The organism is Reyranella sp. (assembly GCF_036558665.1).
Taxonomy (GTDB): Bacteria; Pseudomonadota; Alphaproteobacteria; order Reyranellales; family Reyranellaceae; genus Reyranella.
Window position 1 is genome coordinate 1 of sequence record NZ_DATBFE010000081.1, and the last position, 56094, is coordinate 56094.

At 65.4% G+C, this 56094-nt stretch carries 53 protein-coding genes, 1 other RNA gene and 1 pseudogene (1 of these 55 only partly in view); 35 read left to right on the top strand and 20 right to left on the bottom strand.

The genetic code is table 11. From position 1 onward, the window contains the following. The 4 genes and pseudogenes from VH499_RS13610 to VH499_RS13625 all read left to right on the top strand — a co-directional run. Positions 1-290: pseudogene (locus VH499_RS13610) on the top strand (carbohydrate ABC transporter substrate-binding protein); the annotation flags it as partial. A 127-nt stretch (positions 291-417) separates the two neighbouring features. Continuing rightward, entirely contained in the window at positions 418-1458 is a 1041-nt protein-coding gene (locus tag VH499_RS13615) for an ABC transporter ATP-binding protein (protein WP_332053283.1), read from the top strand. Beyond that, positions 1455-2384, top strand: coding sequence for a sugar ABC transporter permease (locus tag VH499_RS13620; RefSeq protein ID WP_332053284.1), 930 nt, complete (start codon positions 1455-1457; stop codon positions 2382-2384). The genes VH499_RS13615 and VH499_RS13620 overlap by 4 nt, the downstream gene beginning before the upstream one ends. Before the next feature lie 28 nt (positions 2385-2412). Continuing rightward, positions 2413-3231 (top strand): carbohydrate ABC transporter permease, encoded by an 819-nt coding sequence (locus VH499_RS13625; protein ID WP_332053285.1) that lies wholly within the window; start codon positions 2413-2415, stop codon positions 3229-3231. Here VH499_RS13625 and VH499_RS13630 read toward each other — a convergent pair. Together VH499_RS13630 and VH499_RS13635 are read right to left on the bottom strand one after the other, a co-directional pair. After that, a complete protein-coding gene (locus tag VH499_RS13630) occupies positions 3224-4378 on the bottom strand; it encodes a DUF1254 domain-containing protein (protein ID WP_332053286.1) in 1155 nt (384 codons plus the stop codon). The genes VH499_RS13625 and VH499_RS13630 overlap by 8 nt on opposite strands. Beyond that, complete coding sequence (locus VH499_RS13635) at positions 4375-4938, bottom strand: mismatch-specific DNA-glycosylase (protein ID WP_332053287.1); 564 nt, start codon at positions 4936-4938, stop codon at positions 4375-4377. The genes VH499_RS13630 and VH499_RS13635 overlap by 4 nt, the downstream gene beginning before the upstream one ends. A 125-nt stretch (positions 4939-5063) precedes the next feature. On the opposite strand from VH499_RS13635, the gene VH499_RS13640 reads away from it, so the two are divergent. The 5 genes from VH499_RS13640 to VH499_RS13660 are packed head-to-tail and all read left to right on the top strand — an operon-like array spanning position 5064 to position 11140. Then, complete coding sequence (locus VH499_RS13640) at positions 5064-6221, top strand: acyl-CoA dehydrogenase family protein (RefSeq protein WP_332053288.1); 1158 nt, start codon at positions 5064-5066, stop codon at positions 6219-6221. Beyond that, positions 6218-7357 carry a CoA transferase gene (locus VH499_RS13645; RefSeq protein ID WP_332053289.1) on the top strand — a complete coding sequence of 380 codons (1140 nt, stop codon included), beginning with the start codon at positions 6218-6220 and terminating at the stop codon, positions 7355-7357. The genes VH499_RS13640 and VH499_RS13645 overlap by 4 nt, the downstream gene beginning before the upstream one ends. Continuing rightward, a complete protein-coding gene (locus VH499_RS13650; RefSeq protein WP_332053290.1) occupies positions 7354-8472 on the top strand; it encodes a CoA transferase in 1119 nt (372 codons plus the stop codon). The genes VH499_RS13645 and VH499_RS13650 overlap by 4 nt, the downstream gene beginning before the upstream one ends. 17 nt (positions 8473-8489) lie before the next feature. Beyond that, the gene (locus tag VH499_RS13655; protein ID WP_332053291.1) at positions 8490-10112 is read left to right on the top strand and encodes an amidohydrolase family protein; all 1623 of its coding nucleotides are present in this window, start codon (positions 8490-8492) and stop codon (positions 10110-10112) included. Further along, a complete protein-coding gene (locus VH499_RS13660; protein ID WP_332053292.1) occupies positions 10109-11140 on the top strand; it encodes a CobW family GTP-binding protein in 1032 nt (343 codons plus the stop codon). Before VH499_RS13655 ends, VH499_RS13660 begins: the two co-directional genes overlap by 4 nt. A gap of 148 nt (positions 11141-11288) precedes the next feature. On the opposite strand, the gene VH499_RS13665 is transcribed toward VH499_RS13660, so the two are convergent. After that, positions 11289-13079: an acyl-CoA dehydrogenase family protein gene (locus tag VH499_RS13665; protein WP_332053293.1), complete on the bottom strand. Its 1791-nt coding sequence runs from the start codon at positions 13077-13079 to the stop codon at positions 11289-11291. A 17-nt stretch (positions 13080-13096) separates the two neighbouring features. Between VH499_RS13665 and VH499_RS13670 the strand changes: the two genes are divergently transcribed. Beyond that, positions 13097-13624, top strand: coding sequence for a low molecular weight protein-tyrosine-phosphatase (locus tag VH499_RS13670; RefSeq protein WP_332053294.1), 528 nt, complete (start codon positions 13097-13099; stop codon positions 13622-13624). On the opposite strand, the gene VH499_RS13675 is transcribed toward VH499_RS13670, so the two are convergent. Continuing rightward, on the bottom strand, positions 13596-15761 hold the full coding sequence (locus VH499_RS13675; RefSeq protein WP_332053295.1) for a N,N-dimethylformamidase beta subunit family domain-containing protein: 2166 nt from the start codon (positions 15759-15761) through the stop codon (positions 13596-13598). The genes VH499_RS13670 and VH499_RS13675 overlap by 29 nt on opposite strands. 85 nt (positions 15762-15846) lie before the next feature. Between VH499_RS13675 and VH499_RS13680 the strand changes: the two genes are divergently transcribed. Further along, positions 15847-16890, top strand: coding sequence for a hypothetical protein (locus VH499_RS13680; protein WP_332053296.1), 1044 nt, complete (start codon positions 15847-15849; stop codon positions 16888-16890). 20 nt (positions 16891-16910) lie between these two features. After that, positions 16911-17060, top strand: a complete 150-nt coding sequence (locus tag VH499_RS13685; protein WP_122403506.1) for a hypothetical protein — start codon at positions 16911-16913, stop codon at positions 17058-17060. A 14-nt stretch (positions 17061-17074) separates the two neighbouring features. Here VH499_RS13685 and thpR read toward each other — a convergent pair whose 3' ends face one another. Continuing rightward, a complete protein-coding gene (gene thpR / locus VH499_RS13690) occupies positions 17075-17620 on the bottom strand; it encodes an RNA 2',3'-cyclic phosphodiesterase (RefSeq protein ID WP_332053297.1) in 546 nt (181 codons plus the stop codon). Further along, the gene (locus VH499_RS13695; protein WP_332053298.1) at positions 17586-18263 is read right to left on the bottom strand and encodes an arylesterase; all 678 of its coding nucleotides are present in this window, start codon (positions 18261-18263) and stop codon (positions 17586-17588) included. The genes thpR and VH499_RS13695 overlap by 35 nt, the downstream gene beginning before the upstream one ends. Before the next feature lie 20 nt (positions 18264-18283). Between VH499_RS13695 and VH499_RS13700 the strand changes: the two genes are divergently transcribed. The 4 genes from VH499_RS13700 (at position 18284) to VH499_RS13715 (ending at position 23518) form a co-directional block, all read left to right on the top strand. Beyond that, positions 18284-18997, top strand: coding sequence for an ABC transporter ATP-binding protein (locus VH499_RS13700; RefSeq protein WP_414709782.1), 714 nt, complete (start codon positions 18284-18286; stop codon positions 18995-18997). Between the two features lie 10 nt (positions 18998-19007). After that, entirely contained in the window at positions 19008-21524 is a 2517-nt protein-coding gene (locus VH499_RS13705) for an ABC transporter permease (protein WP_332053299.1), read from the top strand. A gap of 126 nt (positions 21525-21650) precedes the next feature. After that, a complete protein-coding gene (locus tag VH499_RS13710) occupies positions 21651-22415 on the top strand; it encodes a Bax inhibitor-1/YccA family protein (protein ID WP_332053300.1) in 765 nt (254 codons plus the stop codon). A gap of 593 nt (positions 22416-23008) precedes the next feature. Beyond that, positions 23009-23518, top strand: a complete 510-nt coding sequence (locus VH499_RS13715; protein WP_332053301.1) for a helix-turn-helix domain-containing protein — start codon at positions 23009-23011, stop codon at positions 23516-23518. A gap of 8 nt (positions 23519-23526) precedes the next feature. Here the strand turns inward: VH499_RS13715 and VH499_RS13720 are convergent, their stop codons facing one another. Further along, positions 23527-23721: a DUF4169 family protein gene (locus tag VH499_RS13720; protein ID WP_332053302.1), complete on the bottom strand. Its 195-nt coding sequence runs from the start codon at positions 23719-23721 to the stop codon at positions 23527-23529. 77 nt (positions 23722-23798) lie between these two features. Between VH499_RS13720 and VH499_RS13725 the strand changes: the two genes are divergently transcribed. Then, positions 23799-27032 (top strand): AsmA family protein, encoded by a 3234-nt coding sequence (locus VH499_RS13725; protein ID WP_332053303.1) that lies wholly within the window; start codon positions 23799-23801, stop codon positions 27030-27032. A 7-nt stretch (positions 27033-27039) separates the two neighbouring features. Then, on the top strand, positions 27040-27870 hold the full coding sequence (locus VH499_RS13730) for a nitroreductase family protein (RefSeq protein ID WP_332053304.1): 831 nt from the start codon (positions 27040-27042) through the stop codon (positions 27868-27870). On the opposite strand, the gene VH499_RS13735 is transcribed toward VH499_RS13730, so the two are convergent. Then, a complete protein-coding gene (locus tag VH499_RS13735) occupies positions 27857-28102 on the bottom strand; it encodes a ribbon-helix-helix domain-containing protein (protein WP_332053305.1) in 246 nt (81 codons plus the stop codon). The genes VH499_RS13730 and VH499_RS13735 overlap by 14 nt on opposite strands. 101 nt (positions 28103-28203) lie before the next feature. Here VH499_RS13735 and typA point away from each other — a divergent pair, with 101 nt between their 5' ends. Next, entirely contained in the window at positions 28204-30036 is a 1833-nt protein-coding gene (gene typA, locus VH499_RS13740) for a translational GTPase TypA (protein ID WP_332053306.1), read from the top strand. Between the two features lie 45 nt (positions 30037-30081). Here typA and VH499_RS13745 read toward each other — a convergent pair whose 3' ends face one another. Next, on the bottom strand, positions 30082-30759 hold the full coding sequence (locus VH499_RS13745; RefSeq protein ID WP_332053307.1) for a VOC family protein: 678 nt from the start codon (positions 30757-30759) through the stop codon (positions 30082-30084). Positions 30760-30890: 131 nt separating this feature from the next. On the opposite strand from VH499_RS13745, the gene VH499_RS13750 reads away from it, so the two are divergent. After that, positions 30891-31436 carry a hypothetical protein gene (locus VH499_RS13750; protein WP_332053308.1) on the top strand — a complete coding sequence of 182 codons (546 nt, stop codon included), beginning with the start codon at positions 30891-30893 and terminating at the stop codon, positions 31434-31436. Positions 31437-31503: 67 nt separating this feature from the next. Here the strand turns inward: VH499_RS13750 and VH499_RS13755 are convergent, their stop codons facing one another. The 3 genes from VH499_RS13755 to ssrA form a co-directional block, all read right to left on the bottom strand. Then, entirely contained in the window at positions 31504-33120 is a 1617-nt protein-coding gene (locus tag VH499_RS13755) for a fumarate hydratase (protein WP_332053309.1), read from the bottom strand. Between the two features lie 68 nt (positions 33121-33188). Next, the gene (locus VH499_RS13760) at positions 33189-33758 is read right to left on the bottom strand and encodes an SspB family protein (protein WP_332053310.1); all 570 of its coding nucleotides are present in this window, start codon (positions 33756-33758) and stop codon (positions 33189-33191) included. An 80-nt stretch (positions 33759-33838) separates the two neighbouring features. Next, positions 33839-34163: a transfer-messenger RNA gene (gene ssrA / locus VH499_RS13765) on the bottom strand. 76 nt (positions 34164-34239) lie between these two features. On the opposite strand from ssrA, the gene thyX reads away from it, so the two are divergent. Further along, entirely contained in the window at positions 34240-35181 is a 942-nt protein-coding gene (thyX, locus tag VH499_RS13770; protein ID WP_332053311.1) for an FAD-dependent thymidylate synthase, read from the top strand. Beyond that, positions 35178-35753, top strand: a complete 576-nt coding sequence (locus VH499_RS13775; protein WP_332053312.1) for an N-acetyltransferase — start codon at positions 35178-35180, stop codon at positions 35751-35753. The genes thyX and VH499_RS13775 overlap by 4 nt, the downstream gene beginning before the upstream one ends. Here VH499_RS13775 and apbC read toward each other — a convergent pair. Beyond that, the gene (apbC, locus tag VH499_RS13780) at positions 35750-36892 is read right to left on the bottom strand and encodes an iron-sulfur cluster carrier protein ApbC (protein ID WP_332053313.1); all 1143 of its coding nucleotides are present in this window, start codon (positions 36890-36892) and stop codon (positions 35750-35752) included. The genes VH499_RS13775 and apbC overlap by 4 nt on opposite strands. 243 nt (positions 36893-37135) lie before the next feature. Between apbC and hflK the strand changes: the two genes are divergently transcribed. From hflK to VH499_RS13800, 4 genes are all read left to right on the top strand, one after another. Further along, a complete protein-coding gene (hflK, locus tag VH499_RS13785; protein ID WP_332053314.1) occupies positions 37136-38179 on the top strand; it encodes an FtsH protease activity modulator HflK in 1044 nt (347 codons plus the stop codon). Then, a complete protein-coding gene (hflC, locus tag VH499_RS13790) occupies positions 38176-39063 on the top strand; it encodes a protease modulator HflC (RefSeq protein ID WP_332053315.1) in 888 nt (295 codons plus the stop codon). Before hflK ends, hflC begins: the two co-directional genes overlap by 4 nt. 206 nt (positions 39064-39269) lie before the next feature. Then, on the top strand, positions 39270-40775 hold the full coding sequence (locus tag VH499_RS13795; protein ID WP_332053316.1) for a Do family serine endopeptidase: 1506 nt from the start codon (positions 39270-39272) through the stop codon (positions 40773-40775). 175 nt (positions 40776-40950) lie between these two features. Further along, entirely contained in the window at positions 40951-41460 is a 510-nt protein-coding gene (locus VH499_RS13800; protein WP_332053317.1) for a 3-hydroxybutyryl-CoA dehydratase, read from the top strand. A 92-nt stretch (positions 41461-41552) separates the two neighbouring features. On the opposite strand, the gene VH499_RS13805 is transcribed toward VH499_RS13800, so the two are convergent. Then, the gene (locus VH499_RS13805) at positions 41553-42227 is read right to left on the bottom strand and encodes a TetR/AcrR family transcriptional regulator (RefSeq protein WP_332053318.1); all 675 of its coding nucleotides are present in this window, start codon (positions 42225-42227) and stop codon (positions 41553-41555) included. Between the two features lie 106 nt (positions 42228-42333). On the opposite strand from VH499_RS13805, the gene VH499_RS13810 reads away from it, so the two are divergent. The 3 genes from VH499_RS13810 to VH499_RS13820 are packed head-to-tail and all read left to right on the top strand — an operon-like array spanning position 42334 to position 44621. Then, positions 42334-43140 carry an SAM-dependent methyltransferase gene (locus tag VH499_RS13810; protein WP_332053319.1) on the top strand — a complete coding sequence of 269 codons (807 nt, stop codon included), beginning with the start codon at positions 42334-42336 and terminating at the stop codon, positions 43138-43140. 26 nt (positions 43141-43166) lie between these two features. After that, on the top strand, positions 43167-44105 hold the full coding sequence (locus VH499_RS13815) for a Rieske 2Fe-2S domain-containing protein (RefSeq protein WP_332053320.1): 939 nt from the start codon (positions 43167-43169) through the stop codon (positions 44103-44105). A gap of 27 nt (positions 44106-44132) precedes the next feature. After that, positions 44133-44621 carry a hypothetical protein gene (locus VH499_RS13820; RefSeq protein WP_332053321.1) on the top strand — a complete coding sequence of 163 codons (489 nt, stop codon included), beginning with the start codon at positions 44133-44135 and terminating at the stop codon, positions 44619-44621. Here VH499_RS13820 and VH499_RS13825 read toward each other — a convergent pair. Continuing rightward, positions 44618-45625, bottom strand: coding sequence for an NADP-dependent oxidoreductase (locus VH499_RS13825; protein WP_332053322.1), 1008 nt, complete (start codon positions 45623-45625; stop codon positions 44618-44620). The two genes, VH499_RS13820 and VH499_RS13825, sit on opposite strands and share 4 nt — an antisense overlap. Before the next feature lie 10 nt (positions 45626-45635). Further along, positions 45636-46517 (bottom strand): phosphoserine phosphatase SerB, encoded by an 882-nt coding sequence (gene serB, locus VH499_RS13830; RefSeq protein ID WP_332053323.1) that lies wholly within the window; start codon positions 46515-46517, stop codon positions 45636-45638. Here serB and miaA point away from each other — a divergent pair. The 5 genes from miaA (at position 46458) to ilvC (ending at position 51590) form a co-directional block, all read left to right on the top strand. Next, positions 46458-47507, top strand: coding sequence for a tRNA (adenosine(37)-N6)-dimethylallyltransferase MiaA (miaA, locus tag VH499_RS13835; RefSeq protein ID WP_332053324.1), 1050 nt, complete (start codon positions 46458-46460; stop codon positions 47505-47507). The genes serB and miaA overlap by 60 nt on opposite strands. 111 nt (positions 47508-47618) lie before the next feature. Next, a complete protein-coding gene (locus tag VH499_RS13840) occupies positions 47619-49388 on the top strand; it encodes an acetolactate synthase 3 large subunit (protein WP_332053325.1) in 1770 nt (589 codons plus the stop codon). Beyond that, positions 49385-49897, top strand: a complete 513-nt coding sequence (ilvN, locus tag VH499_RS13845) for an acetolactate synthase small subunit (protein ID WP_332053326.1) — start codon at positions 49385-49387, stop codon at positions 49895-49897. Before VH499_RS13840 ends, ilvN begins: the two co-directional genes overlap by 4 nt. Positions 49898-49913: 16 nt before the next feature. After that, entirely contained in the window at positions 49914-50540 is a 627-nt protein-coding gene (locus VH499_RS13850; protein ID WP_332053327.1) for a LysE family translocator, read from the top strand. A gap of 30 nt (positions 50541-50570) precedes the next feature. Further along, on the top strand, positions 50571-51590 hold the full coding sequence (gene ilvC / locus VH499_RS13855; protein WP_332053328.1) for a ketol-acid reductoisomerase: 1020 nt from the start codon (positions 50571-50573) through the stop codon (positions 51588-51590). Positions 51591-51658: 68 nt separating this feature from the next. On the opposite strand, the gene VH499_RS13860 is transcribed toward ilvC, so the two are convergent. Genes VH499_RS13860 through VH499_RS13875 form a run of 4 tightly spaced genes read right to left on the bottom strand, consistent with a single transcriptional unit; the run spans position 51659 to position 55597 of the window. Next, complete coding sequence (locus VH499_RS13860; protein WP_332053329.1) at positions 51659-52417, bottom strand: SDR family oxidoreductase; 759 nt, start codon at positions 52415-52417, stop codon at positions 51659-51661. Further along, on the bottom strand, positions 52414-53247 hold the full coding sequence (locus VH499_RS13865; RefSeq protein ID WP_332053330.1) for a carbohydrate ABC transporter permease: 834 nt from the start codon (positions 53245-53247) through the stop codon (positions 52414-52416). The genes VH499_RS13860 and VH499_RS13865 overlap by 4 nt, the downstream gene beginning before the upstream one ends. Then, positions 53237-54187 (bottom strand): sugar ABC transporter permease, encoded by a 951-nt coding sequence (locus VH499_RS13870; RefSeq protein WP_332053331.1) that lies wholly within the window; start codon positions 54185-54187, stop codon positions 53237-53239. Before VH499_RS13870 ends, VH499_RS13865 begins: the two co-directional genes overlap by 11 nt. Positions 54188-54244: 57 nt before the next feature. After that, complete coding sequence (locus tag VH499_RS13875; protein ID WP_332053332.1) at positions 54245-55597, bottom strand: ABC transporter substrate-binding protein; 1353 nt, start codon at positions 55595-55597, stop codon at positions 54245-54247. Positions 55598-55700: 103 nt separating this feature from the next. Here VH499_RS13875 and VH499_RS13880 point away from each other — a divergent pair, with 103 nt between their 5' ends. Then, positions 55701-56094, top strand: partial view of a Zn-dependent alcohol dehydrogenase gene (locus VH499_RS13880; RefSeq protein ID WP_332053333.1) — the 5' end (the start) only. 704 nt of this gene lie beyond the right edge of the window; the window shows 394 of its 1098 coding nt (coding positions 1-394); the start codon lies at positions 55701-55703; the stop codon falls past the right edge of the window.

Genomic DNA, 56094 nt, shown 5'->3' on the forward strand with positions numbered 1-56094 from the left:
ATCATCCGCTGTTCCCGAACCTGGTGCCGAAGCCGATGCCGATCTTCTCCAACGATCCGTCGTCGCATCCATCCGACAAGCTGAAGGTGCTGGAAACCGCCGATGATTGGTGCGTTGTCTTCGGTTATCCGGGACCGTCGACCCCGGCGGCCGACGAGGTCGCCGACAACTTCATCATCCCCGACATGATGGCCAAGGCCGCGACCGGCAAGATGACCCCGGAAGACGCGGTGAAGTGGGCGGCCAAGGAGTGCGAGCTCATCTACAAGAAGTGGGCCGGCCGCACCTAAGGTCGCAGTCCGGCCGCGAATCCGTCGGAATCCTGCGGTGGCGCCCACCGGCGTCGCCGCAGTGCGGCGGGCGCTACCCGAACGGAACCCTTCGCGCGCTCGACCGACGAAACAGGGAAACACACAAATGGCATTAGTCGCGGCCAACCATATCAAGAAGCAATTCGGCGACGTCCTTGCGGTGAACGACATCAGCCTGTCGGTGCACGACGGCGAATTCCTCGTACTTCTGGGACCGTCGGGCTGTGGCAAGACCACGTTCCTGCGCATCCTTGCCGGCCTAGAGCATCAGACCTCGGGCGATATCCTGATCGGCGGCGAGGTCGTCAACGATGTACCGCCCCGCGCACGGGGCATCGCCATGGTGTTCCAGAGCTACGGCCTCTACCCCCATCTGACGGTGGCGAACAACATCGCCTTCCCGCTGCGCACCCAGAACACGCCGCGCGCGGAGATAGCGCGCAAGGTCGAATGGGCGACGCGGCTGCTGAGCATCGATCATCTGCTCAACCGCAAGCCGCGGCAGCTTTCGGGGGGCGAACGCCAGCGCGTCGCCCTCGCGCGCGCACTGGTCCGAGAACCAACCGTGTTCCTGCTCGACGAGCCGTTGTCCAACCTCGATGCCAAGCTGCGGACGAGCGCGCGCAACGAACTCAAGCAGTTCCAGCAGACCGTGCAAACCAGCACGGTCTACGTGACGCACGATCAGGTCGAAGCAATGGGAATGGGCGATCGCATCGCCGTGATCGACCATGGCAGACTCCGTCAGATCGGCACGCCGACCGAGATCTACGACAGGCCGGCCGACGAGTTCGTGGCCACTTTCCTCGGCACGCCACCCATGAATCTCGTCGAGCGCGACGGTGGCTCGCTCGGCTTCCGGCCGGAGCACTTCCTGCCCCGCGAGATGCTGAAGAACGGCAGCGCACTGGCGGAAATGCCGTTCCGCGTCGAGCGCATGGAATATCTCGGTTCCGAGCGCGTCCTCTACGGCACCATCGAGGGTATGAAGGCCAAACGCGTGGTCACCGCCAAGCTTCCCGCCCACGCCGCCAGCGACGGCATCCGTGCCGGCGACCTCCACCCCTTCGCTGTGCGCGCAAGCGAGCTGCACTATTTCGGCCGCGACGGGCGCCGCGCCGAGGGCGGCCAGGGAGTGCTGCAATGACCACGATTGCCGAGACCCGCCGCGCCGTCGCCCGGCGGCCGCGCTTCCTGCTCGACCGCGCGGAAGTCATGGGGCCGATGTTCATCGCGCCGGCGATCCTCTATGTGCTGGTCCTCGTGGGCCTGCCTTTCTTGCTCGCGCTCTACTACGGCGTCAGCGCCTATTCGATCTTTGATCCCAGCTACCGGTTCGTGGGACTCAAGAACCTCGACGAGGTGCTCGAGAGCGAGATCTTCTGGCACACTTTGTGGAACACGCTGCTGTTCACCATCGGGTCGCAGATCATCGGGTTGCTGCTGGGCAAGATCGGCGCCATGCTGCTGATGAAGGAGTTTCCTGGCCGGGGCATCGCCCGCGCCCTCGTCATATTGCCCTGGGCGGTTCCGGTTTCGCTGGCGACGCTCGCCTGGAAGTGGATGTTCGATTCCCTCTACAGCGTCATCAACTGGACCCTGGTTGCGGCCGGGCTGGTCGACGTCGCCAACCAGCCGCAGTGGCTGGGCCAGCAGGACCTCGCCTTCGCGGCCGTCATGACTGTCCATGCCTGGCGGCTGTTCCCGTTCGGGGTCATCATCTTCCTCGCCGGCTTCGCTTCCGTGCCGAAAGACGTCCTCGACGCGGCGACCGTCGACGGGGCCGGCTTCTGGCGGCGCAACTACCAGATCATCCTGCCGATCATTGCGCCGATCGTGGTGATCGCGCTGATTTTCGGCACGGTCTTTACCTTCACCGATCTCAGCGTCGTCTATCTCCTGACCATGGGCGGGCCAATGAACAGCACGCAGGTGCTGGGTTCACTCGCCTTCCAGGTCGGCATCTTGTCCGGCGACGTCGCGCACGGTGCCGTAATCTGCCTGTTCATGTTTCCGTTCCTGCTGGTGGCAGTGATCGCACTGCTTCGCGCGCTGCGGCGTCGGGAGATCTGACATGAATGCGGTTGCGCGCCGGATTGGCTTGACGGGATCCTTTTACAGCGCCGTGGTGGTGCTGGTGTTGTTCGCAGCTTTCCCCTTCTACTGGATGCTGATCACGGCCTTCAAGACGGACGGCGACCTCTACAATCTCCAGTCCATTCCCTACTGGTTCAATGCTGCCCCGACGCTCGAGCATCTCGACTATCTCTTCAACAAAACGCTGTTCCTGCGCTGGCTCCTGAATACCGCGATCATCGGCGTCTGCGTCGTCGCCATTACCCTCGTTGTGTCCCTGCCCGCCGGCTACAGCCTCGCCCGCATGCCGGGTCGCAGTGCCGAGAATCTCGGGATCGGTATCTTCCTCACCTACCTGGTGCCGCCGACGCTGCTCTTCCTGTCGCTGTCGCGGGTCATTTCCTGGCTAGGCTTGCAGGACTCGATCTGGTCGCTGGTCGTCGTTTACCCAACCTTCACGATCCCGTTCTGCACCTGGTTGCTGATGGGCTTCTTCAAGTCGATTCCGCGCGAGATCGATGAAGCGGCCATCGTCGACGGCTGCACGATGCTGGGAGCGTTCATAAAGACGATCCTCCCGCTGTCGCTCCCTGCGATCCTCACCGTCGTGATCTTTGCCTTCACGCTCACGATGCAGGAGTTCGTCTACGCCCTCACCTTCATTTCCTCGTCCGACCAGAAGCCGGTGACGCTCGGCGTGGCGACCGATCTCGTGCGGGGCGATGTGTACTACTGGGGCGAGTTGATGGCGGCTGCGCTGATCACCAGCGTGCCGGTCGCCATCGCCTACAACCTGTTCCTCGACCGGTTCATCAGCGGCATCACCGGCGGCGCGGTCAAGTAGGCGCGACTGCCGCTCTCGGGGCCGGCAGGTGGTAGCGTCCGTCGAGCAGCTCGGCGTCCGGTTGGAAGAAGCGCGCGATGCGCCGTTCCGCCAGCCAGCGGACGGCGCGCGCCGGCAGGGGCGAGGGCGGCTCGAACTGGCCGTCGACCTCGGCCACGAGGTCGAGACTCTCGGCCGGCACGGGCGCGCCAAGGCCGGTCGTGGCGATGAAGGCGCGATAGAGGTACTCGGTCCCGAACCGGCCGAGATTGCCGCCTGGATACCGCCAGCCGTTGACCACCGTCCCGAAGGACGGGCCAGCGGTAGCGATTTCGACCGCTGCGTCGGCCAGGCCGGCGGCAATGGCGTCACGCTCGGCATCGGCGAAGGCTCGCGCGTCGAAACGGCGGCCCGCATGCAGCCGCAGGGCCGCCAGGCCGTCCAGCGTTTCGCGATCGCTCTCCGAGAGCTGGCAGTCGGCCAGGAACGCAAGGCCGGTATCGAATAGATCGAACCGCTCGCCGGGGCGCGGCGCGTCCCAGTCGACGATCGGCTCGGGGGGCGCGTCGGTGCGAAAGCGCATCAGCTCGCGCATCTCGAGGATGCGTCGCTCGTTGCGCTTGTCGGGCGTCTCCAGGAGGCTGCGCGCCTGCAGGTTTCGCACGATCTCGAGGTCGCGCTCGGAGTCTTCGACAGCGATGCGCAGGCGAAGCCACATTGTGCTCGCCGGCGCGCGCAACGGCGTCACGTCGCTTTCGGCAACGCCGTCCCAGGACGGACCTCCGATCATGCAAGGCGGTGGCGTTTTGCCCGATACGCGGCTGCTGACATGGCCGAAGACATTGGTGGATGGGTCGATAAAGGCGGCGCTGTAGAAGCGTTCGCCCATAGGGGGAAGCGTGAGGAACAGCGGGCCCACGGACAGATCGAGCCAGGCAGCGCCGGCCAGCACGCCGTCAACGGGGCGATCGCGCCAGGTCAAGCTGTTGAGCCTCCGGCCCTGCTCGACCGCATCGTGGTGACGACGAGCGAACATCCGGGAAAACGGCGTGAGGTAAATGGCCGCGCGGCGGGCAAGCTGCCGGAGGGTGCTTCGGTCGACGGCGCGCGCGGGGCGGGCCGCAACCGCGGTGGCACCGACGAGCATGGCGCGCCGGCCGAGGCTCATGCCCGCTGCTCCCGCTGCAGTCGCCGTTCCATGGTGAACGCGGCGACTGCTTGCCAAGGCGCCAGCGTCCAGAACGAGCGAGCGCGGCCGGACGGCGAAGGCAGCACGAAGACAATGGCGCCTTCCAGCGTCTCGGTCTGGCGGCCATAGGTCGGGGCTTTTCTGCCGAGCCCGAGTGAGGCGGCATTCTTGCTGGTGAAAGCGACCGCCCCCGGCCGGTATTTGCGCAGCTTGGTGTGCAGGCCCTCTGCGTCCATGGCATGAGCGCTCAGTTCGTGATCGGAGCCATATTCGGTCTTGTTCAGGTCCGTAAGGCCGATGCCCCAGGTCAGGAGCTCGGGATAGCGCCGGGGTGGAAGCCGTTCGGGTGTGAGACCGACGGCATGGAGAGTCGCCCAGAAGGCATTTCCGGGATTGGCGTAGTAGGCGCGGGCGGCATAGGAGGCGGGGCTGGGAGCAGTGCCGCAAAACACGAGATCGAGCCCGGGCGCGAGTAGATCCGGCACCAAGTGCTTCTGTCCGCTGAGGCGGCGTCTCTCGGGAAGCAATCCGCGCTCCATCGAAACATGATGCCTCAACGGCGGCATGGCGAACAGACGTCGCAATGGATCGTGCGCGAAATGCCGGCGCGTTGAGACCTTGTCCGCGGGCATCCGTCGGGCATGATGGCTCACGGAGGAATCGCATGAACAAGATCGACGCGGCCGACGAGACGCAGCTTCTGGCGACCATCGATCGCTGGATCGCGCGGGAGGTGGCGCCGCGCGTCAAGGAATTCGACCATGCCGACAAGTGGCCGGCCGGCATCGTCGAGCAGATGAAGGAGCTTGGCCTGTTCGGCGCCACCGTGTCGCCGGACTACGGCGGGCTCGGCCTGCCCGCCACGACCTATGCCGAGATCGTGATGCGCATTTCCTCGGTGTGGATGGCGATCACCGGCATCTTCAACTCCCACTTGATGCTGGCGCTGGCGGTGGAGAAATTCGGCACCGAGCCGCAGAAGCGGCATTGGCTGCCCAGGTTCGCCTCGGGCGAGATCCGCGGCGGGCTGGCGCTCACCGAGCCCGACGCCGGGACCGATCTTCAGGCGATCCGCATGACGGCACGGCGCGAAGGCGACCACTACATCATCAACGGCACCAAGACCTGGATCTCGAACGGCATCGAAGGTTCCTGCTTCGCGCTCCTGGTGAAGACCGATCCGGAAGCTCAGCCGCGCTACTCCGGCATGAGTCTCTTCATCGCGCCCAAGGGGCCGGGCTTCAAGGTCGGCCGCAAGCTCGAAAAGCTCGGCTACAAATCGATCGATTCTGGCGAGCTCGTGTTCGAGGACTATCGTATTCCCGCTGATCATCTGATCGGCGAGGTGGAGGGCCGCGGCTTCACGCAGGTTGCGGGCGGCCTAGAGCTCGGCCGTATCAACGTGGCCGCGCGCGGCGTCGGCATCGCCGAAGGCGCGCTCAGGCTTGCCACCAGCTATGCGCAAGTGCGAAAGACTTTCGGCAAGCCGATTGCCGAACACCAGGCGATCGCGCTCAAGCTCGGTGAGATGGCGACCCGGGCGCGTGCGGCACGGCTGCTGACGCTCGATGCCGCACAGGCGTTCGACCGCGGCGAGCGCTGCGACATGGAGGCCGGGATGGCCAAGTATTTCGCTTCGGAGGCGGCGCTGGAGAACAGCACCGAGTCGATGCGCATCCATGGCGCCTACGGCTACTCCAAGGAGTACGACATCGAGCGGCTCTATCGCGACGCGCCGCTCACCTGCATCGGCGAGGGCACGAACGAGATGCAGCGGCTGATCATCGCCCGTCAGTGGCTGAAGCGGAACGCCATCGTATGAACAAGCCATTGGAAGGGATTCGCGTTCTGACGCTGGAGCAGTTCGGCGCCGGCCCCTATGGCACGATGTTCCTGGCCGAGCTCGGTGCCGATGTGATCAAGATCGAGCCGCCGGAAGGCGATCCCAGCCGCCAGGTCGGACCGCACAGGCTCGGCCCGGCAGACAGCGAATATTTCCAAGCCTGGAATCTCGGCAAGAAGAGCGTCGCGCTCGACATCAAGTCGTCCGAGGGTCGGCGGCAGTTCGAGACGTTGGTCAGGACCGCCGATTGCGTCGTGAACAATCTCCGCGGGACGCAGCCTGCCAAGCTCGGCATCGACTATGCGAACCTCGCACCCGTCAAGCCGTCGATCGTCTGCTTGCACATCTCGGCTTATGGCCGCGTCGGCGAGCGCAAGGATTGGCCGGGCTACGATTTCCTGATGCAGGCCGAGGCCGGCCTGATGGAGCTGACCGGCGAACCCGACGGGCCGCCGGCCCGCGTCGGCGTGTCGATGATCGACAGCATGAGCGGCCTCACCGGCATTGTCGGCCTTTTGAGCTGTCTCCTGCGGGCCCGCTCCACCGGCAAGGGCTGCGACGTCGATACCTGCCTCTTCGACGTCGCCATGCACCAGCTCACCTATCCGGGTGTGTGGTATCTCAACGAAGGCGACGTCTCGCCGCGCCTGCCGCGCAGCGCCCATCTGTCGCTGGCGCCGGTCCAGACCTTCCCGACCAGGGACGGCTGGATCTTTATCATGTGCATGACCCAGAAATTCTGGCTGTCCCTGTGCGGGGCGATCGGCCGCGCCGATCTTCTGGACGATCCGCGCTTTCCCGATCCCAACGCCCGCGCGCGCAACCGCACTGCGCTCACGGAAGCCCTCGATCCGACCTTCCGCACGCGCAGGACCAGCGAATGGCTGGCGAAGCTCAGGGGACTCCTGCCGGCCGCACCGGTCTATCGCCTCGACCACGCGCTCGAGAGCGACTTCGCGCGCGCCTCCGGAATGGTCTCTTCCGTGCCCCATCCGAAAAAGGGCCAACTGCGGGTACTCGCCAATCCCATCCGCATCGATGGCGAGCGCCTGGAGCAGTCGGCCTGCGCACCGCTCGGGGCCGACAACGAATCACTGCTGGGCAAGCCGTCATGAAGCTCGAAGGCATCAAGGTCGTCGACCTCTCCTGGTTCCTGCCGGGGCCCTATCTCACCACCGCGCTCGCCGATCATGGCGCCGAGGTGATCAAGATCGAGCCACCTGGCGAGGGTGATCCCGGCCGCCATATCCGGCCGCAGGACGAGCGCAGCTCCGTATTTTTCCGCAACATGGCGCGCGGCAAGAAGAGCGTGGTGCTCGATCTCAAGAATGAGCGGGGCCGCGCTGATCTGTTTCGTCTCTGCACCGAGGCCGACATCATCGTGGAGTCGTTCCGGCCGGGCGTCGCGGCCCGCTTCGGCATCGGCTATGAGGCTGTAAAGGCGAAGAACCCCGGCATCGTCTATTGCTCGATCTCGGCTTTCGGTCAGGACGGCGCCTATCCCGGCCGCGCCGCCCACGACCTGGCGCTCGAAGCGATGACGGGTGTACTGAGTCTCACCCTTGGCGACGACGGCCGGCCGGCGATTCCGGGCATTCCCATCGCCGATGTGGTGAGCGGGCTGCATGGGCTGAGTGGCGTACTGATGGCGTTGCTGCGACGGCAAACCACCGGAAAGGGCGACTATATCGACGTCTCCATGCACGAGGCGTTGATGGCCTCTTGCGCCAACGTCGTGGGCACGGCCTTCACCGAGAACAAGCAGCCCGACGTGAAGCAGCAGCGCACGACCGGAGGCTCGGCGTTCTACCGCATCTACGACACTGCCGATGGCCGCCAGCTCGTGCTGGCCGGCCAGGAGATGAAGTTCGTCAAGAACCTTTTGGGCGCGCTCGGCAAGGCCGAATGGGTGCCGCTGTGCGAATGGCCCGGCGCCCATCAGAAGCCGGTGATGGAATTCCTCGAGGCTACCTTCCGCCAGAAGCCGCTGGCGCACTGGATGGAGTGGCTGGCGACACTCGACATCTGCTACGGACCGGTGAACACGCTGCCCGAAGCCATCGCCGATCCGAATCTCCTGAAGCGCGGCGCCGTGCTGACAGCCCGCGACGGTCGCAAACACTTCGCTCCCGTCGTGCGCTTCAGGGATGAGCCTTCACAGCCTCTTTTTCGCGAGCCGCTGCTGGGCGAGCATACGGACGGAATGCTTGGCCACCGCGTGGCCTCCTGACTCCAGGGAACATCGCCATGACCGATACACAGACCCCCAATGCAGCGCTTCCGGGTGATGAACTGGCGGCGACGCGCCAGAAGGCGGGGCAGCCCGTCATCACCCCCGCGACACGGCGGGACCGCGGCATCGGTCCCTTCAAACGCCTTGTGCTGCGCGGCGCCACGGTGATCGACGGCACGGGCGCGCCGCCCATTGGGCCGACCGATATCGTGATCGAGAACAACCGCATCACGTTGATGAAGAAGGCGATCGGCAATCTCGCCACTGCCGCCAGTCGCGTGCCGCCCGGCGATCATGAGATCGACTGCCGTGGCAAATGGGTGACGCCGGGCTTCATCGACTGCCATGCCCATGCGGGCGTGGCCTATCACTCGGCCAATGGCTGGGTGCCTCCGGTCGACTACGTCTACAAGCTCTGGCTAGCCCATGGTGTCACCACGGTGCGTGAGATGGGCTCGATGAACGGTCTGGGCTGGATGCTCGACCAGAAGAAGCGCTCGGCCGAGAACACGATCGCCGCGCCACGGCTGCTGGCCTATGCCTATTTCCCCGCCGTGAACGACATGCTGAAGGTGATCCACACGCCTGACGAGGGCCGTGCCTGGCTGCGCAAACTCAAGGAGCGCGGCGCCGACGGCGTGAAGTTCTTCGGCGCGCCACCCGCCATCATGGAGGCGGCGCTGGACGAATGCGGCAAGCTCGGCCTGAGGTCGGGCTGCCATCACGCGCAGATGGCCGTAACGCGCATGAACGCGCTCACGACCGCACGCTGGGGACTGACGAGCGCCGAGCACTACTACGGCCTGCCCGAAGCGCTGTTCGAAGATCGCGTGGTCCAGCACTTTCCGCTCGATTACGACTACAACGACGAGTATTTCCGCTTCTCGGTCTCCGGCCAGATGTTCAAGCAGGGCGCCGAGCCCCATTCGGCCAGGTGGAACGAGGTGATGGAGAGCTTCCTGAGGATCGGCTTCACCTTCGTGCCGACCTTCACCATCTACGACGCCAATCGCGACCTGATGCGCGCGCGCCAGGCCGACTGGCACAAGGAGTATACTTGGAAGTCCATGTGGGACTACTTCACACCGCAGCGCGGCGGACACGGCTCCTACTGGTATCGCTGGTCGACCACCAACGAAGTCGAGTGGAAGGAAAACTACCGGCTTTGGATGACTTTTATCAACGAATACAAGAACCGCGGCGGCCGTGTCTGCACCGGCAGCGACTCCGGCTTCATCTACCAGATCTTCGGTTTCGGCTATATCCGCGAGCTCGAGCTGCTGCAGGAAGCGGGCTTCCATCCGCTCGAAGTCATCCGCTCGGCAACGTCACAGGGGGCAGCGTTGTGTGGCATCGAGGACGAGCTGGGTACGCTCGAAGTCGGCAAGTATGCTGACGTGTTGATACACGATTACAATCCGCTGACCGACTTCAAACTGCTCTATGGAACAGGTGCGATGCGCTTCAACGACGCAACGAACGGCGTCGAATGGCATCGCGGCCTCAAGTACACGATCAAGGACGGCATGATCTACGACACGGCCGAGCTGCTGGCCGACGTGCGCGAACTGGTGAAGGCGAGCTGGGTCGAGGAGGTGCCAGCCCAGTATGCGCTGCAGCAGAAGGCGGCCGAGTGAACGGCGCGATCGGGCCCGACTTCATCGTCCTGACCGGCTTCCTGGGGTCGGGCAAAACGACCCTGTTGCGCGACTTCCTGGCTGGTCCCGAGGCGGCTGACACGGCGGTCATCGTGAACGAGGTGGGCGAAATCGGGCTCGACGATGTGATCCTGCGTGAGGAGCGGGGCGAGACGCCCATCGCCACGCTGTCGAACGGCTGCATATGCTGCCAGGCCGGCAGCGACCTCGCCTATACGATCGACCGGTTGCTCGCGACCGAGCGGCCAGGCGCTTCCGGACCGCTGCGCCGCATCGTGCTGGAGACCAGCGGCCTTTCCAAGCCCGGCCCCGTCCTGCGCCAGCTCGCGGGCCTCGCATCCTATCGCCTGCGCGTCTCGGTGCTCGCGACCTTCGATGCCACGCGCGGCGCGGCAACGGCCGCATTCGAGGAGGCGGCGGCACAATGGGCGGCCGCCCACCGCATCGTCGTCACCAAGGCCGATGCCGTCCCGTCCGAAACTCTGGTGCGGCGCCGGGAAGAGATCGCTGCTTTCAATCCGCTGTCGGAAATCGTGGCGATGGCCGAGCGCGACCATGCGGTAGCAGCCGCCTTCGCGCCGCTCGCGGGCATCCCGCCGATGCCAGTGATGCCGCAGGTCGCGGTTCGACCGACCCATGCCCGGATCGCCGTGCGCTTGGCGCGTCCGATCGCCGTCCTTGCGTATGACGACCTCGCGACCTGGCTCGACAATCTCGCGGGCGCATTGGGTGAGCGGCTGTTGCGCCTGAAGGGCTTGGTGCGCGTAAGAGAATGCGAACGCCCGGTACTCGTCCAGAGCGTCGGCACGGCCTTCTCCGCGCCGCGGCTGTTCGGCGAGCCTCAAGCGACACCACCCCTCTTCGTGGTGATCATCGTGCGTGACCTGCAGGCAGCCGAATTGGAGGCGGTCGCGCCGACCGGGCTGTTCGCCCTTTCGTCGTGGACAGAACCTCAGACGCTTCCGCACGCGGGAGCGCTGTCGCCGATTTCAGTGGCCTGGTCTTAGCCCACGACACCAGTTCAGCCGCGTAGGTCCTCGTCGCGGCGCTCGGCAAACACCCGATGCGCGGCGTGCATCATCGACATGCGGCCAGTGCCGCCGCCATCGCTATGTCGCACCCGCCTTCGCGGCCGGCTATAACTCCGCCGGCGCATCAGGACAGCAGAACTGTCGCCTTCGCCAGCGGCACCGGCCGATCAGACAGCAGCAGGTCCATCGCTTCCTGCTCCCAGGCGGGCTCATTGAGCGACAGCGGATCCTGCGGCGCGAGGCGGTGCTCCATCACCAGTCGCGACAGTAACAGGCGCCGTGCGTCGCCGCCTTGGGCACCGAGCGTGGCGCCTTCCCAGGCCAGCAGGGCTGCTGTCGTCGCGTGATAGAGGGCGCCGGCCGCCAGCCGCGCGCGCTTCTCGTGCCGCGGATCGCTTGCCACCGCTTCAGCGAAGCGCCCGACACGGTCGAGCGTCGCCCCGAGCAGGCCCTTGTACTGGCCAGGTACGCTGCCGCTCGGCTCGTACCTGGCCTTGAGCGCCGACATCAACGTCTTGTGGCTGCCCGACTTGCCAACCGCGCGCTGCACCACGTCGAGGGCATTGATGTTTGACGTGCCTTCCCACAACGTGCCGATCTGCGCGTCGCGCACCAGACGGGCGGTCACCCATTCCTCGATGTAGCCGATGCCGCCGCGTACCTCGAGGGCGTGGCTCGCGACCGGAATGTTGTCGCGACAGGCCCTGAACTTGTAGACCGGCGTGAGGATGCGCAGAAGGTCCGCCGCTTCCGCATCGCCGGCATTCGCCTTGCCCATCGCATCGGCGGAGAAGGCGTACATGGAAAGCGCCTGTTCGGCTGGAAGCATGATCTTCATGAGCTGCCGACGTAGCAGCGGATATTCGGCGACGGCATGGCCGAAGGCACGTCGGCCGCGCGCGGCGGCCAGCGCCTCATTCAGACAGCGCCGCATCATCGCCGCAGCACGCACGCCGTGGCTCAGCCGCGACAGGTTCACCTGCTCCATCATCTGCTTGAAGCCGCGGTTCACGTCGCCGATGAGATAGGCCGTGGCGCCATCGATATTGATCTCGCCCGAGGCCATGGAGCGTGTGCCGAGCTTGTCCTTCAGCCGCACGATCCGGTAGCTGTTGCGCGAGCCGTCCTCGAGTCGGCGCGGCAGGGCGAACAGCGCCAGCCCACGCGTGCCCGGAGCCGCGCCGCGCGGCCGCGCCAGCATGACCGCGACATCGGCGTCGGCATGGCTGCAGAACCACTTCTGACCGTAGAGCTTCCACCGCTCCACGCCGTCGGCGCCGACCCCGATCCGCTCGGCCTCGGTCTCGATTGCGCCGACATCCGAGCCGCCAGCCTTCTCGGTCATGAACTGCGTGCCCTTGAGCATGGTCTTCGGGTCCTGGCTCAGGAGCGGGTCCAGCAGGAGCCGCCTCAATGCCTCCGACCCATAGCGCTTGATGATGAAGTTGGAGGTGTCCGAGACCGAGACCGGACACATCAGGCCGAACTCGGCCTGCACGAACAGATAAGTGATGCCGTATTTCACCAGCGGATGGGCCGGCGCCGTCATGCCGAGCACGCCCGGCCGGTGGCTCATGGCGTGCATGCCGAACTCCTCGAAGGCGATCTTCTCCATTTCGCGGTAGGCGGGATGGTAGTCGATCCAATCCTCGTCCCGTCCAAAGCGGTCGCGCGGGTGCAGCACCGGCGGATGCCTGTCGGCGATCTGCGCGAGCTCGTCGAGACGATTGCCGGCCAGCTCACCCAGCCGCTCGAAATGCGGCGTCATCGCAGCGCGCAGGCCGGGCTCGAGATAAAGCGACAGCAGGTCCTGGAACTGCCGGTCGATCGCATAAAAATTCTGGCCGTGGATGTCCGGCGCGATGTGGTGGGCGCCGTGCGGCATTTTGGTCGTGTTGCCGGCCATGTCGGGCATGCTTCCCTCCCGCAATCGTGGTGCAGGCGCAATCTAGCGCTGTGCTAGGGTCGCAGGCCATGACCATCGGTGTTCTCTTCGTCTGCACCGGCAATATATGCCGCTCGCCTACGGCGGCGGGCGTACTGCGTGCCATGGCCGAGCGCGCAGGCCTCGCTGACGCATTCCGGATCGAATCAGCGGGGACGTTCGATGGACATATCGGCCAGCCGGCATCGCCGCTCGCGATCGAGACGGCAAAGCGGCGCGGCTACGATCTGTCGTCCCATCGCGCGCGGCTGCTCATCAATGCGGATCTGGAACGTTTCGACTATCCTTTGGCGATGGATCGCAGCCATCTCGCAGTGATGCGCTGGATGGCGCCGCGTGATCTCGTGGACCGGCCGCAGATGTTCCTGAAGTTCGCGCCGCAGGCGGGCACCCTGGATGTTCCCGATCCCTACGGTGGCCGGGCGCGCAACTACGAGCAAGCGCTGGATCTCATCGAGAAAGGCTGCGCCGGCCTGCTCGCGACCCTCAAGCCTTTGCTGGAAATGGCCAGCTGACGCCGAGCTCGCCCAGGCGGTTCACGACGTTGAAGGTGAGGCGCGAGATGTCGTTGTCGAAATCGTTGACCGGCAGGCTGCCGCAATAGGTGATCGAACCGACCGAGAACACGGCGCCTCCCGCCGGCTTCTCGATATAGACCATGTCGGCGCGGATGAGCTGTTCCAGCGTTTGCCCGGAAATGGTGGTGGTGAACCCCAGCCTCTCCTCGTGCACGACGACATAGTCCTTGCGCTCGTGCCCTTCGGACGAGGCCAGCACGACGGTGTTGGGCGGGCCGCCGAGCTGGGGGTCGAACCGGTCGATCTCGAAACCCGCCGCACCGCCGCCCGAAAGGCCGAACCCGCCAAACGGATCGTTCTTCACGCCGTCGAACATCCAGGCATGGCGGCCGTCGCGTGAGGCGGGAGCGCGGCGATAGCTGCTGCCGATGAACGTGCCCTGGCTCGAGAAACCGACGCCGCAGAGGAGATTGGGCGGCCGGTCGGAGCGCCGCCACAGGCCGCCGTAGGCGCCGTCCAGCGCGTGATGATACTCGCCGGCCTCGGCGGCCCAGGTACGGATGCCGCCCTCCGTCCGCCGAACCTCGAGGGCGCCCGGGACCTTCTCGGACAGTGCCACCCGCCAGTAGAAGCCGTTGCCGCCGAGATACATCAGGCGGCCGCCGCCGTCGGCATAACGCTGCAGGCCGTCGAGAGTGCGCTCGGTGTGGTACTCCGGATGAGAACCGGTGAGCACGACCTTGTAGGGCGCCAGAAGGCCTTCGCCCTCGCGGTCGAGATCGTGATCGGTGACGACATCGAAGGCGATCCCCATGCGATCGAGCCAGCCGGTGAGATGCGTATCGGCCGGCAGGTGGCGCACGCCCGAGCCCATGTCGTCATTGAAATAGAGATAGTCGGGCCGCCAGGTGAGAAGCGGCCTGAGCAGCGAGGCACAGGCGGTTCCCGAGCCGTCGCGATGGAGATTGTAGGTCGAGAGCCCGTAGTCCGCATGTTCGTCGGGATTGTGGGCGAAGGCATTCCAGTCGGCGACGCGCTGGCGGAATGCCGCGTCGAACAGGCCGCGCCTGTGGTTGCCGTAGGCCTGATAGGTGAAGGTCGCAGCGAGATAGCAGACCTTGGCCTGCGGCTTGCCGCGCGCGGGCAGGACGAAGAACGGAATGGTGTCGCGATGCGGGCCGCAGGCGAGAGCCATGCCATAGATGCCGCTCTTGAGGCCTTCAGGAACGGTGAAGGTGAAGTCGTCCGACCAACCGCAGTCGTGCAGATCGTCGTCGTGGAAGTGGATGGCGGCATAATGGTGCGGGGCCCGGCGCCAGTCGCGTTCCACGCCGGTCCAGCCAGCCCCCTTCATCGCCCGCGTCGGCAAATTCACCAGCCGGCCATGAAGATCGTTGGGACCGGTGTCCTCGATCTCTATCGTGTCCATGCGACGCGCGAGATCCCACTCTGCGACGCCCGTCATCGACGGCGCCTCGATCTTGCCATTGAAGCAGCGATGCACGGGCCGATCCGCAGCCAGCTCGGCCGCGATCACGATTGGCTGCCCGGCGTCGAGCGCCAAGGGTGTCGGGGCCATCATCGTCGCCGTGCCTTCGTCCTCCACGGCATGGCTGCGTCTCAGCGGCTGCTGGCCGACGCGCAGAACTCCCGTCGTCGGATCGGCGTCGGCCCACACGCGATACCACGTGCGGGCGCGCAACGATTTGCCGACGATGACCTTCGCGTCGCCGACCTCCAGTGCCATGCCGTCGGCTGTCACCAGAAGTGAAAAGCCCGCGCCAGTGGCGGGATCGCGTCGGGAGATGACAGTTTGCGGCCCATCTTGGGGCAGTGTCGGCCAGATCAACGCTTCGAGCGACAGCGCTGCGAACGGCTTGAGCGTCGCCGCGCGATCGATCAGGGCATAGGAGCCCGGCCAAGCCCGCTGTTCGCGCGATGGAAACCGCTCGGCAAAGTAGTGGGAGAGATCCTCGAGCCGGGGCGGAGGGCCCGCCGGATTTGGATCGCCGCGCACGATGCGCACCAGCCGTACATGATAGGGCTCCGGCCCGACACTCGAGACCTTGAAGGCGATCTTTTCACCGACCCGGGCGGAAATCCGGTCGGCATAGCCAGTCAGCGGTGCAGTCACGTTGTCTCCCCCGGCCGCACCGATATAGTCGCCCGAATTCGAGGAGGAATACCATGGTGAAGATCGCCGGGAGTTTGAAGCTCACATGACCCGCGAAGACCTGCGTGGAAAGATCCAGACCGTGCTCGGCCCGATCGAACCCGCCACGCTCGGCCGCACGCTGATGCACGAACATGTACTGTGCGACCTTCGTCCGCCATCCTCGCGTGGCGACAATGATCTCGGGCCGGATATCACCCTCGAGAATGTCTGGCAGATCAACTATGGACGCGGCGTGAAGCGGGCCGGCCGCAAATACATGCTCGACCTCGAGGACATCGCCACTCGCGAGGTCCGCATGATGAAGCACGAAGGCGGCGACGCCGTCGTGGAGCTGACATGCGGCGGCCTCTCGCCCGATCCCGGCGGCCTGCAGCGCATCGCGGCCGGCACCGGCGTCCACCTCGTCATGGGCTGCGGTTACTACGTCAACGAGTACCAGGATCCGAAGAATCATGGCCGTACGGTGGAGGACTTCGCCGAGGAGATGATCGGCCAGATCCTGAAGGGCGCCTGGGGCACAGACGTGCGTGCCGGCATGATCGGCGAGATCGGCTGCACTGCGCCGTGGACGGAAACCGAAAAGCGCGTGATGCAGGCGGCACTGATCGCCGCAACGGAGACGGGAGCGGCGATCAACGTCCATCCCGGGCGCGATCCCGACCAGCCGCAGGAGGTGGCCGACTTCATCGCGGCGGCCGGCCATCCGACCGAGCGCATCGTCATCAGCCACATCGACCGCACGATCTTCGACGATCCACGCCTGCTGCGGCTAGCCGACTCGGGTGTGACGATCGAATTCGATCTGTTCGGCCAGGAGTCGAGCTACTACGGTCTCTCGGATATCGACATGCCGAACGACGCGAGCCGGCTCAGGCTGATCCGGACCCTGATCGAGCATGGTCATCTCGATCGTGTCGTGATCAGTCACGACATCTGTTACCGCACCAGGCTTGCGAGCTTCGGTGGGCACGGCTACGGCCACATTTTCCGCAATGTCGTGCCGATGATGCGACGGCGCGGCTACAGCGAGGACGAGATCGATGCGATCCTGGTGCGCAACCCGCGGCGATTGCTGACGTTCGTCTGACACATCACGGAGAGTCCCCCATGATCCGCAAGCTCGCCTCGGGCGAATACCGGCTCTATTCGCGCAAGGTCAATCCCAAGACCGGCAAACGCCGCAATCTCGGCACCTTCAAGAGCCGCGCCGCCGCGGAGAAGCACGAACGCGCCGTCCAATACTTCAAACGGCATTGAGGACCGGCGCGGCCTCAGAATACGAGGCTGTAGGCCGCCTCTTCGGTGTAGATCGAGCCGTTGCGGCCCTGGCGGCTGGAGTACAGCGAGAAATGCTCGACGATCCAGGGTCCGGCGCGGAAGCGGGCGTGGCTTGCCATGAACTGGGCGATGTGATGACCAGTCTCGGCGCCGTTGCGGAAGCGGGCGAGCGTAACATGTGGACGGAATTTGCGGCGCTCGACGCCGATGCCGCAATTGCGCGCTACCGTGCAGACTTTCTGCTGCAGCCAATCGAGCCGCTCCGACTTCTCCACCATCGCGACCAGCGCCTTGGGCTGCTTGCCGCTGCTGAACTGATCGACGCCGGCGACCGTGATCGGGAAGGGCGGCGCGGCAATGTCGGACAGTTCTTCTTCGAGATCGCGCCCCACGCCGCCCTGCACCTCGCCCGCGAAGCAGAGGGTGACGTGGAAATTCTCTGCCGACACCCAGCGCGCATCGGGCACGCCCGACTGCAGCGCGGTCAGCTCGGTGGAGACTTCCTCAGGGACGGGCAGGGCGATGAACAGACGCGGCATAGCGATCGAGATTCCTGATGACGAACGGCAGCATGCGCTCGGCGATCACCTCCGCCCCTTTCGGGTTGGGGTGGAGTCCATCGGGCTGGTTGAGCGCCGGATTCTGGGCCACGCCATCCAGCACGAACGGATAGAGCGGCACCTCGTACTTGGCGGCAAGGCGACTGTAGATCCGGTCGAACGACTGGACGTAGTCCGAGCCGAGATTGCGCGGCGCCATCATCCCGGCCAGCCACACCGTGACACCAGCCTCCCTCAGCTTCTCGATGATGCCGGCAAGGTTGCGCTCGGTGGTGGCCGGATCGACGCCGCGCAGGGCGTCGTTGGCGCCAAGCTCGACCAGCACGATGTCGGGCTTGTCGCCGAGGATCCAGTCGACCCGGTCGAGTCCTCCGGCCGATGTATCGCCCGACACGCCGTCGTTCAGCACCGTGACGTTGCGCCCCCGGGCCTTCAGCGCCGCCTCGACAAGCGCGGGAAAGGCTTGCGTGGGCTTGAGGCCGAAGCCGGCCGCCAGACTGTCACCGAGAACCGCGAGCTTGACCTGTGAGGTCTGCGCCTGCGCGGGGACCAGGAAAAAAAGAACCGCCAGCAGCAAATTGACCGCTGCCACAAAACGACCATATCCCTTGTCGAGCTTCATCGCTTCTTTCCGGAGTCCTGGTGACCGCCCCGCCGATCGTTCGTTTCACCGACGTTCATCTCGACATGGCAAGTGATGCCGGCATGGTCAACATCCTGCGAGGCATCACGCTCGAGATCGCAGCCGGCGAGATCGCCGCCGTCGTCGGTCCGTCGGGTGCCGGCAAGTCCAGCCTGATGATGGTGGCGGGCGGCCTGGAGCGCGCCACATCCGGTCGCGTCGAGATGGTCGGCCGCGATCTCGGCCCGCTCGACGACGATGCCCGGGCTCGTCTCAGATGCGAGAATGTAGGCATTGTATTCCAGGGTTTTCATCTCATCCCGACCATGACGGCGCTGGAGAACGTCGCCTTGCCGCTGGAGTTCGCGGGCCGGCCGGACGCGTTCGACGCGGCGCAAGGGGCACTCGAGCGCGTGGGCCTCGGGCCGCGCCTCAGCCACTATCCGGCCCAGCTCTCGGGCGGCGAGCAGCAGCGCGTGGCTATCGCGCGCGCCTTCGTCGGCCGGCCAAGACTGCTGCTGGCCGACGAGCCGACCGGCAATCTCGACGGTTCGACCGGCAGGAAGGTGATGGATCTTCTGTTCGAAATGGCGCGCGCCGACGCAGCGACGTTGATCCTGATCACGCACGACATGACGCTTGCCGGGCGCTGCGACCGCATCGTGCGCGTAGCCGACGGCCTCGTGGTCGGCGACCGGCGCCCGGCTGCCGGCTCCGTGCTCGCTGCGCAATGAGCACTGGCTGATGGCCTTGGCCGCGAAGCTGGCGCGTCGCGAGATGCGAAGCGGTCTGGGCGGCTTTCGCCTGTTCCTGGCCTGCCTCGCGCTGGGTGTAGGGGCGATTGCGGCGATCCTGTCATTCAGCCGCGCCATCGAGGAAGGCTTGCGTGCCGATGCCCGCGAGTTGCTCGGCGGCGACGTCGCGATCTCACTGCTCTATCGCGAGGCAACGCCCGAGCAGATCGCGTTTCTGCGCGCCCAGGGGCCGCTCGTGGAATGGGTCGACAGCCGCTCGATGGCGCGGCCGGCTCACCCCGGTGGCACGGCGGCGCTGGTTCAGTTGAAAGCGGTGGACCCGGGCTACCCGCTCTATGGCAGGGTGGAATTGCGGGACGGACGATCTTTGCCGGACGCCCTCGCCAGGCGCGATGGCGTTTGGGGTGCGGCGGTCGAGGAGGCGGCACTCAAGCGCATGAACATCGCGCTGGGTGAACTCGTGAAGGTGGGCGACGCGACCTTGCAGGTCCGCGCCGTCATCGAGCGCGAGCCGGACAGCGGCCTCAGCGCCTTCGCAAGCCTCGGACCCCGCCTGATGATGCCGTTGGCAGCGCTCGACGAATCGGGACTGGTGCAGCCCGGCAGCCTTCTCACCTGGCAGTATCGTCTGAAGCTGCCGCCGGGCCGGTCGGACAGGGAAGTCGCAGCCGCCATCAAGATGCGCTTTCCGGAGGCCGGCTGGCGGGTCCGGGATCTCGGCGAGGCTGGCGGCGGCATCCGCTTCTGGCTCGACCGGCTGACCGAGTTCATCAGCCTGATCGGGCTTTCCGCGCTGCTGGTGGGCGGTGTGGGCGTCGGCAACGCCGTCTCGAGCTTCCTTGCCGGCCGTATGCGCACCATTGCCATCATGAAGTGCCTCGGCTCGCCGCAGCGCCTGATCTTCGCGACTTATTTCATCCAGCTCGGCACCCTTGCCCTCCTGGGGGTCGCCGTCGGCGTCGCGCTCGGCGCGGCACTGCCGTTCGTGGCCCAGTCGCTGATCGCCGGTCTGTTGCCGGTGAAGGCGCGGATCGCGCTCTACTTCAGGCCACTCGCCACGGCGGCCGCCTTTGGCCTGCTGGTCTCGATGCTCTTTGCGCTCGTGCCACTGATCCGTGCACGCGGCATTCCCGCCGCCAGCCTCATGCGCGGCACGCCCGTCGAGCGACGGCGGCTCGGCTGGCGTGATATCGCACTGGTGGCCGGCATGGCACTCCTGCTCGCGGGCTTCACCATCGAGACCGCCGAAAGCCAGCGAATCGCGGTTTACTTCGTGCTGGGCGCGTTGGGCGCGTTCATCGCCTTTCCGCTGTTGGCGCGTGGCGTGATGGTCGCCGCGGCGCGCGCCGGCAAGCCGCGACTCGCGTCCCTTCGTCTCGCCCTTGCCAACCTTCATCGCCCGGGCTCGCCGACGCCGATCGTGATGCTATCGCTCGGCCTCGGCCTCACCGTGCTGGTTGCCACCGCCCTGATCGAGGGCAATTTGCGCGAGCAGATCACGCAGCGCATCCCCAAGGATGCACCGGCCTTCTTCTTCGTCGACATCCAGTCGACCCAGATGCCCGAATTCGAGCAAACCATCGGCGCGATCCCGGGCGCCGGCGCGCTCGACAAGGTGCCGTCGCTGCGCGGCCGGATCGTCAAACTCGGCGGCAAGCCGGTCAGCGAGGTCGCGATTCCGCCAGGCGCGCGCTGGGCCGTCGATAGCGACCGCGGCATCACCTACGCCACGACGGTGCCGGAAGGCGCACACGTCGTCGCCGGCACATGGTGGGCCGCCGACTATCGTGGACCGCAACTCGTCTCGTTCGACGAGACGCTGGCGCGCGACTTCGGCCTCGCGATCGGCGACACGGTCACGGTGAATGTGCTCGGCCGCGATATCGAGGCGCGCATCGCCTCGCTGCGGCATATCGATTGGCAGACGCTGGCCATCAACTTCGTGATGGTCTTCTCGCCCGGCATCCTCGACCGTGCCCCGCACACCTTCCTCGCCACGGTAAGGGCAAGGCCCGAGGCCGAGGACGCGATCTTCAAGGCGGTTACCGAGAAGTTCCCCAACGTCACGGTGGTGAGCGTGCGCGACGCCGTGCGGACCGCCTCCGAGGTGCTGGACAATATCGGGCTCGCCACGGAGCTCATCGGATTGATCAGCATCCTCGCCGGCATCCTCGTCCTCGCCGGCGCCATGCTGGCGACCCAGCGCCGGCGAATCCACGAGGCGGTCGTCATGAAGGTGCTGGGCGCGACGCGGACGCGCATAGCCGGCATCTTTGCCTGGGAATTCCTGGCCCTCGGGCTGGCCACTGCACTTGCCGCCCTCGGGGTCGGCACGCTCGCGGCCTACTTCGTCGTCCGCCACCTGATGAGCCTGCAATGGACCTTCCTGCCCATGGTGGCGGTTGCCGTTGCCGTCGGCGCCATGGCCTTGACCCTGGCTTTCGGGCTGGCGGGGACCATAGCGGCCCTGCGGCAGCGGCCTTTGGCCCTGCTGCGTAACGAATGAACTGCAGATTTCACGATTTGGGCACAATTGTTGGGGTACCGTTCTGCGCTTGATTCAATTGGACTGCATGCCCACATTGGCGGGCAAAGGGGCTCGGCGATGAGGTCCCAGTCGGAGGCGTGAGAAATGGCAAACGAGAACTTCAACACCTTTGGCCGTCCGGGCGTGATTGCGGACCAGGCGACATTCGATGTCGGCCTGCGCGCCCACATGATCCGTGTCTACAACTACATGGCATCGGGCTTGGCGCTGTCGGGCATCGTGGCATTCGCCCTCTTCGCTTCGCCGCAGCTTCAGAACATTTTCTTCCAGATGGGAGTCACTCCGGGCGGCGCGGTCATTCCCGTCGGCCTGAACATTCTCGGCTGGATCGCCATACTGGCGCCGCTTGGACTGCTGATGGTGGCGTCGTTCCGCGCCGCGCAGATCAGCCTCGGCGGGCTGCAGGCAATCTACTGGGGCGTCACGGCCTTGATGGGCGTCAGCCTGTCGCTCCTCCTGTTCCGCTACACCGGAGCGTCGGTCGCGCGTACTTTTTTCGTGACGGCCGCCGCATTCGGCGCCCTCAGCCTCTACGGCTACACGACCAAGCGCGACCTGAGCGCTTTCGGCAAGTTCCTGTTCATGGGCCTGATCGGCATCATCCTGGCCAGCCTGGTGAATCTCTTCGTCCACTCCAGCGGTGTGGCGTTCATCGTCTCGATCCTCGGTGTGCTGATCTTCTCGGGGCTGATCGCCTACGACACGCAGAAGATCAAGGAGCAGTACAGTGACGCCTGGGGCACCCAGATGGCCGACAAGGTCGCGGTTTTCGGCGCGCTCAGCCTCTATCTCGACTTCGTCAACCTGTTCCAGTTCCTGATGAGCTTCATGGGACAGAGTCGCGACTAGCCGGCATCGCCAGGCCGACGCAGACGCCCGGGGCGCAAGACCCGGGCGTCTTGTTGTGGAGTGCCGGCATGACACGGCGGCGAGGCGGCGTCCACCTTTGGCGGCGGCTGTCGCTGGCGCTGCTGTTCGCCAACTCCCCGTTCAGTTGGGTGGTAATCCCCCTCGGCCACCATCATCGCCCTCGCTGTCGGAGTGCTTGCGTCGCTGAGCGAGCGCGCCGCGCGGGGTGAGGCTCTTCCTGCTGACTCTCGCAACCGTCGATGATCCGGCGTCGATCCGGATTGTCGCCTCGACGGTCTCGGCTTTGCCGAACGACTTTCGCGGACCAGATAGGTTCGAGTTTAGGGCCGCCGTCTGCGGCGGCACCGGCTTCATCATGAGCCTCTTCATCGGACGCTCGCATTCGAGGGCGACCAGCATGCACCGCTGGTGCGCGCGGCGTACTGGTCGGGGCGCTCATGTCGGGCGCATCGGGGTGGACGAATTTGCGCCTTTCGGGAGTGTCCCGGCCGCCTGAATCATGGCGGGGTGCCGACGCGGTCGCCGGCAGCGCAAGATTGCACGAGCATGGCGGCGGCCTATACTTTGCCGCCATGCGCCGGACATCCTACGAGCAGATGAATTGTTCGATCGCCTCGGCACTCGACGTCGTGGGCGAGCCCTGGACACTCCTGATCGTGCGCGACGCTTTCTACGGCGTGCGTCGCTTCGACGACTTCCAGGAGAATCTCGGCATTGCGCGCAACGTGCTCACGGCGCGCCTGAAGAAGCTCGTCGAAGCCGGCGTCTTCCGCAAGTCTGCTTATCGCCAGCGTCCGCTGCGCCATGAATATCGCCTGACCGAGAAGGGTGCGGCCTTGTTCACAGTCATCGTCGGCCTCAAACAGTGGGGCGATCGCTATGGTGCCGCATCACGCACCGGCAAGCCGATGGACCTCGTTGATCGAGACGATGGTCATCCGCTCGAGCCGGTGCTGATCGACGCCGCGAGCGGCCGCAAGCTCGAACTCACCAATGTCCGTGCTATCGCAGGTCCTGGCGCTCAGCAGACCACGCGCGATTTTTTTGACCGTCTGGCTCTCACCCGGCCGGCGGTGCGCTGACGGTCGCTCTAACGATCCTTGGATGTCGGCGGGTCCAGGCGTTTGCCTGCCATAGTCTGGCGCTGTCGCCTGTCGCGGTCCTTGTCGGCAGTCTTCTCCGCCTTGGTGCGTCCGAAACGCAACCGGTTCATGTCGGCTTCGCTAGTGCGTTCGCGCCGCGCCTTCTCCTTGCGGGCACGCCTCAAGTTGACGATCTCGGCCATGTGACGATCCTCAATTTCTCTATGCCGCACCGAACCCCGATGCGCTAGGCTCGGTCGAGCCGGTAAGTGGGGAGAAGATGAGCCCTTCCAAGCGCAACACGCTCCTGATCGGCGGCGGTGGCACGGTCCTCCTGATTGTCCTGGTTCTGCTGGTCGCGCCTGCCTTCATCGATCTCAACAGCTACAAGCCGCAGATCACGTCGGAGGTGAAGAAGGCGACCGGTCGCGACCTGGTGATCGACGGACCCGTGAGTCTGTCCTTGCTGCCGACGCCCAGCGTCAGCGTTGACGGCGTCCGCTTCTTCAATATGCCGGGCGCCAAGAATCCGAACATGGTCGAGGTGAAGTCGGTCACCGTTCGGCCGTCGCTGCTGGCGCTGCTGCTCGGGAATCTCGAAGTGAGCGAGGTCATTCTCGACCAGCCCAAGATCGTGCTCGAGGTCAATGCCGAGGGAAAGCCGAACTGGGAATTCACGCCATCGGTGGTCGAAGCCCGACCTGCCGCGCCCAAGCCAGCTTCGCCCAAGCCGCTGTCGGTGGGGGCGCTTACCCTCAAGGACGGAACCCTGATCTTCAGCGATTCCAGGGCGGGCCTTTCGGTGGTGGCTGAAAAGGCAAATCTTACGGCCTCCGTCGGCTCGGTCGACGGACCTTACAGCCTTGCCGGCAGTGCCACCATCAACGGAGCCCCGCTCACCTTCGATCTCAGCGTAGGGGCGAAGGGCAGCAACGGCTACGCAACGGATGTCGCCTTGTCCGGCGGCGGCGGCAAGCTTGGTTTCAAGGGCAGTCTCAGCACCCTTGGTCCCGACGCCCACCTGACCGGGACGGCCAATGTCTCGGCCGAGTCCCTGACTGCCTTTGTCGGCGTGCTCATGGGTCTAGCGGGCCAACCGGCCCCGAACCTGCCGCCGCTGCTGGCCGGCAAGTTCAGCTTCGAGGGCGGCATCGATCTTTCGCAGACCGCTTTCGCCGCCAAGGACTTCAAGATCCGGCAGGGGCAGGACAGCGGATCCGGCTCGTTGAGCGTCACCCTCAAGCCGGCGCTTGCCGTCGACGGCAAGCTCTCGATTCCCAGGCTCGATCTCGACGCCTGGCTGGCGGCGCTGTCTCCTCCGACGACGCCGACGGCAACAGGCGGTGCAGCCGCTTCGGCGCCCGCGGCGAGCTCTTCGGCCGCCCAAGCCGGGGGCAGTCTGCTGGCCACGCTGAACGCGAAGCTCGCGCTCGACGTTGGCGAGATCGTTTACAACAGGCAGCCGGTGCGCAACGTGGTGCTGGAGTTGGAGGCGCGCGGCGGCGCCGTGGCAGTGCCGAAGCTCAGCGCCACCCTGCCGGGCGACATGCAAGTCACCGCGAAGTCGACCCTCTCGGGCGATGCGGCGCGGCCGACCGCTTCGGGCGAGTTCAGCCTCGTCGCGCCCAAGCTGCGCGACACCCTGCACTGGCTTGCGATCGACGTCTCCTCGTTACCGTCGGACAAGCTTTCACGATTGAGCATCAAGGGCCGCATGGTCTCGACCAAGGGGGAAGTGCAGGTCCCCGATGCCGCGATCGAGCTCGACACCCTCAAGGCGACGGGCGGACTTGCCGTAACCTTCAGCGTTCCGCTCGCGGTGGTCGCCCATATCGATCTCGACACGTTCGACCTCGATGCCTTCCTTGCGCATTCGGCCGTCGGCCAGAAGGCGACCGCACAATCGTCTTCGAGCGCGGCCGCGACGGCGGCAACGCCACCGCGAAAGGTGGTGGCGGGACCAAGCCTCGGTATGAAGGCCAGGATCGGCAAGCTGATCTACAAGAAGCAGCCCGTAAGCGACGTCGATATCGATGTCGCCTTGCAAGGCGACACGCTCAGGCTGAACGACATCAAGGTGTCCAACTTCGCGACCGCCCGGTTCGCGGTGCGCGGCGTCGTGACCGATTTCGACGCGACGGAGCCGCAGCCCGATATCGCTTTCAACTTCGAGGCGACCGATATGACGCGGCTGCTGACGGCGGTCGGCGTCACGGCGCCGGACAATCTCGGCCTCGTCAAGGCGAGCGGCGGCATTTCGGGTAGCCTCGAGCGGCTGGCGCTGAAGGAACTGACGGTCGCCGCGATGGGCAAGAACGTCAAGGCGAGCGGGACGCTCTCGATGCCGGGCGCGGCAAAGGGGATACCGCAGTCTGTCAGCTACAAGGGAAGCGTCGTTCTGGACGGACAAGCGATCGAAGGGACGATTGACGCCAGGCTTGGCGGCCGGCCGGACGTCACCGCCGATCTCAGGGCTTCGCTGCTCGATCTCGACAAGCTGAGTGCCCATGCGGCGGCCGGACCGGCCCACGGCCAGCCGCCAGCCAGATCCGCCGACAAGCCGATCGATTCCGCTGCGCTGCGCTCCTTCGACGGTGCCCTGAAGCTCGAGGCCGCGACGCTGGTGAGTTCGCCGTTGCGTGTCGCCAATGCCAGCATAGCCGCCACGCTGAAGGACGGCGTGCTTACCCTGTCGCACTTCAAGGGCGCGCTGTTCGGTGGCTCGCTCGACCTTTCCGGCGTCGTCGATGCGAGGCAGCCGGCGCTCGGCCTGGACTTCAAGGGCGATGCCACCAACATCTATCTTGGCGAGATGCTGCGCAGCATGTCCGGCAAGAACGTGTTCGGCGGTACGGTCAAGATCACGGTCGACGGCAAGCTCAACGTCGACAGCATCGTCGTCAAAGGTAGCGGGACGACAGCCGACCAGATCAAGAAGTCCATTGCTGGCGGTGCGCAACTCAGTGGTCATATCTACGCAGGAGCCGACAAGGCGCTCACGACGCTCGGCACGGCGGCGACAGGCGTCGTGGGCGGCGTGATCGACAATACGCTGGGCTCGGCGCTCGGCATCGTCGGCCAGACCGGCGGCATCGGCGTCAGCAACATGCTGAATGCGGCCTCCCTGATCCTCAATCGCTTCGTCAATCGCGACAACCCGCTCTCCGGGCGGGTCGATATCGCGGGCGGCGTTCTGACCGACAAGTCGCTGATCGTCCAGGGCGATAGGGCGACCGCCAATATCGCGACGCGCACCGATCTCGCGAACTCCACGACCGATACACGGGTCAACTTCGTCATCGCCGAGGACACCTCGGCTCCCTACCTGATCGCGACGGTGCATGGGCCGCTGGCCTCGCCGTCGTATGGGGTGTCGCGCGGCAGCGCCAGGGATCCGCCCGGCTTCGTCAACACGCTGGGCAAGGGCGCGAGCGACGTTACGGCGCCGGCGCGCTCGATCCTGCCCAACGTGCCGGTTCCCAATCTTCCGATCCCCAACCTTTTCGGCCGCTGAGGACACCTTGCTCGAACGACTGCTCGCCGTGCTCAAGGCGCGGTTCGGTTCTGCGCCTTCCCTCGCCGAGGAGCCAAACGGCGTCGGGGTTCTGGCCGACATGGCCGACCGGCGCGTGATGCGCCGCTATCTCGACAGGCCGGTCGACCCGGCGCTAGTGGAGACGCTGTGCGCCGTGGCGCTGTCGGCGCCGTCCAAGAGCGACCTCCAGCAGGCCGATATCATTATCGTGCGCGACAAGGACCAGCGCGACAAGCTCGAGGCGCTGCTGCCCGACAATCCCTGGGTGAAGGCGGCTCCGGTCTTCCTGGTATTCTGTGCCAACAACCGCCGGCACCGGCTGCTCTATGCCTGGCGCGGCCAGCCGTTCGTGAACGATCATCTCGACCCGTTCTTCAACGCCTCGGTCGATGCCGGCATCGTGATGGGGACCTTTGTCGCCGCGGCGGATCGGGTGGGCCTCGGGACCTGTCCGATCAGCGCCATCCGCAACCGCGCCGAGGAGGTTTCTGGAATACTGGAGCTGCCAGATCATGTGCTCCCCGTGGCGGCGCTCGGCATGGGCTGGCCGTCCTTCGCCGGCGTGATGAGCCCGCGTCTCGGGCTCGACGTCACGGTCCATCATGACCGCTATGACGAAAGCGGTCTGCGGGAGAAGATTGCCGCCTACGACGCGCGGCGAGAGGCGGTGCAGCCGTACAAATCCCAGCGTCTCACGGAAAAATTCGGCCAGAGCGACAGTTATGGCTGGTCCGAGGACAAGGTCCGGCAATATTCGGTGCCGGAGCGGGCGGGATTCGGCAAATTCGTTCGCGGGAAGAAGTTCAACCTCGATTGAGGCGCTGACGCAGCGTCTGCAGCACATGGAGGCGAAGCGCACTCGACAGGTTGCCGCCATCGCCCGGAGAAGCCGTAACGCGTGCCCGGTCCACCTCGGCTACCAGCGCATTCAGAGACTGCCGGCGCGCCGCCGCAATGGCCGAAAGTTCGTCCCAGAAGCCATCCTCCAGCGAGATGCTAGTGCGGTGGCCGTCGATTGTGACCGAGCGCTTGCGCATTTTCTGGCCCATTTTTCGACTCTGGCAGCGGCAAGAAGGTCACTCAACCCGCCTTGCGGGTGGCACACCCCGTGCGTATATACCGCCGCCATCAATCCCCTCCGGAAGACAATATGGACATCCGTAACGTCGCGATCATCGCGCACGTCGACCATGGCAAGACCACGCTGGTGGACTGTCTGCTGAAGCAGAGTGGAACGTTCCGCGAAAACCAGCAGGTGGCCGAGCGCGCCATGGATTCCAACGACCTCGAGCGCGAGCGCGGGATCACCATCCTGGCCAAGGCGACCTCGGTCGTCTGGAAGGGCACGCGCATCAACATCGTCGACACGCCGGGTCATGCCGATTTCGGCGGCGAGGTCGAGCGCATTCTTTCGATGGTCGACGGCGTCGTGCTGTTGGTCGATGCGGCCGAAGGCCCGCTGCCACAGACCAAGTTCGTGCTGGGCAAGGCGCTGCGGCTGGGGCTCAGGCCGATCGTGTTGATCAACAAGGTCGATCGGTCCGACGCGCGTCCCCACCAGGTCCATGACGAGGTGTTCGATCTCTTCGCAGCGCTCGACGCCAATGACGAGCAACTCGACTTCCCGACGCTTTTCGCCTCGGCCCGACAGGGCTGGGCGGCGACATCGCTCGACGCCGAGCACAGGGACATGGAGCCCTTGTTCGACCTTATCCTGCGCCATGTGCCGGCGCCGAAGGTCGATGTCGATCCGGCCTTCCGCATGCTCGTCACGACCTTGGAGTCCGACCCCTTCCTGGGCCGCATCCTGACCGGGCGTATCCAGTCTGGCGCCGTTCGTCCAAACACCATCCTGAAGGCGCTGAACGGCAACGGCGACCGAATCGAGGAGACGCGCGTTACCAAGCTGCTGGCCTTCCGGGGCCTGGAGCGCCAGCCGATCGAGCAGGCGGAGGCGGGCGATATCGTGGCCGTCGCCGGCTTCAAGAGCGCAACGGTGGCCGACACGCTGGGTGATCTCGCGGTCGAGACGGCACTGCCGGCGCAGCCGGTCGACCCGCCGACGCTCGCCATGAACTTCATGGTGAACGACTCGCCGCTCGCCGGTCGGGAGGGTGACAAGGTCACGACTCGTATGATCCGGGCCCGCCTCATGCGCGAGGCCGAGGGCAATGTCGCGATCCGCGTACGCGACACCGAGAACGCCGACACCTACGAGGTGGCGGGTCGCGGCGAGCTGCAGCTCGGCGTGCTGATCGAGACCATGCGCCGCGAGGGCTTCGAGCTTGCCGTCGGCCGGCCGCGCGTGCTGTTCCGGGCCGATCGGGCAAGCGGTCAGCGGCTGGAGCCGATCGAGGAGGTCGTGATCGATGTCGACGATGCCTACACCGGTATCGTGGTCGAGCAGATATCGCTGCGCAAGGGCGAGCTTCAGGACATGCGGCCCTCGGGCGCCGGCAAGACGCGACTCGTCTTTCATGCACCGTCCCGCGGCCTGATCGGCTATCACGGCGAGTTTCTGACCGATACGCGCGGCACCGGCGTGATGAACCGCATCTTCCACGAATACGGTCCCTATCGCGGGCCGATCACGGGCCGCCGCAACGGTGCACTGATCGCCAATGCAGAAGGCGTCTCGGTCGCCTATGCGATGTGGAACCTCGAGGATCGCGGGCCGATGTTCATCGACCCGGGTATTGCCGTGTACGAGGGCATGATCATCGGCGAGCACAGCCGCGGCAACGATCTCGAGGTCAATGTGCTGAAGGGCAAGCAGCTCACCAACATCCGGGCCGCCGGCAAGGACGAGGCCGTCCGGCTCACGCCGCCGCGCAAGATGTCGCTTGAGCAGGCGATCGCCTATATCGAAGAAGACGAGTTGGTCGAGATCACGCCGAAGTCGATCCGGCTTCGCAAGCGCTTCCTCAGTCCCGAGGACCGCAAGCGCGCGAGGAAACAAGCCCAGGCTGAGGCGGCGGAATAGGTCGCGTGCAAAGCGTGATCGCGTAGCCGGGTGGCGGGCCCCGGCTTACAGCCGCCCTCCGGTCAAACTGGCCCGCTGGCTGATCTCGATGTGGTTGCCGTCGGGGTCGCAGACGAAGGCGAAGCGCACCGTGTCGCCGAGAAGCCGCGGCTCGCCGCCCGATGTGCCGCCGCGAGCCAGGATGCCCCGGTACTCGGCGGCGCAATCCCATACCTGGATCGTGGTGTAGCGATAGCCCGGCCCGCGCCATTCGACGCTGCGCTCGACCTTGCCTCGTTCGGCGATCACGATGAGCGAGTCGCCACAGCGATAGCAGCCATCACGCACCCGTTCACATTGCATGGCGTGCGTCCAGAAGCGGTCATGGGCCGCGGGGTCGTTCACCCTGAGCAGGACGGCGATGCCGTCGACGTTCCCATCCCCTTTCGGCACCAGCGCTACCTTGTTCCCGTCGGGATCGGCCAAAGGACGCGGCGCCGCCAGTCCTTCGCGCGCGATCTGCAGGCCGACGATGCCGGAGGGCGCGATGGCAGGCAGCGGATCGCGCGCATGGTTCATCTTCAGGATCGAGCCGTTCATGTGATGGCGGTGTTGCTGCATGCCGCCACCCAGCTTGCCCATGTGGTCGTAGGGAAGCCCGATCGTGTGCTGCCAGAAAGCGAGCTGTTCGTCGCGCTTGTTGGAAAAAAGGCCGAGGTCGAGATGGTTCTTGGCGAGCTTCATGGCCACGATCTTACCCCACGCACAGGACATACAAAGGTCGCCGGACTCCGTGCGGACCGGCTGCTAGGAACGCTCGTGGGGCACGGAGCCGGCAGAAAGGGACCTGCCGTGCGTATGTGAGAAGGGTGAGGATGATCCGCGCCATTATGGGCACGATCGCCGTGCTTGCCGGTTTTGCCGTTGTCGAAACGTCGAACGGCGCGGGTCTGGGCCCCGCCGGTTCCTGCAAAGTCACCGAGGCATACATGCTGCTGCGGCCCGGGGAACGGGTTCTCGTGCGTGCCGAGCCGACGCCGGAGGGAACCGTATTGGCTGCCCTCGCCGCCAGGGATACCGGCGCGGAGCTGACGCCACTGGTCGTGACCGTCACCGGAAGCAAGAAGGGTTGGGCGCGGATCACGCTCAGTCCGGAGGACTACGCGGCTGGCGATGGCCGGCCGCACGCCCATGGTTGGCTGCCGGCGGACGTTCTGGCGGTCAACACCCGTCTCGACGGCGTCGTGACCGTCTACGACCGACCCGGCTTGCTGGGCGACGTCATCGGTCGGATCGAAAACCAGGACCAGACCTTCCGCATGCTCGGTTGCCGTGGCAGCCTTCTGCAGGTCATCAATGCCACGGAAGGCAATATCTGGATAGACCGCTGGTGCGCAAAAGCCCGAGGTTGCCGCAGCTAGAGTTACCGAGTACCGGCGCCTGCGCTGCCGGCAGTGGCGCCATCCGGCTGATAGGGGACGGTCCGCATCAGATCTTCAGATCGCTGAAAAAATCGTTGCCCTTGTCGTCGGTGACGATGAAAGCGGGGAAGTTCTCGACCTGGATTCGCCAGATCGCTTCCATGCCGAGCTCCGGATATGCCAGCACCTCGATCTTCTTGATGCAGTTCTTGGCGAGGATCGCGGCCGGTCCGCCGATCGAGCCGAGATAGAAGCCCTTGTGCTTCTTGCAGGCATCGACCACCTGACGGCCGCGGTTGCCCTTGGCCAGCATCACCATTGAGCCGCCGTTGGCCTGGAAGAGATCGACGTACGAATCCATGCGGCCGGCCGTGGTCGGACCGAATGAGCCCGAAGGCATGCCTTCGGGCGTCTTGGCCGGGCCGGCATAGTAGACCGGAAACTGCTTGAAGTAGTCCGGCAGGCCCCCGCCGCGATCGAGCCGCTCCTTGAGCTTGGCGTGCGCTGAATCGCGGGCGACGATCAGCGTGCCCGTGAGGTTGACGCGCGTCTTCACGGGATATTTCGCCAGTACTGCGAGCGTGTGCGCCATGCCCTTGTCGAGATCGACCGACACCACGTCGCCCGAGAGCTGCTGCGGCTCGACCTCGGGGAGGTAGTGCGCCGGATTGGTCTCGAGCTGCTCGAGAAAGATGCCGTCCTTCGTGATCTTGCCGAGCGCCTGGCGGTCGGCGGAGCAGGAGACGCCGAGCCCGATCGGCACCGACGCGCCGTGACGGGCGATCCGGATCACGCGCACGTCGTGGCAGAAATACTTGCCGCCGAACTGCGCGCCGATGCCCATCTGGCGCGTGAGCTCCAGCACCTTCCGTTCCATCTCGCGGTCCCGGATCGCCACGCCTTTGTCGTTGCCCTCGCCCGGAAGATCGTCGAGGTATCGCGTCGAGGCGAGCTTGACCGTCTTGAGGTTCATCTCCGCCGACGTGCCGCCGATCACGATCGCCAGGTGATAGGGCGGACAGGCCGCGGTGCCCAGCGTGCGGATCTGGGTATCGAGAAACTTCAGGAGCGCCGCTTCGTTCAGCACTGCCGGTGTCTGCTGGTAGAGATAGCTCTTGTTGGCCGAGCCACCGCCCTTGGCGATGAACAGGAACTTGTAGGCGTCACCGTCAGTCGCGTAGATGTCGATCTGCGCCGGCAGATTGGTGCCGGTCTGCACTTCCGTGAACATCGAGATCGGCGACACCTGGCTGTAGCGCAGGTTGGTCTCGGTGTAGGTCTTGAATACGCCTCTGGCGATCGCTGCTTCGTCGCCACCGCCGGTCCACACCGCCTGGCCCTTCTTGCCCATGACGATCGCGGTGCCCGTATCCTGACACATCGGCAGCACGCCGCCGGCGGCGACGTTGGCGTTCTTCAGGAGCTCGAGCGCCACGTATTTGTCGTTCGACGACGCTTCGGAGTCGTCGAGGATCGAGCGGAGCTGGGCGAGATGGTCGGGTCGCAGGAGATGGGAAATGTCGTGAAAGGCGGTCGCCGTAAGCAGGGTCAAAGCCTCGGGGTCGATCGTCAGCACCTCGCGGCCATTGAACCTGGCCGAACCGACGAAATCGGACGACAGCTTGCGATAGGGCGCGGTGTCTTTGCCGCTCGGAAACATTTCCTGAAACTGGAACTCGGGCATGCGACGAACTCTCCTGGCGCCTGCTTGGAAAGCGCGCATCCCTGCCGCAAGCGGGCTGCGGCGTCTAGCTACTTCTTTCTGAAGCTGTCGAGCTTGACGATCTTGGACGCCGGATCTTCCGGCTTGCCCTCGGCTGCGTCCTGGCCGGCCGATTCGGCCTTGGCTTCGCCGGTTGCACCTTCGCTGGCTTCGCTGTCCTGGCCGCCGAGTTGAGGCCGCCTTTCCGGCGCCGACAACGGCGTGGGCGGCACGGGCTCGGCCTTGTCGACCGGACCGCCGGCCTTGTCCTTGCGGTCGAATTGCAGGCCGAAGCGCACCGACGGGTCGACGAAGGCCGACAGCGCGGAGAAGGGCACCTTTATGCGCTCCTGCTGCTTGTTGAAGCTCACGGTTACTTCGAAGAAGTCCTCGTGGACGATGAGGTCCCAGTACTGATGCTGGAGGACGATCGTCATTTCGTCCGGATATTTGGCGCGCAGATACTCGGGCAGTTGGACGCCCGGATCGGTGCTGCGGAAGGAGATGTAGAAATGATGCGAGCCCGGCAGCCCCTTGTCGGCCACTTGAGTCAGCACGCGGCGCACGACGCTGCGCAGCGCGTCGTCGACGAGAGCGTCGTAGTGAAAGCGATCGTTCATGGCTTGCCGGAACTTTCGCGGAGCATCGGCCCGCGTCCCATGAGAGTCAACGCCGTGAAAAAGCGATTCAGAGGAAGGAAAGTGGGAGGGCTTCTGTTGCCCGGTGCCCTCCCGAAACCGCGCTTACGTCCGCTGTTTAGGCGGCAGCAGCGAGTGCAACGTCGTTATCGTTGGCACTTGTGTGTGGCCCTTTGCGGCGGAACCATGCCGGGCAAAAACCGCGCCTTTACCACGCTCGTCGATCCTGTTTCGCCCCCATCGATCCCGTTCGGCGAACGAGGGAAAATGGTGGAGGCGCCGGGTACCGCCCCCGGGTCCGATACGCTTATGCCACGCGGCGTTTATCGCCATAGTCGGTTTCCCGACGGACCCAATATAAGCGCGCCGACGCGGTTTTTGAAGGCACGCTGCCTGCCGATTTCCCCATGGAAGGCGCCGCCCCGGACCCATAGAGTCCGCGGCCAACCAAGGACAACACACGATGCCCCTCTCCACCGATCAGCAGGCTGAAATAGACGAGGCTCGCGAAGGCGGCAGCAAGACGTTGCGGCCGGTCGCGCCGGCGCTGGAAGAAATCCTTTTCCGGGCGCTGCCCGTGCTTGATCAGGGGTTCGTTCGGGTAGTGGACTATATGGGCGACGACGCGGCGGTCGTGCAGGCGGCGCGCGTGAGCTACGGGCGCGGCACCAAGAAGGTGAGCGAGGACCGCGGGTTGATCAACTATCTCATGCGCCATCGCCACACGACGCCGTTCGAGATGTGCGAGATCAAATATCACGTGAAGCTGCCGATCTTCGTGGCGCGGCAGTGGATCCGCCATCGTACCGCCAACGTGAACGAGTATTCGGCGCGCTACTCGATCCTCGACAATGAGTTCTACATTCCCAAGCCCGAGCATCTGGCGGCCCAGAGCAAGGCCAACCGGCAGGGCCGTGACCAGCTCCTGGCCGGCAAGGAGGCCGAGCGCGTCTTTGCGCTTCTCAGGAAGGACGCCGAGCTTGTCTACGAGCACTACATGGAGATGTTGAACGAGGGCGAAACCGGTCAACCGCTCGATCCTGAACGCTCGGGGCTGGCGCGCGAACTTGCGCGCATGAACCTGTCACTCGCCTTCTATACGCAGTGGTACTGGAAGACGAACCTGCACAATCTCATGCACTTCCTTTCGCTGCGGGCCGACGCCCATGCGCAATACGAGATCCGCGTCTACGCCGAGACCATGCTCGACACACTCAAGCGCTGGTGCCCGTTCTGCCACGATGCCTTCATGGAATACCGCATGGGCGGCGCGCACCTGTCGAAAACCGGACTCGCCGCGGTGAAGCGCATGATCGCGGGCGAGAGGGTCGACCAGAAATCGAGCGGTCTCAACCCGCGGGAATGGCGCGAGCTGATGTCGGCGCTCGGCCTTTCCTCGAAATGACCGTCCGCCCGGCCCGCGATCCCGGCCGGCTGCGCCTTCTGCGCGAGCGCCCGCGCGATGCCGAGCCGATCGAGGAGATGACCGCGGCCGCCTTCGGCCCCGACCGCTTCCACAAGACGGTCTACCGGCTGCGCGAGGACGTCCCGCCGCTGCGCGATCTCTGCTTCGTGGCCCTCGATCAGAAGCGCCGGCTCGTAGCCTCGATCCGCAACTGGCCGGTCCTGATCAACGAGCGTTGGCCGGCCGTCATGCTGGGCCCGCTCGCGATCGCGCCGGAGTTGCGCGGGCTCGGCTACGGCAAGGCGCTGATGTGGCACTCGATGGCGCAGTCGCGCATCCAGGGCCACAGCCGTATCATTCTGGTGGGCGATCCCGAGTACTACAGTCAGTTCGGGTTCCGCCGCGACCTTGCCCTGAATGTCCAGCTTCCCGGCTGGGTCGAAGAGCGCCGCTTTCTCGCCCTCGAGCTCGTCGCCGGTTCGATGATCGGGGTGCACGGCATGGTCGGCAAGGCCCGGACGAAGCGACGCGGTCCGGCGCACAAAAGGAAGCGATCGGCGTTCGGTGCCTAGCGCATCACAATGCGCGGGGCGGCGCGCGGTCCGCGCTGCTTGGCGGTGAGCTGCTTCCAGACACGGCCGGCGATGTTCTTGTAGGCCTGCGCATGCGGGCTGTCGGGCTGGGCGACCACGATGGGATGGCCGCTGTCGGATGTGGTGCGGATGTCGAGATGAAGCGGAATCTCGCCCAGGAACGGCACGCCGAGCCTGTCGGCCTCCTCATGGGCCCCGCCATGACCGAAGATTTCGGATCGCTCGCCGCACTTGGGACAGACGAAATAGCTCATGTTCTCGACGATGCCCAGAACCGGCACCGCGACCTTGCGGAACATGTTGAGGCCCTTGCGGGCGTCGACCAGAGCGATGTCCTGCGGCGTCGAGACGATCACTGCGCCCGATAGCGCTACCCGCTGGGCGAGCGTCAGCTGCGCGTCGCCGGTGCCAGGCGGCATGTCGACCACCAGGACGTCGAGCTCGGCCCATTGCACGTCGCGCAGCATCTGCTCGAGGGCGCTCGACACCATCGGGCCGCGCCAGATCATCGGCGTCTCCTCGTTGACGATATAGCCGATCGACATGGTGCGCAGTCCGTAGCGCTCGATCGGCTTGAGCTGCTTGCCGTCGGCCGATTCAGGTTTCTCGGTCACCGCCAACATGCGCGGCATCGACGGCCCGTAGATGTCGGCGTCGAGCAGTCCTGTGGCGACGCCGATGGCGGCAAGGCCGAGTGCGAGATTGACGGCGGTCGTCGACTTGCCGACACCGCCCTTGCCCGAGGCGATGGCGATAATGTGCTTCACTCCCGGTACCTCGATCCGGCCGCCGCCGGGCGCACCCGAACGATGGACAGGCCCGCTTCGCACCCGCCGCTCGGCAGGCATGGGCGGCGGAGCCGGCGCGGCGCGTTCCGCAGTCAGGACGGCCGTGGCGGAAAGAACGCCGGGCATGGCGCGTACCGCCTGCTCACATGCCAGCCGCAGGGGTTCCAGCGAGGGACCGCGCGACGGATCGACCTCGAGGGTCACGGCGACGTGACCGCCCCGAGTGGCGATGCCGCTTATCATGCCCGACGCCACAACGCTCTTGGCCGTGACCGGATCCATGACCGTTTCGAGAACGCCGCGCACGGCCGATTCGGTGACTTCCGGCATGTTCGCTCGCTCCCGGCAATAAACTGTCGCGCTTGATTGAGGGTATAGTGCCGTCACATATATGCAGCGCGGCATGAAAGCAAAGTCCCGCTGCAGGCCCTGAGGTGATGGATGGCGTGGAATAACAACAGCGGCGGCCCGTGGGGCGGCGGAGGCGGCGGCAGCGGAGGCGGAGGCGGCGGACCCTGGGGCGGCGGAGGCGGTCGTGGCGGCGGGCCCTTCGGCTCACGCCGTCCGCCTGACATGGACGACGTCATCCGAAAGGGCCAGGAGCGGCTGCGCAATCTCCTTCCCGGCGGCTTTGGTTCGGCGAAGGGCCTGATACTGATCGCGCTCGCGGCCATCGTGGTCTGGCTGCTCACCGGCTTCTTCCGCGTGCAGCCCAATCAGCAGGCGATCCAGCTCGTCTTTGGCAAGCCCTATGGCGGCCCGGTCGACCCCGGCCTGCACTACAATCTTCCCGCGCCGATCGGCCACGTCGTGATCGTGAACGTGCAGGATCAGCGCCGGACCGTGATCGGCTCGCGCAATGCGGCGGGCTTCAATCGCAATTCGCGCGCCACTTCGTCGGAAAACCTGATGCTGACCGGCGACGAGAACATCGTCGACATAGAGTTCGCGGTGCTGTGGCAGGTAAAGGACGTATTCAAGTACGCCTTCGCCGTGCGCAACGGAGAGGACACGGTGCGGGCCGCGTCGGAGGCGGCGATGCGCGAGATCATCGGCCAGTCCAATCTGCAATATGCCCAGACCGAGGGCCGCACCAAGATCGAGCAGGATGCCAAGGACCTGCTGCAACGCATCCTCGACGAGTACGGCCTTGGTGTTCGCATCTCCCAGGTCCAGCTTCTGCGCGTCGACCCGCCGCAGGAGGTGATCGCGGCGTTCCGCGACGTGCAGGCGGCACGCGCCGACAAGGAAAAGAAGATCAACGAGGCCAATACCTACCGCAACCAGGTCCTGCCGCGCGCCAAGGGCGAGGCGGCCTCGATCGTGCAGAAGGCCGAAGCCTACAAGGCCCAGACCGTGGCGCGGGCCAAAGGCGATACCCAACGCTTCGACCAGGTGTACCAGCAGTACGCCAAGGCCAAGGACATTACCACCGAGCGCCTCTATCTCGAGACGATCGAGGATGTGCTGCACAATATGAACAAGGTGGTGGTCGACAAGAATGCGGCGGGGCCGGGCGTGCTGCCCTATCTGCCGCTGCCCGAACTGAAGCCCTCCCAACCCTCGACGCCGTCGCCGCCGCGATCGAACGCCGCGACCCAGGGAGGCACGCAATGAGCAATCGTTCGATTGTCGCCCTGATCGCTCTGGCGGTCGTGATCTTCCTTCTCACCCAGACCTTCTACACCGTCGATCCGACCACCCAGGTCTTGGTCCGTCAATTCGGTGCGCTGGTCGGCAAGCCCAAGACCGAGCCCGGTCTTTACGCCAAGATTCCGCTGGTCCAGGACATCGTCCGCATCGACCGGCGGCTGCTCGACTACGAGGCGGACGAATTCGAGGTCATCGCCGGCGACCAGAAGCGACTGGTGGTCGATGCCTTCGCCCGCTTTCGGATCAACGACGCCCGTCTGTTCGCCGAGCGTGTGCCCGCCGGCGAGCCCGCCCTGCGCGGCCTGCTCGACTCATTGATCAATTCGGAGATCCGCGGCGTGTTGAGTTCGGTGCCGCTCCATGCGGTGCTGACCGAGCAACGCGCCTCGCTGATGGACGACATCACCAAGCGCGTGAACGGCAAGACGAGCGATCTCGGTGTCCAGGTCGTTGACGTGCGCATCAAGCGGGCGGATCTGCCTCAGGCCAACTCGCAGTCGGTCTATAATCGCATGAAGACCGACCGTGAACGGGAGGCTGGCCAGCTACGCGCCGAAGGCGACGAGGAGAACCAGCGGATCCGGGCGACCGCCGATCGCGAGGTGGCGGTGATCAAGGCCGATGCCGGTCTCAAGGCGCAGATCACCATGGGTCAGGCCGACGGCGAAGCGACCAAGATCTACGCCGACGCCTTCGACCGGGACAAGGAGTTCTACGCCTTCTGGCGGCGCATGGAGGCCTACCGGCAGGCTTTCTCCGGCGGCGGCACCATGATCCTGAACCCCGACAACGATTTTTTCCGCTATTTCAACCGCCCGCCCGAGATTGCGGTAACCGGCAAGAAATAGGCCGGCAGACGTGCGAGCCAGAGGCTGTGGCAATCCTGCCACGCCGCCGGCTTGTTTTGGACGAGGCCGGCGAATCTGCGCTGTGGGCAGCGATATAACGGCCTCTTTATTTGCGCCACAATCGGTGCCCATGTAGACACGGAATTGAACGCGCGGCGCCGGCCGTTCCGACTATGGGCCTTTGAGCGCCGTTGGAGGGTCGGGGCGTGAATCTCAGGGATTTCGAGGGCTTTTCGAAGGGAGCGGTTGCTGCCGTGGCGGCGCTGGGCTTGGTGCTGAGCCAGCCGCTGGTCGCGCCTCCCGTGGCGGCGCGCGAGGCGCCGCAGAGCTTCGCCGACCTGGTCGACGTGCTGATGCCGACCGTGGTCAACATCACCACTACCCAGAACCTGCCGCAGCAGGGGCCGCGCCTGCGCGACATGCCGCAACTTCCCCCGGGCTCGCCGTTCGAGGAGCTGTTCAAGGAGTTCTTCGACCATCGCGGCGGCGAGGAGCAGCGGCATCGGCGCGGGACCTCGCTGGGCTCGGGGTTCATTATCGATCCGTCAGGCTACGTCCTCACCAACAATCACGTCATCCAGGGCGCTGAGGACATCACGGTGATCCTGCGCGACGACACGCAGCTCAAGGCCAAACTGGTCGGCGCCGACAGCCGGGCCGACCTCGCGGTGCTGAAGGTCGATCCACCCGGCGGCAAGCCGCTGCCGGCCGTGAAGTTCGGCAACTCCGACAAGGTCCGGGTCGGCGATTGGGTGATCGCCATCGGCAACCCCTTCGGACTCGGCCATTCGGTGACCGCCGGCATCATCTCCGCCCGCGGGCGGGCGCTTTCGGATTCGCTCGACGACTACCTGCAGACCGACGCGGCCATCAACAAGGGCAACTCGGGTGGACCGCTGTTCAATGCCGACGGCGAGGTGATCGGCGTCAATACGGCGATCTACTCGCCCTCCGGCACCAACGCGGGGCTCGCCTTCTCGATCCCGTCCAACCTGGTGAAGCAAGTCGCCGAGCAGCTGCGCGAGTTTGGCCGCGTCCGGCGCGGCTGGATCGGCGTCAGCTACCAGAGCGTGACCGACGACATCGCGGACAGTTTCGGCCTCGATCGTGCGCGAGGCGTATTGGTGGCCAACGTCGTGGCCGACGGCCCGGCCGCCAAAGCCGGCATCAAGCGCAACGACATCATCCTGTCCTTCGGCGGCCAGGACGTGCCCGACCTGCGTCATTTCCCGCGCCTCGTCGCCAATGCCCGTGTCGGCAGCACCGTGGATACGGTGGTGTGGCGGCAGGGCAAGCAGCAGACGCTGAAGCTCAGGATTGGAGAGCAGGACGAGCCCGAGAAGCAGAATGCTTCCGCCCAGGGCCCGGCCCAGCCCAAGAAGCCGATGGAGCGCGATCAGGCGGTGACGTCGACGGTCGAGCAGCTCGGCCTCACCCTGCAGAAGGTGAGCGATCAGTTGCGCGAGAAGTACGGCCTCAGCGACAACGTCAAGGGCGTGGTCGTGACCCGTGTCGTTCCCGACAGCCCGGCGGCGGAAAAGCAGCTGCAGGCGGGCGACGTGATCGTCGAGGTCGACCAGAAGGCCGTGACATCGCCGCAGGAGGTCATGGACATCGTGGCCAAGCTGCAGGCGCAGAAGAAGCGCTCGGTCCTGCTGTTCGTCGAGCGCCAGGGCGATCCGCGCTTTGCCGCTCTCAGGCTGACGAAGTAGCGCCGCGACCGGCGACGCCTCTCGGTCGGCGCCGGCCTTCCAAACTGCCGGACCACGACGCTCACCAACGCCCGACACGCGTTTCGTGGGCTACGGACGTTCCCACGCCAAGTGACAACCGGCCATACTTCAAGGGATGGTGCCGGTTGGCTTCCGATCATCACAGGAGGTTCAGATGGAAAAGCTTGATGTGGTGGAATTGCGGGAAATCACCCGCGAGCTCGCCGCCACCGGCAAGCGGGTGAAGGTGCTGTGGCAGGAGCCGGGATCGTTGGCCTTCGTCGCGCGCGGCCGCGAGTATCGCAGCGAGTTCCATGTGAACGACAGCGACGAAGTCACCTACATGATCAAGGGCACAATGAACCTCCACTACCGGACGCCCGACGGAAACGAGGAGATCGCCGTCCTGCCCGAAGGTTCGACCAATTTTATGCCGGCGCGGACGCCGCATTCGCCGCGCTTTCCGCCCGATGCCTTCGCTCTGATCCTCGAGCGTGGGCGGCGCGCCGGCGAGATCGATCGTTTCCATTGGTATTGCCAGAACTGCGGCGGGTTCCTGCACGAGGAGACCTTCGTGGTCGACGACTACACCAAGGATCCCGTGTCGCTGGCCTACAAGCGTTTCTTCAACAGCGTCGAGGCGCGGACATGCCGGGCCTGCGGCACCGTCATGCCGGCGCCCTGACCGTCATCGTCACCCGACCACCGCCCACGAGGATCGGCGCCAGCACCAGGCGCCGTATCGCAAGGGCGTCGACGTCGAGGTCGACTGCGTCGCTATGTTCGACTGACCGGACGATGGAGCTGGAGCACGGCGGCCGTTGCCGCTTGCGCACGGCCGCGGCACTCGCGCGGCGAGGGCGGCTCGATTGCCCGCAGCACGACCCGCAGCAGCGTGTCGCCGAAAAGAAGGGCCAGGAACTGGCTGGACATGACGTCCGGATCGGCGTCACCCAATAGGCCAGCCCGGCTCATTTGGCCCAGGAAGGCGACCAGTGCCCGCCGGTGCGCGCCACGCCCGTTCTCGTCAAGCACATGCGCCATCTCGGCGGAACGGTCGGTCTCGCTGATGGCGAGCCGGAACATCGCCGCGACTGTGGGATGGCAAACCTCGGCCAGCACGGTGGCGCCGAATTCGACCAGCGTGTCGGCGAGCCCGGCCCGGTCGGTCGCCGGCGGCAATGTCAGCGCCTGGTGCATGCGCGCTGAGCGCCGGGCGATCATCTCCACCAGCACGCCGCGCTTGTCGCCGAACAGGGTGTAGAGCTCGCGCTTGGAGACCTTGGCGCGCGTAGCGATCTCCAGCGTGCTGGCGCGCGCATAGCCCTGTTCCATCAGGACGCCGAACGCCGCCTCCATGATGCGCTCGCGCGCGCCTGCCGAGGTCTTTGCCGATCCTGCGGTGTCGCGTACCGCCTTCGCCCCCTTGGCCGTTTTCTTGCGTTCTTTCATTGCCTGCCTCTTTGCCCAACAAACCGCTTGCTATGGTACCTGGCGGTACCGTAGGATCATCGCCGTTGGTACTGCTAGGTACCACACATGGTCCGGGAGGGCGACGATGAACCAGGAAGTCGAACGCCACTATGCCATGCCGTCGCGGGTTGGCGCCGCGCTGGCGCGTCTCGACGCGATGAACCCCGCCGGAGCGCTCGAAATTGCCAATCTGGCGCCGCTCGACCAGTTCCATGCCGGCGGTCTCGCGGTGACGCGGCAACTGGCGACGCTCGCCGGGATCGCTGTCGGGCAGCGCGTGCTCGATGTCGGCTCAGGTATCGGCGGTCCGGCCCGCTTCCTCGCCGGGGCCTATGGCTGCTCGGTCACCGGCATCGATCTCGCCGCGGACTATTGCTGGTTGGCCGAGGCGCTGACCGCGCGGGTCGGTCTCGAGGGCAAGGTGACCTTCCGTTCCGCCGATGCGCTCGACCTGCCCTTTGCCGACGACACATTCGATGCGGTGTGGACGCAGCATGTGGCGATGAATATTGCCGATCGTCCACGGTTCTATCGCGAGATGCACCGCGTCCTTCGTCCAGGCGGCGTGGTCCCACTCTACGATGCCGTCGCCGGCAACGGTGCGCCACTCTTCCCTATGCCGTGGGCGCGCGATTCCTCGACCAGTTTTCTCCTGTCGCCCGTCGCGTTTAGGACTGTCCTGGAGCGGGTTGGTTTCACCGTCATCGCCTGGTGCGACATCACCGAGGACGCCAAGCGCTGGTTCGCCAGCCGACCCCGCGGTGCGGCGGGTCCAGGATTCCATCTGCTCATGGGATCGGAATTTCCCGCCATGGCTGCCGACTTCGCCCGCAGCGTCCTGGAAGGCCGCGTCGGCCTGCTCATGGCCGTCGCCCGGAAAGACCTGACCTGACTCAGCCTTCTGAAAGGAGCATCGACATGGACGCGATCGCCGTCACCCCGGTTCGGACTGTGAGCGACGAAACCTACTATCAATGCTGGTATCCGGTGTGTCTCGTCAGCGAAGTCGGCGCGGCGACGCTGGTCGGGGTCGATATGCTCGGCACGCGGGTCATCGTCTACCGCGATGCGTCGGGCAAGGCGGTGGTGCAGAGCGCTTGGTGTCCGCATCTTGGCGCCGATCTCTCGCAAGGCGCACGGGTCGAAGGCCAGGTGCGCTGCCCCTACCATCATTGGCGTTTCGACAGCACCGGCGCCTGCAGCCACATCCCCACCGGCGACCGTATCCCCGCGGCCGCACGCATCTTCACGTATCCGTCGGCGGAGGCCTGGGGCTTGATCTGGCTGTTCAACGGCACGACGGCGGCATTCGATGTGCCGCGGGTGCCGGGAGCGACGGAAGCCGAGCTTGCCTGCGAAGCGCATCTTCGCGGCATTCGCACCTCGCCGGGCGAGATTGCGCTCAGCAACGGTGTCGACTTCCAGCACCTGCGCACGCTCCATGGCCTGCAGACCACGGAGCCCGAGGAGATCGCTGTGCGCGACCACGAGATCGAATTCCGGGTCGGGCGCGCGGGCTACACACAGCACGGCGTGATCAGCGGCGTCAGCACCTTCGCGCAGCATCTGACATCAGGCGGGTCCAACCTGTTCATGCTGTTCTGCGGCGCGCCGATCGATCGCGGCCGGCGGCGGATGTTCTTCATGGTCGGAGTACCGCGCATGGGCGGCGCGCAAGCCGAGCGACAGGCCCTCGACAACTTGCGCGGCTTCGTCGAGCGGCTACTGGCCGAGGACGAGCCGGTGCTGGAAAGCATGCGCTTCCGGCGCGGAACGCTGGTTGCAAGCGACCGGCACCTCGCGCGCTATTTCCGTTACGTCAGCGAGTTCCCGCGCGCGGCCCCGCCTGGCGTCTGAGAGGCAGTGCGAACGGAGAACACGGTCATGCCTGTCAACGCCCTGTTCGGACTGAGCATCCTGATGAGCTTTCTGGCATTTGGCCTGGTCGCGAGGCTCTACATCTGGCCGCGCCTGCATCACATGCCGCGCGAGGAGGCACTGATGGCCTTGGTGACGCCGCATGCCTTCCGGTTCATTGGCCTCAGCTTCCTTGTGCCCGGCGTGGTGGCGCCCTCGCTGCCGCCGGCGTTCGCGGCTCCTGCCGCCTATGGCGATTTGATCGCGGCTATCCTGGCGATCATTTCGGTGCTTGCGCTGTCGGTCCGGACCTCATGGGCCGTAGCGATCGTCTGGATCTTCAACCTTTGGGGGAGCTTCGATCTTCTCAAGGCGATGTACGAGGGCAGGATCGGGGTCGGCATCGACATCGGGCACCTGGGCGCGACCTTCTACATCCCGACAGTGATCGTGCCGCCGCTGCTCATCCTCCACGGCTTGATCTTTTGGCTGCTCCTACGGCGCGGCCGCGCTTAGGCGGCGACCTTGACGATCAGCTTGCCGAAGTTCTCGCCTTTGAGCAGGCCCATGAAGGCCTGCGGGGCCTTTCCGAGCCCCTCGACGATGGTTTCCCGGCTTTTGATCCTGCCGGCCTTCAGGAGCCCACCGACCTCGGTCACGAACTCGCCCATCAGAGAGACGTGATCGGAAATGATGAAGCCCTGAAGGGTGAGCCGGCGCTGGACGATGGTGAACATCTTGGCCGGTCCCGCCATCGGCTGCTTGTCCTGGTATTCGGAGATGGCGCCGCAGAAGGCCACTCGTCCGAAATTGTTCAGTCGCGCGAACACGGCATGGAAGATCGGGCCGCCGACGTTCTCGAAATCCGCATCGATGCCCTGCGGGCAGAGCTTGTCCAGCACCGCACCGTAGTCGTGCTCGCCACGATGGTTGAAGCAGGCATCGTAGCCCGCCTCGCGCACTGCCCAGACGCACTTGTCTTCGCCGCCGGCGCAACCCACGACCTTGGCGCCAGCAAGCTTGGCGAGCTGCCCTGCCACCTGTCCGACCGCGCCGGTTGCCGCCGACACGAAGGCCGTCTCGCCGGCCTTGGGCTTGCAGATATGCCTGATGCCGTACCATGCGGTGAAGCTCGGCATGCCGAGCACACCGAGATGGGCCGAAAGCGGGGCAACGACGGGATCGATCTTGCGCAGGCCCTTTCCGTCATGGACGGTATAGGTGGCCCAGTTCAGCATGCCGATGATGGTGTCGCCCCTGGCGAAGCGCCCGTTGCGCGACTCCACGACCTCGCCGATCGAGCCGCCTGTCAATGGCTTGCCCACCTCGAAGGGCGGCGTGTAGGAGCGCAGTTCGCTCATGCGCGGCCGCATATAGGGATCGAGCGACAAGAAGCGCTGGCGCACCAGGATCTGTCCGTCGCCGAGCGGCGGCAGGCTGGCGGTCTCCTGCCCGAAACAATCGGCGGTCACGTCGCCCACCGGGCGTTTGGCGAGAACGATCTGCAGGGCTTCGGTCATGGGCGTGTCCTCATGGGTTGGGCCTTTCGGCGAAATCGCTGCGGCGGTAGCCCTGCAGATAGAGCAGGGACGTGAGATCGCCATGGGCGATGCGCGCCGATACCTGCGCTGCCACCACCGGCTTGGCGCGGAAAGCGACGCCCAGGCCCGCAGCCTGGAGCATCGGCAGGTCATTGGCGCCGTCGCCGACGGCCACGGCCTCGCCCACCGCAATCTGACGCTCGGCGCACAGCCGGTCGAGCATCGCAAGCTTGGCCTCCTTGCCCAGAATCGGCGGCGCGACCTCGCCGGTTAGCTTGTGTCCGTCGTGACCGAGGACATTGGCGGCATCGAGGTCGAAGCCGAGCGCCTCGCGCACCCTGGAGGTGAAGAAGGTGAAGCCACCCGAAACCAGGGCGCAAAACCCTTGGTATTTATGCATGGTGGCGACCAAGGTGGCCCCCCCGGGCGTGTAGCGGATGCGTCGCGCGGCCTCATCGAGCCGGGCGACCGGGAGGCTCTGCAGGAGCCCGACCCGCTCCTTGAGGGCGCCGGCGAAGTCGATTTCGCCGTTCATGGCGCGCGACGTGATGGCCGCGATCTTGTCGCGCAGGCCGAGGAAGGCGGCCAGCTCGTCGAGCATCTCGTTCTCGATGATGGTCGATTCCATGTCGGCGACCAGAAGCTTCTTGCGGCGGCCTACCGCCGGAACGACCACCGCGTCGATCTCCGGCAGCGAGATATCGCCCGCGGTGCCCTCGAATGGCAGGTCGCAGGCGATGCCGGGCGCGAGCCAATCAGGCGCGCCGACAGCGGCGCCGTTTCCGCGCAACCTGGCCGTCGCCTGCCGGAGGTGGGCCTCGTCGAGCCTGGGCGCGCCGGGGTTGCAAACCAGGACAAGGACATTTTTCACGCTTCGGCTCTAACGATGCACCCGAGGATTTGCAAACGCGGCGGCCGCATGGCCAAACAGGGCATGGGCAAGCCGGATGTCGTCATCGTCACGGGGCCGACTGCGAGCGGCAAGTCGGCGCTTGCCCTTGCATTGGCGCAGCATCGGCGCGGCACGATCATCAATGCCGACGCGATGCAAACCTATGACGCCTTTCCGATCCTCACCGCACAGCCAACCTTTGCCGAGCAGGCGGCCGTGCCGCATCGCCTGTACGGCGTGCTGCCGATCAGCGAGACCCTTTCGGCGGCACGCTGGCGCGCGCTCGCGGCCGTCGAGATCGAGCGGTGCCACAAGGCGGGCCGATTGCCTGTCTTGTGCGGCGGGTCGGGCCTCTACCTGCGCGCGCTCATGCAGGGCCTTTCCGATATCCCGAGCGTGCCGGCCGCGCTTCGCGCCGAGGCCAATGACGAGTGGAACCGCCTGGGCCCCGACGCTTTTCGCGCGCGTCTTGCCGAGCACGACCCGAAGATCGTGGCGCGCCTGAAGCCGGGCGACCGGCAACGCCACGTGCGCGCCTGGGAGATCTGGATAGGGACAGGCCAGCCGCTCAGCGCCTGGCAACAGGGCAAGGGGTCGCCGTCGCCCTGGCGCTTCGTGTCGATCCTTCTCGCACCCGAGCGCACATGGTTGCGCGACCGGATCGCGGCGCGGTTCGACGCCATGCTCAAGACCGGCGCGCTGGAAGAGGTGCGAGCGGTGTTCGACCGGGATCCCGATCCAACCTGGCCCGGCCTCAAGGCTCACGGCGCGCCCGAATTGTTCCGTCACTTGCGCGCTGAGCTAAAGTTGGACGAAGCGCGGCGAATGGCCATCGATCACACGCGCCAATACGCGAAGCGCCAGATGACGTGGTTCCGACACCAACTGGCACCAAATCTTGCTATCGACATGCCTTCAAATCTGGCTTTGGCGAGTGCCGAGCAATTTTTGGACAAAATAGAGGTCTGAAACTTTACGTTTTGTGCTGATTTTGATTGACCCTCCGGACCACCGTCTCTAATTTCCGCGCCGCCGCAAACCTCGTTTTGCGGCGTATTCGTCATAGAGGAGACCCGCGTCATGAAGCCCGAGGAGTCCGCCACGACTGGCGCCGATCTGCTGGTGAAAGCCCTGATCGACGAGGAAGTCGAGGTCGTCTTCGGCTATCCCGGTGGCGCGGTCCTTCCGATCTACGACTCGCTCTTCAAGCAGAACCGGCTTCGCCACATCCTGGTACGCCACGAACAGGCGGCGGTGCATGCCGCCGAAGGCTATGCCCGCTCGACGGGCAAGGTGGGCGTGGTGCTGGTAACTTCCGGGCCGGGCGCGACCAACGCCGTGACCGGCCTCACCGATGCGTTGATGGATTCCGTCCCCATCGTCTGCCTCACGGGTCAAGTGCCGACGCACCTGATCGGCAACGATGCCTTCCAAGAGGCGGACACGACCGGCATCACCCGTCCTTGCACCAAGCACAATTATCTGGTGAAGGCGGTGGGCGATCTCGCACGTACCGTCCACGAGGCGTTCTATGTGGCGCGCTCGGGACGACCCGGACCGGTCGTGATCGACCTGCCCAAGGACGTGCTGATGAACAAGCACGAGTACGAAGCGCCCAGGAAGCCGGTGCAGCACAAGAGCTATCGGCCGCAGGTGAAGCCCGATCCCGGGAAGATCGAGCAGGCGATCGACCTGATCGCGGCGGCCAAGCGCCCGGTCTTCTATACCGGCGGCGGCGTGATCAACTCGGGTCCAAAGGCCAGCAAGCTGCTCGCGCAGTTCGTGCGCATGACAGGCTATCCGATCACCAACACGCTGATGGGGCTCGGCGGCTTTCCGGCGTCGGACAAGCAGTTCCTGGGCATGCTCGGCATGCACGGGACCTACGAGGCGAACCTCGCGATGTACAATTGCGACGTGCTGATCGATATCGGCGCGCGCTTCGACGACCGCATCACGGGCAAGCTCGCCGAGTTCTCGCCTAAATCGAAGAAGATCCATATCGACATCGATCCGAGCTCGATCAACAAGAACGTGCGCGTCGACCTGCCGATCGTGGGCGATGCTGCGCTGGCGCTCGAGGAGCTGATTCGCATCTGGAAGGCGAGGCAACCCCGCACCGACCAGAAGGCCTTGAAGGCGTGGTGGGCCGAGATCGAGAAGTGGCGCGGCCGCAACTGCCTCGCGTACAAGCAGGATAAGGAGACGATCAAGCCGCAATACGCGCTCGAGCGTCTCTATCACTACATCCAGGAGCGCGACCATTACATCACGACCGAGGTCGGTCAGCACCAGATGTGGGCCGCGCAATTCCTGAAGTTCGAGCAGCCCAACCACTGGATGACGTCGGGCGGGCTCGGCACCATGGGTTACGGTTTCCCCGCGGCGATCGGCGTACAGATTGCCCATCCGGATTCCCTCGTGATCGACGTGGCCGGCGAAGCGTCCATCATGATGAACATCCAGGAGCTTTCCACGGTGGCGCAGTATCGCCTGCCGGTGAAGATCTTCATCCTGAACAACCAGTACATGGGGATGGTGCGCCAGTGGCAGGAACTGCTGCATGGCGGCCGCTATTCCGAAAGCTACATGGAATCGCTGCCCGACTTCGTGAAGCTCGCCGAGGCATTCGGCGCGGTCGGCCTGCGGACCGGCAGTCCGGCCGAGCTCGATGGCGTCATCCAGGAGATGATCAGGATCAAGAAGCCGGTCATCGTCGACGTACTGGTCGACAAGGCCGAGAACTGCTTTCCGATGATCCCGTCGGGTGCGGCGCACTACGACATGCTGCTGGGCCCGAACGACCGCGCCGCCAAGCCGGTGTCCGAGGAAGGGATGGTGCTGGTGTGAGTCCGATCGAGACCGCCTCGCGCCACACCATCTCCGTCCTCGTCGACAACGAACCTGGTATCCTGGCCCGCGTGGTCGGCCTGTTCTCGGGCCGCGGATACAATATCGAGAGCCTGACGGTGGCGCGCACCAATGCCAGGGAGAATCTCTCGCGCATCACCATCGTCACGGCCGGCACGCCGATGGTGATCGAGCAGATCAAGGCCCAGCTCGACCGGCTGGTGCCGGTCCATCGCGTTCGCGACCTGACGCTGGAGGGCGAGCATGTCGAGCGGGAGCTGGCTTTGGTGAAGGTGAGGGGCACGGGCGACAAGCGCGTCGAGGCGCTACGCCTCGCCGACGTGTTCCGAGCCAAGGTGATCGACGCCAAGAACGATTCCTTCGTCTTCGAGGTCACCGGCGCGTCCGACAAGGTCGATACCTTCATCGGCCTGATGGAGGGGCTGGGTCTCGTCGATGTCGGCCGCACGGGCATCGTCGCCACGACCCGCGGCGGCGAGGCAATCTGATGCGGCGCATCCGACGATGACGTACCTCCTGCCCCTGCTCGGTCTCGCCGCCGTCCATCTGATGGCCGCGGCGAGCCCCGGCCCGAGTTTCGTCGTGGTGGCGCAGACCGCTGTCGGCTCCGGCCGGCGCGCCGGATTGCTGGCGGCCCTCGCCATGATGCTTGGCGCCGTCGCCTGGGCGGCGGCGGCGCTCTATGGGTTGCAGGCGCTGTTCGCGCGTTTCGAATGGCTCTATCTCGCCATGCGTATCGGCGGCGGGCTCTATCTCCTTTACCTCGCGGTGATGCTGTGGCGGCACGCCCCGGAGCCGCTGTCCGAGCCCAGCGCCGCCGGGCACAACAAGACCGGAGCGGCGCAGGGTTTCGTCCGGGCCTTGCTCCTGCAGCTCGGCAATCCCAAGGTCATGGTCTTCTTCGGCAGCATCTTTCTTGCGCTGCTGCCGGCCCATCCACCGCCCTGGATGCAAGCCGCGACCCTCGCGATCGTGGCCTTCAACGAATTCACCTGGTACGCGCTGATCACCCTGCTGTTCTCCGGTGGGCCGGCGCGCTCCATCTACCGCCGGGCCAAGTTCTGGCTCGACCGCATCATGGGTGGTGCGCTGGCGCTTCTTGGCTTGCGCCTCGCCCTGCTGAGCCGCTAGACAGCGCGCCATTCGAGAGGGAGCAGGAAAATGCGTGTCTATTACGATCGTGACGCCGACGTGAACCTGATCAAGGGCAAGAAGGTCCTGATCGTCGGCTACGGCAGCCAGGGTCACGCCCACGCCATGAATCTCCGCGACTCGGGCGTCAAGGACGTGCGCATTGCGCTCAAGTCCGGCTCCGCCACGGTCAAGAAGGCGGAGGGGGCGGGCTTCACTGTCATGAGCCCTGCCGACGGTGCCAAGTGGGCCGACATCGTGATGGTGCTGACGCCCGACGAGCTGCAGAGCGACATCTACAACGCCGATCTCGCGCCCAACATGCGGGCAGGTTCGGCGCTCGCCTTCGCGCACGGCCTCAACGTGCATTTCAATCTGATCAGTCCGCGCGCCGATATCGACGTGTTCATGATCGCACCCAAGGGTCCGGGCCACACCGTTCGCTCCGAGTACCTGCGCGGCGGCGGGGTGCCCTGCCTGGTCGCGGTGGCGCAGAACGCCTCGGGCAACGCGCTGGAGATCGGGCTCAGCTACTCCTCGGCGATCGGCGGCGGCCGCGCCGGCACCATCGAGACCACCTTCAAGGAGGAGTGCGAGACGGACCTGTTTGGCGAGCAGGTGGTGTTGTGTGGCGGTCTCGTCGAGTTGATCAAGGCGGGCTATGAGACGCTGGTCGAGGCGGGCTACGCGCCGGAGATGGCCTACTTCGAGTGCCTGCACGAGGTGAAGCTGATCGTGGACCTGATCTACGAGGGCGGCATCGCCAACATGAACTACTCGATCTCCAACACTGCGGAGTACGGCGAGTACATTTCGGGGCCGCGCATCGTGACGGCCGAGACCAAGGCCGAGATGAAACGCGTGCTGGCCGACATCCAGTCGGGTCGCTTCGCACGCGACTGGATGCTCGAGAACAGGGTCAACCAGGCGTCGTTCAAGGCCATGCGCAAGCGCATGTCGGAGCATCCGATCGAGGAGATCGGCGTGAAGCTGCGCGGCATGATGCCGTGGATCAAGGAGAAGGCGCTGGTCGACAAGACCCGCAATTAGAGCATCTCTTCGCGACCGCGAGCCGCGCGGAGCAGTCTCCGCGCTTTGGCGCCCGCGGCCCGGGAAACCTAGATGATATACCCACCGCCGGACGCATCGAGCATCGCGCCGGTGATGAAGGAAGCTTCATCTGACAGAAGCCATAGCACCGCTTCCGCGATCTCGTGGGCCTCACCCACGCGTCGCATCGGGATCGAGGCCTCGATGCTGGCGCGGAAGGCCGCATCCTTCAGCCGGCCCTCGGTCATCTCGCTCAGCACCATGCCGGGTCTGACCGAATTGACCCGGATACCCTCGGCCGCCGCCTCACGCGCGAAGCCTTTGCTGAAGGCATCGACGGCACCTTTGCTCGCGGCATAGGCCGAAGATCCCGGACGCCCGCCCAAAGTGGCCGCCATCGAGGAGACATTGACGATCGCGCCGCCCTTGCCGCCATGTTTGGTCGACATGCGCCTGGCGGCCTCCCGGCAGCACAGCATCAGGCCGATGACATTCACCGCAAAGACATTGGCGAGGACCGCAGCGTCATATTCGTCGACGCGGCCGCGCCGGCCGTTGATGCCGGCACTGTTAACAAGATGGGTGATTGGCCCCAGCGATCTTTCGGTCTCTTCGAACAGGCGGACGATGTCCGCTTCGTGCGCCATGTCGGCACGGACGGCAATCGCTTGCGCGCCCTTCGCTTCGATGTCCGCCACCACCACCTGCGCCAGCTCTGCGCGCGAACGGTAGTTGACGGCAATCCTGTATCCCCGCGCCGCCGCGCGGCGTGCGGTCTCCGCGCCGATACCGGAGGCGCCGCCGGTAATGAGAAGCGTCCTGCTCATCCTTTGATCGCCCCGCCCGTCAGTCCGCTCACGAGATAACGCCGCACGACGAAGGAGAAGGCCAGGACCGGGAGCATGATCATGGTGCCCCCGGCGGCGATGCGGCCCCATTCCCATCCCTCGTAGTTCATGAAGTTCACCACCGCCACCGGCGCGGTCATCGCCTCCGTGCGCGTCAGGATCAACGCGAAGAAGAAGTCGTTCCAGGCGAACAGGAAGCAGAGGATGGCCGTCGCCGCCAGACCCGGGCCGGAAAGTGGCAGGATGATGCGATAGAATCCCTGCCACATCGTGGCGCCATCGATCCAGGCCGCCTCCTCCAGCGAGCGCGGGAGCTGATCGTAGAACGGCCGCATCATCCAGATCACCAGCGAGAGGTTGAAGGTCAGATAGATGATCACCAGCCCGGTGAGCGTGTCGAGCAGCTCCAGATAGCGGTAGACGAGAAAGTAGGGAATCGTGAAGGCGATCGGCGGTGCCATGCGGCTGGCGAGTATCCAGAGCGTGATCGCCCCCTGACCGCGCGAGGTCCAGCGCGACAGCGCATAGGCGGCAGGCGTGCCGATCACCAGCGACAGCACGGTCGAGGCGACGCTGGCGACGAGGCTGTTGCCGAACGAGCCGCGGAATTCCGAGGTCCAGAGCGCCGCATAGTTGGCCAGCGTAGCGTCGAAGAGCAGCCGGGGCGGGAAGCGGAAGATCTCGGCATTGGTCTTGAACGACATCGTGAGAAGCCAGAGGAATGGCGCCAGCGCCAGGACCGCAAGCACGATCGCCAGCGCCTGCATGGCGAAGCGGTCGCGCCGATGCGAGGAACCCCTAGTCGACACGGACGCCCCATCCGACGGCGCGAATGATGACCCAGCTCAACACGACGGTGGCACCGAGCAGGGCGACGGTGATGGCGCTTGAAAAGCCCAAATAGGAGAAGTTGAAGGCCTGCAGGAACGAATAGTAGTTCGTCACCTCCGTCACGTTGCCCGGCCCGCCGTCCGTCAGGATGAAGATCAGCGGGAACGCCTTGATGGAATCGATCAGCCGGAAGAGGCCCGCGACCAGCAGCACGCCCTTGATGAAGGGCAGGGTGACATGGCGCGTGAGCTGCCAGGGCGAGGCGCCGTCGACCCGGGCTGCATCGAGCAATTCCTGCGGCATCATCTGCAGGCTCGCCAGCACCATCAGCATGGTGAAGGGGAACCATTCCCAGGTATCGGCGACGATGATCGAGGTAAGCGCCCACTGCGGATCGGTGATCAATGCCGGCACGTTCCAGCCAAGCGCGCGGAAGATCCCGTGCATCGGGCTGATGTCGGGCGTGTAGATCACCTTCCAGATGATGGCCACCACGATGGGCGGGAGCACCATCGGGATGAGGAACACGGTTCGCAGTGCCTCCAGCAGTCGCGACTTGACGTTGAGCAGCAGCGCCAGGCCGAGTCCGATCAGGAGCTGCAGCGACACCGTCCAGAAGGAAAGCTTCACCTGCACCCACACGGAGTTCGCCAATCTGCCGTCGGCCAGGAGCTCGCGGTAGCTCTGCCACGGATGCGAGAAGTCCCACTGCGTCTCGGGCCGCGTGAGGTTCAGCGGCGTGAAGCTCGTCACCAACAGGTAGAGCGAGGGCAGAAGAGTGATGATCGCGAGCACCGCCAGCGAAGGCGCCACGCAGTAGATGAAGAAGCGGCGCTGGCGCCGCCCAATTGTGCCCAAGGCAGTTGACGACATGCCGGCGAAGCGGTCGGTGTCGTGGGCGACACGACCGATGCTCATGACGGCTCTCGTCCTGCCGACCACCTTCCCGGCGAAGGCGGAGAGGAAGCAAGGAACTCAGAGATCAATCTTGATGCCGGCCTTCTGCAGATCCTGGATCGCCTCGGCCTGTGCCTGCTTCAGGGATTCGGGCGCCGCCTGCTGCTTGGTGGCGATGCGCTCGATCGCCTTGTTGATCTTGTCGCCGACCTGCGGATAGACGGGCACGGTGCGGTATTTCATGTAGCCGGTCTTGCCGCCGAGCTGCAGGACCTCGAGGAACAGCGAGGCGACGTCCTGGCCGTTCAGCGTCAGAACCTGCTTGAACTCGGGACTCTTGATCACCGACAGGCGGCAGACGCTGGGATACCCGTGCTTCTCGACGATCATGGAGATCGTCTCCTTCGAGAGCGCCCACTTGATGAACTCCCATGCCGCTTCCTTCTTCTTGGAGCCGGCCGGGATGCCAAGCCCATGGCTGTTGGAGCCGGGAAAGTTGCCGTCCGGGCCGGCCGGCATCAGCCCATAGCGGACGGTCTTCTGCACCGTGCTCTCGGCGTGCTTGGCGAGCGGCACCATCCAGGTAATCGCCTGGGTGCGAATATTGGCGCGGCCCGACATCTGGGAACGCATCGACTGGTCGTCGGAGTAGGACAGGATGCCGTCGGGACCGTATTTCATCAGCAGGTTGGCGTACCACTCGGCCGACCGTGCCGCCTGGGGCGTGTCAAGCGTCGGCGTGAGATTGTCCGGCGGCGCCTTGAACACGGCCCCGCCCATGCCCATCAGGTAGGGAATCCAGTTCCAGTGATGCAGTTTGTCGGCGGTGAACGCGGCGACGCCTTCCTTGTTGTGGACCGCGTCGCAGACCTTGATCAGTTCGTCGAACGTCTTGGGCAATGCGAGGCCCGCCTTCTCGATCAGATCGAAGCGGCTCGCACCCAAAATCATGGCCCCGGCCTCCCAGGTGTAGCCGAACGTTTCCCCCTTGGCGTTCTGCATCGCCGATTGTGCGCCGCCCACGAAGTCCTCGGGCGCCCATTGCGCAGGAGTGTATTTGGGATCCTTGGTGAAGGTATCGAGGTTGGTGAACCAGCCGGCGCCGATCCACCGGCCGGAATAGATGAAGGTGACGTTGCAGACGTCGATTGCCGAACCGCGTGTGGAAAGTTCGAGGTCGGTGCGCTGGTTGTAGACGGGGAAGGCCTGCATGGTGAAGTTCACCTTGATGCCGGTCTTCTCCTGGAACTGCGGCAGGTAGGTCTTCAGGTATTCGTAGTAAGTCGTTTGGAAGCAGGAGGCATTGATCGTGATGCCGTCGTAGGGCGACTTCGCCTGGGCATGGACGGCGGGCGACGGCAGGGCGCCCGAAGCCAGAACCGAAGCGCCGGCGGCGCTGCGCAGGATCGAGCGGCGGCGGTATCCAGTCATCTTGCGGTTCCTCCCCGGGATTTTGATCGAGTTGAACGCGCTTCCCCAGCCCGGTCAAGCAAGCCGGGTGTTATAGTTTCCTCGCGATTGCGGGAGGAGAGCAATGAAGGCCGCCGTTCTGTTCGAGCCCAACACGCCATTGCACGTCGTCGACTGCGAGCTCGATTCGCCCAAGGCGAACGAAGTGCGCGTGAAGATGAAGGCTTCGGGCGTGTGCCAGAGCGACTGGCACGTCATGAACGGCGACTGGCCCTCGCCGTTGCCGATCGTGCCGGGTCACGAGGCGGCGGGCGAGATCGCCGAATGCGGGCCGGGCGTCGCCATGGTGAAGCCGGGCGACCATGTGATCTTCTCCTTCCGCCCGCACTGCGGCCGCTGCCGCTACTGCACGCAGGGCCGCACGGTGCTTTGCATCGGTCGCGCCGGCGCGCCGCCGGGCGCACTCTATGACGGTACGCTGCGGCTGAAGCACAAGGGACAGGGCATCAACCAGATGG

Excerpts from the sequence above, each read along its gene's own strand:
- VH499_RS13615 (WP_332053283.1), top strand. The coding sequence starts at position 418 with ATGGCATTAGTCGCGGCCAACCATATCAAGAAGCAATTCGGCGACGTC.
- VH499_RS13620 (WP_332053284.1), top strand. The coding sequence starts at position 1,455 with ATGACCACGATTGCCGAGACCCGCCGCGCCGTCGCCCGGCGGCCGCGC.
- VH499_RS13630 (WP_332053286.1), bottom strand. The coding sequence starts at position 4,378 with ATGAGCCTCGGCCGGCGCGCCATGCTCGTCGGTGCCACCGCGGTTGCG.
- VH499_RS13635 (WP_332053287.1), bottom strand. The coding sequence starts at position 4,938 with ATGGAGCGCGGATTGCTTCCCGAGAGACGCCGCCTCAGCGGACAGAAG.
- VH499_RS13640 (WP_332053288.1), top strand. The coding sequence starts at position 5,064 with ATGAACAAGATCGACGCGGCCGACGAGACGCAGCTTCTGGCGACCATC.
- VH499_RS13645 (WP_332053289.1), top strand. The coding sequence starts at position 6,218 with ATGAACAAGCCATTGGAAGGGATTCGCGTTCTGACGCTGGAGCAGTTC.
- VH499_RS13650 (WP_332053290.1), top strand. The coding sequence starts at position 7,354 with ATGAAGCTCGAAGGCATCAAGGTCGTCGACCTCTCCTGGTTCCTGCCG.
- VH499_RS13655 (WP_332053291.1), top strand. The coding sequence starts at position 8,490 with ATGACCGATACACAGACCCCCAATGCAGCGCTTCCGGGTGATGAACTG.
- VH499_RS13665 (WP_332053293.1), bottom strand. The coding sequence starts at position 13,079 with ATGCCCGACATGGCCGGCAACACGACCAAAATGCCGCACGGCGCCCAC.
- VH499_RS13680 (WP_332053296.1), top strand. The coding sequence starts at position 15,847 with ATGACCCGCGAAGACCTGCGTGGAAAGATCCAGACCGTGCTCGGCCCG.
- VH499_RS13685 (WP_122403506.1), top strand. The coding sequence starts at position 16,911 with ATGATCCGCAAGCTCGCCTCGGGCGAATACCGGCTCTATTCGCGCAAG.
- thpR (WP_332053297.1), bottom strand. The coding sequence starts at position 17,620 with ATGCCGCGTCTGTTCATCGCCCTGCCCGTCCCTGAGGAAGTCTCCACC.
- VH499_RS13695 (WP_332053298.1), bottom strand. The coding sequence starts at position 18,263 with ATGAAGCTCGACAAGGGATATGGTCGTTTTGTGGCAGCGGTCAATTTG.
- VH499_RS13705 (WP_332053299.1), top strand. The coding sequence starts at position 19,008 with ATGGCCTTGGCCGCGAAGCTGGCGCGTCGCGAGATGCGAAGCGGTCTG.
- VH499_RS13710 (WP_332053300.1), top strand. The coding sequence starts at position 21,651 with ATGGCAAACGAGAACTTCAACACCTTTGGCCGTCCGGGCGTGATTGCG.
- VH499_RS13715 (WP_332053301.1), top strand. The coding sequence starts at position 23,009 with ATGCGCCGGACATCCTACGAGCAGATGAATTGTTCGATCGCCTCGGCA.
- VH499_RS13720 (WP_332053302.1), bottom strand. The coding sequence starts at position 23,721 with ATGGCCGAGATCGTCAACTTGAGGCGTGCCCGCAAGGAGAAGGCGCGG.
- VH499_RS13725 (WP_332053303.1), top strand. The coding sequence starts at position 23,799 with ATGAGCCCTTCCAAGCGCAACACGCTCCTGATCGGCGGCGGTGGCACG.
- VH499_RS13735 (WP_332053305.1), bottom strand. The coding sequence starts at position 28,102 with ATGGGCCAGAAAATGCGCAAGCGCTCGGTCACAATCGACGGCCACCGC.
- typA (WP_332053306.1), top strand. The coding sequence starts at position 28,204 with ATGGACATCCGTAACGTCGCGATCATCGCGCACGTCGACCATGGCAAG.
- VH499_RS13745 (WP_332053307.1), bottom strand. The coding sequence starts at position 30,759 with ATGAAGCTCGCCAAGAACCATCTCGACCTCGGCCTTTTTTCCAACAAG.
- VH499_RS13750 (WP_332053308.1), top strand. The coding sequence starts at position 30,891 with ATGATCCGCGCCATTATGGGCACGATCGCCGTGCTTGCCGGTTTTGCC.
- VH499_RS13755 (WP_332053309.1), bottom strand. The coding sequence starts at position 33,120 with ATGCCCGAGTTCCAGTTTCAGGAAATGTTTCCGAGCGGCAAAGACACC.
- VH499_RS13760 (WP_332053310.1), bottom strand. The coding sequence starts at position 33,758 with ATGAACGATCGCTTTCACTACGACGCTCTCGTCGACGACGCGCTGCGC.
- thyX (WP_332053311.1), top strand. The coding sequence starts at position 34,240 with ATGCCCCTCTCCACCGATCAGCAGGCTGAAATAGACGAGGCTCGCGAA.
- VH499_RS13775 (WP_332053312.1), top strand. The coding sequence starts at position 35,178 with ATGACCGTCCGCCCGGCCCGCGATCCCGGCCGGCTGCGCCTTCTGCGC.
- apbC (WP_332053313.1), bottom strand. The coding sequence starts at position 36,892 with ATGCCGGAAGTCACCGAATCGGCCGTGCGCGGCGTTCTCGAAACGGTC.
- hflK (WP_332053314.1), top strand. The coding sequence starts at position 37,136 with ATGGACGACGTCATCCGAAAGGGCCAGGAGCGGCTGCGCAATCTCCTT.
- hflC (WP_332053315.1), top strand. The coding sequence starts at position 38,176 with ATGAGCAATCGTTCGATTGTCGCCCTGATCGCTCTGGCGGTCGTGATC.
- VH499_RS13800 (WP_332053317.1), top strand. The coding sequence starts at position 40,951 with ATGGAAAAGCTTGATGTGGTGGAATTGCGGGAAATCACCCGCGAGCTC.
- VH499_RS13805 (WP_332053318.1), bottom strand. The coding sequence starts at position 42,227 with ATGAAAGAACGCAAGAAAACGGCCAAGGGGGCGAAGGCGGTACGCGAC.
- VH499_RS13810 (WP_332053319.1), top strand. The coding sequence starts at position 42,334 with ATGAACCAGGAAGTCGAACGCCACTATGCCATGCCGTCGCGGGTTGGC.
- VH499_RS13815 (WP_332053320.1), top strand. The coding sequence starts at position 43,167 with ATGGACGCGATCGCCGTCACCCCGGTTCGGACTGTGAGCGACGAAACC.
- VH499_RS13820 (WP_332053321.1), top strand. The coding sequence starts at position 44,133 with ATGCCTGTCAACGCCCTGTTCGGACTGAGCATCCTGATGAGCTTTCTG.
- VH499_RS13825 (WP_332053322.1), bottom strand. The coding sequence starts at position 45,625 with ATGACCGAAGCCCTGCAGATCGTTCTCGCCAAACGCCCGGTGGGCGAC.
- VH499_RS13840 (WP_332053325.1), top strand. The coding sequence starts at position 47,619 with ATGAAGCCCGAGGAGTCCGCCACGACTGGCGCCGATCTGCTGGTGAAA.
- VH499_RS13850 (WP_332053327.1), top strand. The coding sequence starts at position 49,914 with ATGACGTACCTCCTGCCCCTGCTCGGTCTCGCCGCCGTCCATCTGATG.
- ilvC (WP_332053328.1), top strand. The coding sequence starts at position 50,571 with ATGCGTGTCTATTACGATCGTGACGCCGACGTGAACCTGATCAAGGGC.
- VH499_RS13860 (WP_332053329.1), bottom strand. The coding sequence starts at position 52,417 with ATGAGCAGGACGCTTCTCATTACCGGCGGCGCCTCCGGTATCGGCGCG.
- VH499_RS13870 (WP_332053331.1), bottom strand. The coding sequence starts at position 54,187 with ATGAGCATCGGTCGTGTCGCCCACGACACCGACCGCTTCGCCGGCATG.
- VH499_RS13875 (WP_332053332.1), bottom strand. The coding sequence starts at position 55,597 with ATGACTGGATACCGCCGCCGCTCGATCCTGCGCAGCGCCGCCGGCGCT.